Source organism: Curtobacterium sp. C1 (assembly GCF_021049325.1).
Taxonomy (GTDB): Bacteria; Actinomycetota; Actinomycetes; order Actinomycetales; family Microbacteriaceae; genus Curtobacterium; species Curtobacterium citreum.
The window spans coordinates 1,633,615-1,689,084 of sequence record NZ_CP088076.1 but is presented as its reverse complement, the minus strand read 5'-3'; the positions used below and the strand labels follow the sequence as shown (position 1 = coordinate 1,689,084).

Genomic DNA, 55,470 nt, shown 5'->3' with positions numbered 1-55,470 from the left:
GGCCTCCGGCGCCGGCGACACCTTCTGCGCGGCGGCGACCGTCGCGCTGGCGGTGCGTGCCCCCACGCGCGACGCCGTCACGGTCGCGCAGGCCGCCGCGGACGTCGTCGTCCGCGAGGCCGGCACGTCGGTCTGCTCCGCCGCCGCGCTGCTCGAGTCGGTGACGGCTCCCGCGGCCACCGTGGTGGACCACGACGACCTCGCGACCGCCGTCGAGGCCGCCCGGGCCGCCGGTCGCCGCGTCGTCTTCACGAACGGTTGCTTCGACGTCGTGCACCGCGGACACACGACGTACCTGCGCCAGGCGCGGGAGCTCGGCGACCTGCTCGTCGTCGCGCTCAACGACGACGACTCGGTCCGCCGACTGAAGGGTCAGGAGCGGCCGATCAACCCGGCCGAGGACCGCGCCGGCGTGCTCGCGGCGCTGGCGTGCGTCGACCTCGTGACGGTGTTCGCCACGGACACCCCGATCCCGCTCATCGAACGGCTCCGCCCCGAGGTCTACGTCAAGGGCGGCGACTACTCCCCCGAGATGCTCGAGGAGACCGGGGTGGTCCGCGCCTACGGCGGCGAGGTCGTCATGGTCGACTACGTGCCCGAGCACTCCACGACGGCGGTCGTCCGTCGCATCCGCGAGGCGGCGGCGGGGCACGACGCCACTCCTACGACCGCAGCGCCCACCGCTCCCGTCGAGCCCGACCCGGCGCCGTGACCGCCGCCCGTTGGTCGGGGGCGTGGGCCCGGCCGTCGCACGACGCCCCGCTCGACGCGGAGGTGGACGTCCTCGTCCCGACGGTCGGACGCCCCGCCGAACTCGCCACGACCCTCGCCGGGCTCGCCGCCCAGACCGACGTCGCGTTCCGCCTCGTCCTCAGCGACCAGTCCGCGGGGCAGGACGCCGCCACCGCGCCGTCGGTCGCCGCCATGCTGCGCGTCCTGGAGGCACAGGGCCGCCCCGTCACGCTCCTCGCGCACCCGGAACGGCGCGGCCTGGCCGAGCACCGGCAGCACCTGCTCGACCACGCCACCGCACCCGCGGTGCTGTACCTCGACGACGACGTCTGGCTCGAACAGGGCTCGGTCCGGCGGATGCTCGACGCGCTCCGCTCCCTGGGCTGCGGGTTCGTCGGCAGTGCTGTGCAGGGGCTGTCCTACCTGGACGACCGACGGCCGCACGAGACCGCCGTGTACGAGCCGTGGGACGGCCCCGTCGTCCCCGAGGTCGTCCGTCGCGGCACCCCGGCGTTCGACCGGCTCTCGCTGCACAACGCCGCGAACCCGACGCACGTCGCCGCGGACCTCGACGTGGAGCCCGGCGGCTGGGTTCCCTACCGGGTCGCCTGGGTCGGGGCCTGTGTCCTGTACGACCGCGCGGCGCTCGAGGCCGTCGGCGGGTTCGGCTTCTGGCCCGTGCTGCCCACCGAGCACGCCGGCGAGGACGTCGTCGCCCAGTGGCGGGTCATGGAGCGCTTCGGCGGCGCCGGGATCCTGCCGTCCGGGGCCGTGCACCTCGAGAGCCCGACGACCGTCACGGACCGCCGGGTCGACGCCCCCGACGTGCTGTTCCCCGAGCACGCCGACGCCGCCCACTGACGCCCGTCCCGCCCGGCTGGCCGACCCGGGTCCGACGCGCCGTTCCCGCACGGCGGACCGCGACGACCCGACGGCGCCGCCACGTGCCTCCAGGCCGGCGTCAGCTGCCGGACTCGACCTGGACCTGCTGACCCGCGTCGGCGAGTCCGAGCTGGACGATCGAGCGCGCGCGCTCGACCCACGGGCTGTCGGCGCAGCCGATCCAGACGGCGGTGCGGGGTTCGGCGCCCGAGACGCCCCACTCGGACGCCCACGCGGTGACGGCCTCGGCGAGGAGTTCCCCGTGGTCGGCGAACACGAGCGACGGCAGGAGCGACGGGCGCTCGCACCGGACGAGCCAGGTGACGCTCAGCCGGGGCGGTGCCGGCAGGATGCGGACCTGCTCGGCGAAGGCCACCTCGACGACGACCTGGCCGTACGCGGTGTCGGGCAGGGCGTCGAGCAGCAGGCGGATCTCGGGCAGGTCGTCGGCGGCACCCGCGAGCAGGACGCGGTCGGCCGGCGCCGCGGCGTCCGCGTGCGCATCGTCCGCCCGCCCCGTGTGCCTGCTCATGTGGCGAGGGTACGGCCGGACCGCGGCGCTCCGGCGGACGCACGGCGACCTGCCAGCTGGGCCGAGGACCGCGCTGTCACCTGCCGGACACACACCACGCGTCCGGACACGGCATGATCGGTCACGACCACCCTTCGAAGGAGCACCCATGGCGACGTTCACCCGCGGCTTCGGCGGACACCGGGACGACCGCGACGACCCCCGGATCCCGCCGGGGCAGACCCTGGTGCGGGACTGGCCCGTGCTGTCCGCCGGGGCGACGCCGGACATCGAGCCGGCCGACTGGAGCTTCTCGATCCGGACCGAGACCGGGCTGCACACGTGGACGTGGGACGAGGCGCAGGCGCTCGGCGTCGAGGACGTCACCGTCGACATCCACTGCGTGACGCACTGGACGAAGCTCGACATGCCGTGGCGCGGCGTCCCGCTCGACCGGTTCTTCGCCGACGTCGAGACCTCGCTCGAGTACTGCATGGTGCACAGCTTCGGCGGCTACACGACGAACGTGCCGCTCGACGAACTGCTCGACGGGCAGTCCTGGATCGCGTTCGAGGCGGACGGCGAGCCGCTCGAGCCGGAGCACGGCGGGCCCGCGCGGCTGCTCGTCCCGCACCTGTACTTCTGGAAGAGCGCGAAGTGGGTCCGCGGGATCGTCATGCAGTCCGACGACGAGCCCGGCTTCTGGGAGAACGCCGGCTACAACATGCACGGCGACCCCTGGAAGGAGGAGCGGTACTGGTGAGCGGGTCCTCACCGGTCGACGGCCTGGAGGCACGCCCCGCCCCCGCCCCGTCCGCCGCGTCCCGCAGGCGGCCGGCCTGGCACCCGGCGACGGTCGCCGCCGTCGCGCAGGAGACGCCGAACGCGCGCCGCATCGTCCTCGACGTGCCGACCTGGCCCGGCAACGACCCCGGCCAGCACCTCGACCTGCGCCTGACCGCCGAGGACGGCTACCAGGCCTCCCGCTCGTACTCGATCGCCTCCGCCGGCGAGGGCACGCGGGTGGTCCTGGCCGTCGACCGCGTCGAGGGCGGCGAGGTCTCTCCGTTCCTCGTCGACGCGATCGAGGTCGGCGACGGGCTCGACGTGCACGGTCCGCTCGGCGGCTGGTTCGTCTGGCGTCCAGGGCGCTCCGACCGGCCCGTCCAACTGATCGCCGGTGGCTCCGGGATCGTGCCCCTGCTCCCGATGGTCACCGCGCACGCGGCCGCCGACGACCCGGTGCCCTTCCGGCTCCTCGCCGCGACGCGCACGCCCGAGGACGACTTCTTCGTCGAGGAGCTCGACGCCGCGCTGCGCTCCCCCGCGCCCCTCGAGGTCACGCACGTCTACAGCCGCCGTGCGCCCGAGGGTTCGGGGATGCCGGTCGGCCGCCTGACCAGGGACGCGCTCGAGCGTGCAGTGTTCCCGCCCGAGGTCGGCGCGCTCGTGTACGTGTGCGGTTCGACGCCGTTCGTCGAGCAGGTGCTGCGGTGGCTCGGGGAGCTCGGGCACGACGTGTCCGACGTGCGGGCCGAGCGCTTCGGCGGCGCCGGATGACCGCGACCCGGATCCGCTGATCCGGACCGGCTGAACGACGAAGGCCCCGATCGACTGACCGGGGCCTTCGTGTCTCGATGCTGACCGTGCTGCTTCGCGTGTTCCGAGCGGATGACGAGATTCGAACTCGCGACCCTCACCTTGGCAAGGTGATGCGCTACCACTGCGCCACATCCGCGTACTCGAACACTCTACCCCGACATCGGCCCGGTTCGCGGATCGCCTGCTCCACCGGGCGCGTCGCTCGCTGCGGCACGTCGGACCAATCCGGTACCCGACGGTCTCCGGATGACTCCTCGGTGCCGAGGACGGCCGTCCTCGGCACCGGGGTCACCCGCCCCGCTGCCCGGTCCATCACGGTGACCCGAACGCTGCGAGGGACCGGGCAGCCAGGGTGCGGTGTTCCCAGCCCCCGACGGGTTCACTGGGTCCATGAGCTACGTGCACGACAACCCCGGCGGCACCGAGGCCCACGGCGTCGACCTGATCGACGGCGACGCCCCCGCGATCCGCATCCTCGTGCACGGCGACCTGCCGACGACGATCGAGCACGAGGACCGGGTCTGGCTCGCCACCGGCGACGCGCACGACGACGGCGACCCGACGGCTCCCCCGATCGCGATCTACCGGCCGGTCTGACCCGGGGCCAGGTCTCCGTCCGCGCCGTGCTGGCGATCGGCGACGGACGGCTCAGCGGCGTTCCCAGTGCGTCGACCAGAAGGCGTCGAGGCGTGCCTGGTCGGTCCACCACGTGACGTCGACCTCGCGGGTCAACGCGTCGACGAGACCGCCCTCCGTACCGGGCACCCGGTCGTCGGTGACCCAGTCGTCCATGACGAACCGGCCGCCGTCGTCGAACACCGGCCCCGGATGGTCCCAGACCTCCAGTTCGTAGCAGTCCAGGGCGCCGCGCTCGTTCCAGTGCGGGTGCGCGACCACGGTCCCCCCGGCCGCCGAACCGGACCCGATCGTGCCGACGATGCCGTTGCGGCCCCACGCAGTGAGCGGCGGCACACCCGGGTGGACGTCGATCACCTCGTGCGGCGGTGTCCGTGCAGCACGCCTCGGCCAGATCCGCATGGACGCATGCTGCCACAGCACGGCGGCGGTCCGGCGCGATCGCCGGTCAGGCGGCTGGACCCCCGGTCGGGTGGAACAGCTTCGACAGCGGGCGGCTGGAGGTCCAGTCCGGGTCGTCCTCGTCGTCGGACGGGATGATGTCGCCGGACGCGACGAGGGCGGACACCTGCTCGAGGTACGACGCCAGGGTCGGCGCGAGCACGTGGTGCGCCTCGTCCTCCGCCCCGAAGGTGATGACCTGTCCGACGGTGCCGGCTGGGCCGGGATCGAGGTCCACGCCGATGTGGTTGCCGCTGCCGTCGTGGGTGAGCGGGATCCACCCGCGGACGGAGTACTTCGCCTGCACGAACCCGTCGAGGTCCGAGGACGCGAACTCGTCCATGTCCTCCCGGGACTCGAACCCCGCCCAGTTGTCCCAGTTCAGGAGCAGGTCCTGTACCGGCAGCAGCGGCGCCCCGGCGAACAGGCCGGCGGCGAAGCGCGGATCCGCTGCCGTGTACTGGTGTTGTCCGTCGTGCAGCAGGTACAGCGCGCGGACGTCCGCCGGCAGTTCCCTGCCGAGGTGCGTCTCCGCGTGCGTGAGTGCGGCTTCGGTCGCCGGCGGGTGCAGCATCGTGTCGCCAGGGATGCGGGCGACGAGCCGGGCGAGCGCTGCTCGGAGCCGGTCGGTCGCGTCGTCGGCTGGTGCAGGGTCGTGGTTCCCCCGCCGGAAGAGTCGGCCCAGGTCCATCGATCCACCTTACCGACGGTCGCAGCCGGACCGTCCGGCTGGGTCGCAGGACACAGTTCGTCCTGTGCGCTGATGTCTCGGCCGGCGGTCCTCGGCACAGTGGGGTGGTGAGGGGAATCCGGTGGGTCGCGGCTGCGGTCGTGGGGGCTGCAGCCGCGACCGTGCTCACCGGCTGCGGTGCCGGTTCGTGATGCTCACCGCTCGAGCCAGGCCCGTCGGTCACCGCTGAGGACGCGCCGACGGCGAAGCGTCTCGAAGCGCTGGCGGGGGTGGTGGCGGTCACCGCGCGGTACTGGCAGCCGGATGACTCGCACTGCGTGTCCCGGGAGTACCTCGAGACGGCCGCGTGGTCGGCGGACTCCACCGTGCAGGTCCGGTCAGGGTTCACCCTCGAGCAGGTCCGCGCGGTGCGGGCGGCGCTCGGACCATCGACGGCGACCGTCAGGGCGCCCGCCGGGCACGATCTCGCCGCGTGGGAGCACACCCTGGCGAATCCCCTCCGGTGCGACACAGTACCTGCGGCAGCGGCGTGGCTGCGCACACACCTCGACGGTGATGCCCCGTCGTCGGTGTCCGTCGGGACAGCGACGACGTGGACGAAGTACGTCTCCGTCACCGGGTCGTCACCGGTGTCGGAGAGGACCGTCGAGACGGCGGCTCGGGTCACCGCAGCGCAACCGGATGCCCGGAGCTTCTCAGTGTCCGGGTCCCTGGTGACTGCGGTCGTCCCGACGGAGCGTCAGGCGGAGGCGGTCGTCGCCGCGTTCGGGGCGACACCGGCCGACGCGGATGGACAGCGGGTGTCCCTGTGGTGACCCGACGGGAACGGGACGGAGGTGCCCGGGATGGTCGGCGCCGCGGCCGGTCGACGTGTCGGCCGACGAACGAGCACGAACGACGTCCGCGCGGACGACGTCACGGCGCGGCAGACTCAGCGCATGGCAGTCGAGCGTGGACCGCGGACCTGGATCATCACCGGCATGCCCGGAGCGGGCAAGTCGACCGTCAGCCGAGGTCTCGCCGGTGCGCTGCCACGCGCGGCTCGTGTCGCCGCGGACGATGTCGGCCGGATGATCAGGTCCGGCGCGGTGTGGCCGCTGGGACACCCCGAGGACGAGGCCGCACGGCAGGTGGCGTTGTGTCACCGGAACATCGGCGCGCTGACCACGAACTTCGTGACCGCCGGCTTCGACACGGTCGTCGACTGCGTCCTGCCCGACGCGCACCACCTCGACCACCTCGTCGGCGTGCTGCCGCAGGTCCCGACCTTCCTCGTGGTCCTGGCGCCCGGCGAAGCGACCTGCAGAGCCCGGAACGCTGCGCGGCCAGCGGCGGACCGCTTCGAGTTCAACGGGCACGAGGCGCTCGACCGATCGATGCGGGACGGGTTCCGGGACCGGGGTTGGTGGATCGACACGGCGTCACAGTCCGTGGACGAGACCGTTCGACTCGTGGTCGAACACGCGGTCGTGGGAGACCGCGGGCGCATCGCGGTGCAGCCCCAGTGACGGCACGCAGACCGGTGGAGCCCTCCGCCCCGACCGCCGAACGGCTGCTCCGGCGCGGCCGATCACTCGAGTGGGTGACGCTGCTCTGGAACGTCGTCGCGGTCCTCGTGCTCGCCGTGCTGGCCCTGACCACGACCTCGGTGGCCCTCGCCGGGTTCGGTCTGGACAGCCTGATCGAGATCGCGGCGAGCACGGTGGTGCTCTGGGAACTGTCCGGCACGGGCGAGGAGCGGCAGCGCCGGGCGTTGCGGCTGATCGCGTTCGCGTTCCTGGCCCTCGGCACGTACCTGCTCGTCCAGTCGACGGTCGCGCTCGCCACCGGGCACCGAGCGGAGCCGACCGTGGGCGGGATCGCGTGGACCGCCGTCACGGCGGTGGTGATGTTCCTGCTCGCGGCCGGCAAGCGGCGCACCGGGCGAGCGCTCGGCAACCCGGTCCTGGAGACCGAGGGCCGCGTCACGTTCATCGACGGCGTCCTCGCGACCGCCGTCCTGCTCGGCTTGGTCCTCAACGCGATGGCGGGCTGGTGGTGGGCCGACCCGGTCGCGGGCTACGTCATCGTCGTCTACGCCTTCCGCGAGGCCGTCGCGGTCCTGCGCGCGGGGTGATCCCCGCTCGCGGGATCCACCGGTCGCGCTCCCGGAAACGCGAAAACCCCCGCCGAAGCGGGGGTTTCCATGTGGTGGGCGATACTGGGATCGAACCAGTGACCTCTTCCGTGTCAGGGAAGCGCGCTACCGCTGCGCCAATCGCCCAGGGGAGTGTGGAGCTGGAGGTGGGGACGGGATTCGAACCCGCGTGGACGGCTTTGCAGGCCGCTGCCTAGCCTCTCGGCCACCCCACCATCGAGGTTCACGTCTCCGTGAGTACCCGAACGGTGGGATACCCTCTGGTGAGTCGTGTTCGTCCGGAGACTCCCACACTCGAGCGGATGACGAGATTCGAACTCGCGACCCTCACCTTGGCAAGGTGATGCGCTACCACTGCGCCACATCCGCATTTCGAAGCGGCCCGAGGCCCGCCTCTGTCTCTCCGCTGTCGCGGCGACGAGAAGAACTCTATACGAACCGGACGGCATCCGCCAAAATCCTCCCCGTTCACCGGGCGTGTCCCCCGTGTTCATGCGGAACTGGGCCGGTTCGACGCCATCCGACAACGCTCGATGGAGCAGTAACCGTCGCGCCGGGAGCGCCGACCCGACGTCATCTGCTCCATCGCCCACCGACGAGCGCAAGAGGCGTCCACCGGTGCGCATCAAATACGTATCGCCTGGCGCGCGACCGACCGCGCCACACCCGGGCGGCGGCACGTGTTCGGCACACCCTCCAACGTCCGCTACTATCGACAGGCACCCAAGTGCAGGGGGCGATTGGCGCAGTTGGTAGCGCGCTTCGTTCACACCGAAGAGGTCATCAGTTCGAGTCTGGTATCGCCCACAGTGCCCATTCAGGGCCTGAAGAACACCCAAGTAGAGCCCGGCGCCATCGCGTCGGGCTCTACTTGTTCCCCGAGCGCACGCACGACCCGAAGGACCCATGACCGACGTCGACCTCGAGTTCGCCCGCGTCCGTGCGGTCCTCGACCGCCCGACACTCCGGCTCATGTCCCGCCCGACGAGCGCCGCCGTCCTCGCCGTGTTCCGGACGGTGTTCGACCGCGACGTCCAGTACGTCCCCGCCGACCGCATGCACCTGCAGGTCGAGGAGCACGTCGCGCGCCTGCAGGCGACGGGCGCGCGCGTGCCCGCGAGCGACCAGACCTCGGGCGAGCCGACGGACACCACCGCGCGTCCGAACGGCCGTGCGCTCTGCCGTGACTGGGTGGCGGCGCAGTGGCTCGTGCGCTCGAACTCCCCCGACGGCGACGAGCAGTACTCCCTGACGAGCCACGCCCTCGAGGCCCTGAGCATGGTCGACGCACTGGCCGCCGACCGGGCCCTCATCAGCGAGAGCCGGCTCGCCATGATCGTCGACGCCGTGCACCGATGGGCGGCGCGCGCCGAACCGGACCCGGACGTGCAGGTCCGACGGCTCGACGCGCAGATCGCCGAGCTGCAGGCCGAGCGGGACCGCCTGGCGAACGGCGACGAGGTCGTCACGGTCGACGACCACCGGATGCGCGACGGCTACACGAACATCTCCGACCTGATCCGCCAGCTGCCGAGCGACTTCAAGCGCGTCGAGGAGGCGGTCGCCGCGATGCACCGCTCGATCGTCGAGGACTTCCGGCAGGAGGTGCGCCCGATCGGCGAGATCCTCGACGACTACCTCGCCCGCACGGACGACCTCATGCAGGCGACGCCCGAGGGCCGTGCGTTCGAGGGCGCGTTCGAGCTGCTCCGCGACGACGCCCTGCTCCTGCGGCTCCGGGACGACATCGCCACGATCCTGGCGCACCCGTTCGCGGACACGCTCGGGTCCGGGGAGCGCCGGGCCTTCCGCAACACGGTCGGCATCCTCCGCCAGGGCATCGAGGACGTCCTCGCCCAGCGCCGGCAGCTGACGGCGACGTTGCGCGACCAGATCGTCGCGCACGACGTCGTCCGGGACCGCGAGCTCGACGCCGTGCTCCGCTCCGTGAACCGCGGCCTGGCGTCGTGGATCGAGCAGGGCAGCGCCCGCGACCGCGTCCCGCTCGGCCTGCTCCCCGCGACGGCCGAGGTCGGCACGCTCCGCGAACGCTTCCACGACCCGGACAACGACGCCGTCCCGCCGCCCATCGAGGAGCCGGACGACGACGTCTTCGAGGAACTCGACGTCGAGAGCCTCCGTCGGCACGGCGGCCCGCTCCTGGCGGAGCTGCGCGCCGCGCTCCGCGACGCCGCGGACAGCGCCGACGCCTTCCACGCGCTCCCGCCGGAGCAGCGCCGGCCGGTCGAGCTGTTCGGCCTGGCGCACCTGCTCACCGGGAACGACGACTTCGAGACCGCCACGCACGTGGTGCCGCACCGCACGGTGCGTCCCGACGGCGAGACGGTCACCTTCCACATGCCCACGGCGTCCCTGACCGGCGCGCCGGCGGACACCCAGCACGACCACGACAACGGCCAGGAGGCACGGTGAGCGACACGACGACGGCTCCCGTCGACAGCGTGGACCGCGACGAGACGGACCTCGGCGGCGTCGACACGACCGGTGACGACGAACGCGACGAGACCACGTTCGCCCTCTTCGAGGGCGACGAGGGACGGCTCGACGAGCCGCAGCGGCGTGCGTTCGTCGCGCTGCTCCGCAGCACGTACGTCAGCGCCCGCACGCACGCCGACGAGTGGCGCGCGGTGCTGGACGGCGAGCACCAGCTCCGCTCACGGCTGAACGACCTGTTCCTCGAACTGCACGTCGACCGGGACCGCGAGGTCGCCTGGAAGCGCCAGGCCCGCTCGGAGAGCCAGCGCCGGGCCTTCCCGACGCTGCTGCGCGACGTCCCGTACACGCGCGAGGAGACGATCGTCCTCGTCTACCTGCGGATGCGGCTGCGCGCCGACCCCCGCCCGGGCCTGGACCAGGTCGTCGTCGACCGGTCCGAGATCACCGGGCACGTCGCCGGGTTCCTCCCGCCGTCGACCGACCGCACCCGGGACGAGTCCCGCGTCGCGAAGGCGATCGACCGCCTGGTGACCGCCCGGGTCCTCGTGAAGACCTCGGACCCGGACCGCTTCCGGGTGGCCAGCGTCGTCGAGGTGCTCCTCCCACTGGAGCAGCTCCGCGAGCTCGAGCACTGGCTGCGCGACGTGACCGCCGCCGGTGGCGAGCCGACGGACGGCGCCGGGACGAGCCTCCCGGCCGAGCCCACCGACACCGACGACGAAGGCGAGCCGAGCGCATGACCGACACCGCGACCGACCCCTCCGGTATGCCCGCCTGGGGCATGGACGCGCTCTTCGACACCGTCGCGCAGTGGCGCGCGGAGTCGATGCAGGTCGTCAACTGGGGCGGGTTCCACGGCCACCGGCACGTCGAGCTGTCCGGCACCGCGACGCTGATCTCCGGTGCCTCCGGCACCGGCAAGTCGACCCTGATGGACGCGTACCTGGCGGTCATGATGCCGTCGGACGTGCCGTTCAACGGCGCGTCGAACGACGCGACCACCGGGCGGGCCCGCAGCGCCGACCAGCGCAACCTGCTCACCTACCTGCGCGGCAAGGTCGACACGCGACGGGACCCGGAGACCGGCGCCCTGCGCGACGTCAACCTGCGCGGGGACGACCAGACCACGTGGGGCGCGGTCGCGGTGACGTTCCGGAACGACGACGAACGGCGCTTCACCGTGCTGCGGACGTACGTCGTGCCGAAGCGGGCGCGCGGCGTCGGCGACATCCAGATGACGATGGCGACCGTCGACGACACGTTCGACCTGCGCCGGCTCGAGGAGTTCGTGCCGTCGCGGTTCCACCACCTCGAGCTGACCAGCCGGGTGCCGGGGCTCGTCGTGCGGGACACCTACCAGGAGCTCGCGTACACGCTGCAGACCCGACTCGGGATCGGCGACTCGGGCGGCGGCAACCGGGCGATGCGTCTGCTCGCCCGCATCCAGGCCGGCCAGCACCTGCCGACCGTCGACGCGCTGTACAAGTCCCTGGTGCTCGAGACGCCTGGGACGTACGACGCCGCCGACCGGGCGCTCGCGCACTTCTCCGCCCTCGACGAGGCGTACGAGGCGATGGACACCGAGGAGCGCAAGGTCCGCATCCTCGAGCCGATCGTCGACCTGCACGCCGAGATCGAACGGTCCCGCGCGGCCGCGGCGGCACTGGACGGCATCGCCCCCGGCGCCGAGGTCTCGCCGTTCGCGCACTGGACGGCTTCGCGCAAGCGCGCCCTGCTCGACGCTGAGGTCGACCGGAACACCCGCGAGCGCACGGCGGCACGCGCCGACGTCGCCGCAACGGAGGCCCGGCACGCGGCCGTCGAGATCGAGCTCCGCGAGGCCGAGGGGCGCCTGCGCGACCAGGGCGGCAACGCGCTCGCGCAGCTCGAGGACCGCATCGACCGCGGCACGCGCGAGCGGGACACCATCGCCCGGACCCGGGCCACGTTCGAGGAGCGCACCGCGCCGCTCGGGCTGACCCTCGACACCGAGTCCGCGTTCGGCGCGGCGCAGCGGACCTCGCGCGAGTTCCTCGGCTCGGTCGCCCGGCAGCGCGTCGCCCTCGACGAGCGCCGCGACGCGCTGACCCGCGAGGAGTACCCGCTGCTCGACCGCGAGCGGACCCTGCGGCAGGAGCGGCAGTCGCTCGAGCACCGGCAGGGAGCGATGCCGCTGCCGATGCACGAGGCACGCCTGGCGATGGCGCGCGCGGCCGGGATCGACCCCGAGTCGCTGCCGTACGTCGCGGAGCTCCTCGACGTGCTCCCCGGCGAGGAGCAGTGGCGCACGGCGATCGAGTCCGTCCTGGCGCCCGTCGCCCGCACGCTCCTGGTCGACCAGGACCGGCTCGCCGACTTCAGCCAGGCGATCGACGCCCTGCGGCTGCCCGTCCGGGTGCAGTTCGAGGGCGTCCCGACCGGCCCGCACCTCGACCTCGACGGCGACCCCGCGATGGTCTCCGGCAAGCTCACCATCAAGGACTCCCCCTTCAGCACGTGGGTGCGGGAGCGCATCGAGTCGGACCGGATCGACGCCCGGTGCGTCGACACCGCCGCCGAGCTCGGTGGCGGCGGCCGACGGGTCACCCCGTCCGGACAGCTCCGTGACGGCAAGCGCGGCGCGCACGGCGACCGGCGGCAGTCGAACGTCATCGGGTTCACGAACGAGGCCCGCGTGGCCGCGGTCGAGCAGGAGCTCGCGGCGATCGCGCAGGACCTCGCGACCCTCGAGGCCCGCCGCACGGACGTCGCCCAGGACCTCGCCGCGCTCGACGTCGTCCGCGCCGCCCACCAGCACCTGGTGGACGCGACGTGGGACGGCATCGACGTCGCCGGTGCGGACGAGTCGCTCGCGCGGCTCGACGCCGAACGCCAGGCCCTGCTCGCCGCGGACGACGGCCTCCGCACGCTCCGCGAGTCCGTGGCCCGTCTCCGCCGGTCCCTGGACGAGGCCGCCGACCGGCGCGCGGGTGCCCGGCAGCAGGTGAACCGCCTCGAGGAGCGCCACGCGGTGCTCGTCGACGGGCAGGACGCCGCCGCGGAGATCCTCGAGCGCTTCGAATCGGCACCGGGGAGCGTGCCCGACGACGCGCAGGCGCAGCTGCTGGCCGAGACCTTCGAGGAGGTCGGCGCCCCCGAGGGCATCGACGGCTTCGACGACGCCACCCGCCGCCTGCGCCGCCGACTCGAGGAGCGGCTCACCCAGGCGCTCGACGGTGCTGCGGCGGCCTCGAACGCCCTGACCGTGACGTTCCAGCGGTACCAGGACGCGTGGCCCGACCCGAACCTCGGCACCAGCGTCGCGTCGTGGCCGGACTACCACGCGATCCTCGAGGAGATCGTCGCCACCGGGCTGCACGCCCGGCGCACCGAGTGGCGTCGGCGGCTGTCGCAGTGGAGCGGCGAGGACCTCGTGCCGCTCGCCGGGGCCTTCGACCGGGCGGTCGTCGAGATCGAGGAGCGGCTCGAGCCCGTCAACGAGATCCTCCGCGAGCTGCCCTTCGGCGCGAACCGGGACCGCCTGAAGATCCAGATCCGCCGGGTCACGCGCGAGGACGTCACCGCGTTCCGCCGCGAGCTCCGCGCCCTGTCGGCCTCGGTGGACACCGAGCTGACCGACGACGTGCTCGAGACCCGCTTCCGACGGCTCCGCCGCTTCATGGCCGTCATCCGGCCGGAGCCGGGCGGGTCCCGCGGACGCACCACCCAGCGCGACGCCGTGCTGGACGTCCGCCGGCACATGGAGATCACGGCCGTCCGGTACGACGTCGACGGCAACGACCTGGGCGTGTACTCCTCGCTCGGCGACAAGTCCGGCGGCGAGACGCAGGAGCTCGTGGCGTTCATCGTCGGGGCGGCCCTGCGCTACCAGCTCGGCGACGAGACCCGTCCGCGGCCCCGGTTCGCGCCGGTGTTCCTCGACGAGGCGTTCATCAAGGCGGACTCGGAGTTCGCGGGGCGGGCCGTGACGGCGTGGCTCCGACTCGGGTTCCAGCTCGTGGTGAGTGCGCCGCTCGACAAGGTCACCGCGCTCGAACCCTCGATGGAGCGGCTGCTGTCGATGCGGAAGCACCCCGACACGGGCCACTCGTCGATCACGGAGATCGCCCGGGCGTAGGCGCGGCGCGGCGGGGCCGCGCGTGCCACATGTGGCACGCTCGCCGTCCCCCGCCGACACTTTGCGCCCACCGGGCAACACGCACGCGGCACGTCGTGCACGCTCGCGGAGCCGCGCTCGGGGTCCGGGGGCGTCCGGGGGGTCCGGGGCGTCCGGGGCGTCCGGGGCGTCCGGGGCGTCCGGGGCGTCCGGGGACGCACGGTACGGTGAGCGGGTGTTCGGACGACGACCTCCCCGCCCCCGGCCCGACGACGCCTCAGGCAACGGGAGCCGCAACGGGAGCGGGAGCGGCATCGGGATCGGCGCCCTCGTCCGGGTCGTCCCGTCGGAGCGCGGCGGGGACCGCTGGGTCGGCGAGCCCGTCGGGGTCGTCGTGGCGCCGGGCGGGAACCAGCTCGGCGGCGTCCAGCGCACGTGGGTGGTCGCCTTCGACGAGCCCGTACACACCGAGGACGGCCGCGGCCCGTTCGAGCGCGCGACCGTCCTGGGTCGTCAACTGGTGCCGGTCGAACCGGCGGAGTGACCCCGGGCCGCGACGGGTCCCGGGGCGGCGAGCGGCCTAGTACTCCTCGGAGCCGCTCTTCATCATCGCGGCGACGGCCATGCAGAAGCCGACGCCCCCGAGGACGCCGATGCCGATGATGACGCCTGCGATGAGTTCGAGCATGGTGGACTCCTGTGGTGACGGGGCCGGGCTGGTCCGCTCCAGGTTACCGGATGCCCCGCATGGCCTTCAGCACCGGCTTCGCGAGCAGGAGCAGCACGACACCCACGACGACCGCGACCAGGCCGAGCACGGTGAAGTAGGGGGCCTCGTCCGTCGGGTCGTAGTAGGCCGACAGGACACCGGTGACCGCGGTGCCGAGCGACACCGAGAGGAAGAACAGCGCGACCATCTGCGTCTGGAACTTCGGCGGCGCGAGCTTCGTCGCGACGGACTGCCCGACGGGTGAGAGCAGCAGCTCGGCGAGCGTGAAGACGAGCAGGATCGCGACGAGGGCGACGAGCGGCGTGCCGTTCTCCCCGGTGCCGACGAAGGGCAGGAACAGCAGGAACGCGATGCCCATGATGCCCGTGCCGAGCGCGAACTTCGTCGGGGTCGAGGGCTGTCGGGCACCGAGCTTCGTCCACATCGCCGCGAAGACGCCGGAGAGCACGATGATGAACACCGGGTTGATCGACTGGATCCACGAGACCGGCATCGTCCAGTCGAAGAACGACCGGTCCAGGCGCTGGTCGGAGTACACCGTGACGACGGTGAACTGCTGCTGGTACAGCGACCAGAACACCGCGCTCGCGATGAACAGCGGGATGAAGGCGACGACGCGGGACCGCTCGTCGGCGGTGAGTCCGCTCGACAGGATCACGACGAAGTAGGCGATCGTCGCGACGACCACGACGGCGACCACGACGGTCGGCAGGTTCCGCACGGTCAGGAGCCCCGTCAGGACGGACACCACGACGAGCACGAGCACGACGGCGACGATCCCGCCGAGCAGGGGCAGCCGACGACGGTCGACCGGGTTCGTGACGTGCCGGACGGCGTCAGGGAGCTTCGGACGGCGGATCGCGTACTGCACGAGCCCCGCGGCCATGCCGATCGCCGCGAGTCCGAAGCCGAAGTGGAAGCCAAGGGTGCTCTGCAGCAGCCCGGTGAGCAGCGGGCCGGCGAACGCGCCGAGGTTCACGCCGAGGTAGTACAGCGAGAAGCCGGCGTCGCGCCGGGGGTCGTCACGGCTGTACAGCCCGCCGACGATGGTGGTCGCGGTCGCCTTGAGCCCACCGGACCCGAGCGCGATGAGCACCAGGCCGATCCCGACCCCGGCGACCCCCGGGACGAGCGCCAGTGCCACGTGCCCGGCCATCACGACGATCGCGCTGCCGAACAGGGTCCGGTCCGCACCCGCGAGCCGGTCGGCGACCCACGCCCCCACGATGGTGAACAGGTACACCGCGCCGCCGTAGGCGCCCATGATGCCGGTGGCGATTCCCTCGCTGATGCCGAGGCCGCCCTGCGACGCCGTGTAGTACATGTACAGGAGGACGATCCCCTGCATGCCGTAGAACGAGAACCGTTCCCAGAGCTCGACCGCGAACGGAGTCGACAGCTCGAACGGCTGCCCGAAGAAGGTGCGCTTGTGCTCCCGGGAGTCGGGTGCGGTGGTGCTGGACATCCGTCCACTGTGCCCCGCGCTCGCGACGACGGCCGAATCGAGCAGGGGTGCGAACAAAATCCCTCCGGCGCGTTTTGGAGGGTTCCCACCACGCGCGCGCCGGGCAGCGCGACGGTCTTGTGCGGCCGACACGGCGTTCACGCGACTGTCGGTCGCGGTGCCTAGCGTGGGTTCTGCAACACGGACAGAGCAGTTCAGGAAGGCTCCACGCATGGTCGACACCGCCCCCGCACGCCCCAGCTCGACGACCGCAGCCCCGGCGACCGAGGCCCCGAACGCCAGCGCCGCCGGCGACCCGGCGGCCGGCACCCCGGTCGGCTCGACGGACACCGACGTCCGCATCGACACGACGCTCCTCGGCGAGCTCCTGCTCGGACGGTGGGCCGAGGACCGCCGGATCTCCCGTCGACTGACGAAGGACCCCGCGGTGCACAAGATCGAAGGCCAGCCGGTCCCCGAGCACCGTGCCCGTGCGCTCGAGCAGCTCCGCATCCTGGTCGACGCCGGCGCGATCCAGCGACCGTACCCGCTCGAGTTCGGCGGGCAGGAGAACCACGGCGGCAACCTCGCTGCGTTCGAGGAGCTGACCACCGCGGACCCGTCGCTCCAGATCAAGGCCGGCGTGCAGTGGGGCCTGTTCGGCTCGGCCGTTCACCATCTGGGCACCGAGCGCAACCACCGCGAGTTCCTGCCGGGGATCATCCGCTTCGACGTGCCCGGCTGCTTCGCGATGACGGAGACCGGGCACGGCTCGGACGTCCAGAGCATCGCGACGACGGCGACCTACGACCCGGCGACGCAGGAGTTCGAGATCCACACGCCGTTCCGCGGTGCGTGGAAGGACTACATCGGCAACGCGGCCCTGCACGGCAGGGCGGCCGTCGTGTTCGCGAAGCTCGTCACCGCGGGCGTCGACCACGGCGTGCACGCCTTCTACGTGCCGCTCCGCGACGACGAGGGCGCCTTCCTGCCCGGCGTCGGCGGCGAGGACGACGGCGTCAAGGGCGGCCTGAACGGCATCGACAACGGCCGGCTCTGGTTCGACCACGTCCGGGTCCCCCGCACGAACCTGCTCAACCGGTACGGCGACGTCGCCGAGGACGGCACGTACAGCTCCCCCATCGCCTCGCCCGGACGCCGCTTCTTCACGATGCTCGGCACCCTCGTGCAGGGTCGGGTCTCGCTCGACGGTGCGGCCGTGGTCGCGCAGAAGATCGGGCTGCAGATCGCCCTGACCTACGCGATGGAGCGTCGGCAGTTCCCGACCGGCGGCGGTGACGAGGGCGTGCTGCTCGACTACGGCCGACACCAGCGTCGCCTGATCCCCCGGCTCGCGACGGTGTTCGCGCAGTCGTTCGCGCACGAGAAGCTCCTGCGCACGTTCGACGACGTGTTCAGCGGGCGCGAGGACACACCGCAGCGCCGCGAGGACCTGGAGACCCAGGCCGCGGCGTTCAAGTCGATGTCGACCTGGTCGGCGCTCGAGACCCTGCAGGAGTGCCGCGAGGCCTGCGGTGGCGCCGGGTTCCTCGCCGAGAACCGCCTCACCGGTCTCCGCGCCGACCTCGACGTCTACGTGACGTTCGAGGGCGACAACACGATCCTGCTGCAGCTCGTCGGCAAGCGGCTCCTCACCGACTTCCGCGCCCGCGCCCCGCGCGACCCGGCGTCGACGGCCCGCTTCGTCGCCGCCCAGGCGGCCGCGAAGCTCGCCGACGCGTCCGGCCTGCGCCGGCTCGGGCAGACCGTCGCCGACCGCGGGTCGCTCGCGGCCTCCGTCACCGACCTGCAGGACCCCCGGACGCAGCGCGAGCTGCTCCAGGGCCGCGTCGACACGATGGTGACCGAGATCGGACTGCGGCTCGCCTCGGCCGGCAAGGACCGAGCGAAGGCGGCGAAGCTGCTGAACCGCTCGCAGCACGAGCTAATCGAGGCGGCGAAGGCGCACGCGGAGCTCATGCAGTGGGAGGCGTTCACGGACGCGATCGAGGAGGTCGCCCCCGGCGACACCCGACGCACGCTGGTCTGGCTGCGCGACCTGTTCGCCCTCGGGCTGCTCGAGCAGCACCTGGACTGGTACCTGCTGCACGGTCGACTGTCGGCCCAGCGCGGTCGCGCGGTGTCGGCGTACGTCGACCGGCTCGTCGCCCGCATCCGGCCGATCGTCCCGCAGCTGATCGAGTCGTTCGGCTACGCGCCGGAGCACGTCCGGGCGCCGATCGCCCTCGGCGAGGAGCGTGCCCGGCAGGAGGAGGCAGCGGCGTGGTTCGCGGCCGAGGCCGCCGCCGGACGCCTGCCCGAGCAGGAGAAGAAGCCCCGGCCGTAGCGATCCGCAGCCAGGGCAGGCGGCGGGATCCCAGTCGGAGCCGCAGGAGCGCCGGGCCTCAGTCGGGGTCCGGCGCGGAGCGCCTCAGTCGGGGTGCGGCGCGGTGCGCCCCAGCGCCGCCCGCAGCCGCGCCTCGGCGTCGTCCGGCCCCGCGGCACCGGCGGACGCGGCGGCAGCCGCCGCCTCGGCGTTCGCCTCGGTGACGGCGCGCACGACCTCCTCGCGTTGGATCTTCACCCCGCGCGGTGCGTCGATGCCGATCCGCACGCCGTCCCCGCGGCTGTCGAGCACCGTGATGACGACGTCGTCACCGACGAGGATCCGCTCGCCGACCTTCCGCGTGAGTACCAGCACCCCGTCAGCCTAGCGACAGGACCGGGACCCCCAACCGGTGCACGGACTCCGGCGTGGCGGTCTCCCCCGCGCCGATCGCCACGATGCCCGCCACGGGCGTGCGCGACGCCACCGCCGACACCATCGCCACGGTGTCCTCGTGCTTCCGGCCGACGTCGACGACGACCCACACCTGGTCCGGCGCGAGGCCCTCGGTCGTCGCGACGTCGTCCCACGCGGCGACGCCGAGCAGCGCGTGCCCGGCCTGCACGCCGGCCGCGCGGGCGAGGATCCCGGCACGCCGGTCCGCGGCGTCGGTCGGCTGGAGTGCGTGCCGCATCGCGAAGACGCCGGCCGCTGCGTCGACGTCGGTCGGTCGGCCGACCAGCAGGACCAGGTCGCCGTCGGCGGACCGCACCGCCGGCACGACGGGGGCCGACAGGACCGGTGGCACCGCGCCTCCAGGCTGGTCGCCGGCACCGTCCTGGAGGCGCGACCCGCCCCCGTCGACCAGGCCCGCGTCCGGCTCGGGGCCGGCCCCGGCAGCTCCGCGCGGTGCGATCCCGTCCGCGACGAACCCGTCGAGCACCGACGCGAACGCGTCGGCCCGCGCCGTCGCGGTGCCGTCGGAGCGCGCGATGCGGTCCTCGGCCGCCTCGGCGTCGGCGAGGAGCGCGGCGATGCCGACACGCACGACCGGACCGTCCGCGATCGCGACCCGCGCGACGGGCGGGGTGGTCGGGTCGGCGACCTCGACGACCGCCTCGACGTGGGCGCGGCGGAACAGCCCGCCGATGCCGGCGGACGTGACGCGCTCGGCGGAGACGATGCGGGCGGTGGTGCCGAACTCGGCGCGGACGGCCTCGCGGACCGCCTCGAGCGTCGGGCCCCTACGCAGCGATCGGGTCGGCGGCACGGACCACCCCCACGGTCTCGATGGTGGAGCCCGCGGCGGTGGCCTCCTGGTACGACAGCACCGGCAGGCCGTTCGCCTGCGCGGAGACCATGCGGTGCACGGCCGGGCGGAGCTGCGGGGCGCACACGAGGACGGCGGAGAGCCCCTGTTCCTCGACCGAGCGCACGGCGTCGCGGAGGGAACCGAGGACCTGCTCGATGCGGTGCGCGTCGAGCACGATCTGGGTGCCCTGTTCGGACGGCCGAAGCCCCTCGAGCATCGACTGCTCCAGGAGCGGGTCGATCATGATCACCCGGAGCGTGCCGTCCTCGGCGTAGCGCGCGGGCAGGGCCGGACCGAGGGCGGCGCGGGCGGCTTCGACGAGTCCCTCGGGGTCCGTCGAGACCTTGGCACGGAGGGTGAGCGCCTCGCAGATCCGGCCGAGGTCGTTGATCGGGACACGCTCGGACAGCAGGCCCTGGAGCACGCGCTGCACCTCGGCGAGCGAGAGCATGCCGGGGACGAGCTCCTCGACCGCGGCCGGGTTCACCTGCTTGACGCCCTCGGTGAGGACCTTGACGTCCTCGCGCGTGAGCAGCCGTGCGGCGTTGTCCCCGATCACGGCCTGCAGGTGGGTGACGAGCACGGAGACCCGGTCGATCACGGTCGCACCGGTCATCTCCGCCGCGTGCCGGAGCTCGGCGGGGACCCACTTGCCGGCGAGCCCGAACACCGGCTCGACCGTCACCGCACCGGGCAGCCCGTCGAGCTGGTCGCCGAGTGCGAGGACGCTCCGCGCGGGCGCGGTCCCCCGGCCGGCCTCGACGCCGGCGATCCGGATGGCGTAGGTCGCCGGCGGCAGGTCGATGCTGTCCCGCGTCCGGACCGGCGGCACGACGATCCCCATGTCGACGGCGATCTTCCGACGGAGCGCGCGGACCCGGCCGAGCAGGTCGTCCGAGGCGCCGGACACCATGTCGACCAGGTCGGGGGCGAGCAGGATCTCGAGGGCGTGCACGCGCATCTGCTCGAGCAGGTCCTCGGGGCTGTCCGACGTGGGCGCCGCGGCCTCGAGCGCCTGCTGCTGCTCGGCGGCCTGCTCCTCGCGCTTCGCCTGCCGGGCGAGCCGCCAGCCGGCGAACAGCAGGCCGGCGCCGATGAGCAGGAACGGGACGATCGGCATGCCGGGGATGAAGCCCATCGCGATCGCGGCGACCCCGGCGATCATCAGCGCGTTGCGGGACTGGGTCAGCTGCTTCGTCGCCGAGGCGCCGATCTCGGTCTCCGCGCCGGACCGGGTCACGATCATGCCCGTCGAGACCGCCATCAGGAGCGCCGGGATCTGCGTGACGAGTCCGTCGCCGATCGTCAGGATGCCGTACTTCGACAGGGCGTCGGTGATCGAGAGGCCGTTCTGCAGCATGCCGATCGCGATGCCGCCGATGAGGTTGATGACGATGATCAGGATGCCCGCGATCGCGTCGCCCTTGACGAACTTCGATGCGCCGTCCATCGCGCCGTAGAAGTCGGCCTCGGCGGAGACGGCCGCGCGGCGCTCCTTCGCCTCGGCGTCCGTGATGAGGCCGGCGTTCAGGTCGGCGTCGATCGCCATCTGCTTGCCCGGCATGGCGTCGAGGGTGAATCGCGCCCCGACCTCGGCGACGCGCTCGGCACCCTTCGTGACGACGACGAACTGGATCACCACGAGGATGAGGAACACGACCGCGCCGATGATCACCGACCCGGAGACCGCGACGTGGCCGAACGCCTGGATGACGTCGCCGGCGAACCCCTCGCCGAGCACGAGCCGGGTGGACGCGACGTTCAGGCCGAGCCGGAACAGCGTCGCGACGAGGAGCAGCGAGGGGAACACCGAGAAGTCGAGCGGTTTCTTGACGAACAGCGTCGTGAGCAGGATCACGAGCGCCAGCAGGATGTTGCAGATGATGAGCACGTCGAGCAGGAACGACGGCACCGGCAGGATCAGGAGCAGGACGATCCCGACGATGAAGACGGGGACGGCGAGCTTCGGCAGGTCCTTGCGGTTCATGCGGGAACCCCTTGCGGATCGGAGGTCGCGGACGACGACGGGGTGGGTGTCGCGTCGGCGGCGGGACGGGACGGGCGGAGCCGGCGCGGACGCAGGTCGCCGCTGAGCGTGGCGGGGTCGAGGACGGCGGCGACCTCGGCCGGGGTGGTCGGACGGGGTGCGGCGTGCGTGCCCGCCGCGGCACCGCGGGCCTTGAGCGCCATAACGAACGACAGGACGCGGGCGACGGGCGTGTAGAGGTCGACCGGGACCTCCTGCCCGAGCTCGCACGCGGCGTGCAGCGCCCGGGTGAGCGGGACGTCGCGGACGATCGGTACCCGGGCCTCCTCGGCCCTGGCGCGGATGACGTCGGCGACCGGCCCGGCACCCTTCGCGGTCACCCGCGGAGCGGACTTCCCCGGCTCGTAGCGGAGCGCGACGGCGTAGTGGGTCGGGTTCGTCATGACGACGTCGGCGTCACCGATCGCGGCGACCATCCGGTTCCGGCTCATCGCGAGTTGGCGGGAGCGTCGCTGCGACTTCACGAGGGGGTCGCCCTCGCTGTGCTTCGACTCGTCCTTGACCTCCTGCTTGGTCATCATGGTGCGCTTCCGGTTGCGCCGGACCACCACGAAGACGTCGACCGCGGCGAGGAGCAGCCCCGCGGCGACGGCGGCGCGCAGGAGCGTCCCGGTGCCGGCCGCGGCGGCGTCGAGCACCGCGGACAGCGGCAGCGAGCCGCTCGTCATGAGCACGGGCACGAGCGACTGCACGGCGAACCAGAGCACGAGCCCGACGACAGCGGTCTTCAGCAGCGCCTTCACCCCGTTCCAGAGCGCCTGCACGCCAAACACCCGCTTGATCCCGGCGACCGGGTCGAAGTGGTCCGGCTGCGGCGTCATTCGACGGAAGTGCACCCCGCCCTGCGCGACGGACACCGCCGCGACCGCGACCGCGACGACGCCGAGCATCGGGCCGAGCGTCGCCCCGATCGAGGCGAACGCGTCGACGAGCGCCTGCCGAGCCGTGGCGGTCGTGGGGTCGGCGATCACCCGCTGCACGACGTGCAGCTGCTCCTGCCCGGCCGAGGCGGCACTGCCGATCGCGGCGGGCATCATGAGCGCCGCCGTCGCGATCCCGACCCAGGCGCCGAGGTCCTGCGACCGGCCGAGCTGCCCCTTCCGGTGCACCTCCTGCATGCGCTTCTGGGTGGCCCGCTCGGACCGTTCCCCGCTGCCGCCGTCGGACACGCCGTCACCCCCGCCCGGTGATCGCGGCGACGGCGTCCCCGGTGAGGGACGACACCACCGCGGGCAGGGCCATGAAGAGCGCGCCGGCGAACACGACGGTCAGCCCGATCTTGATCGGGAAGCCCATCTGGAAGGCGTTCAGCGCGGGTGCGACCCGGGTGAGCAGGCCGAGTCCGACGTCCGCCAGGAACAGCACGACGACGAGCGGGCCGGCGATCTGCAGCGCGGCGAGGAACATCTGCGACATCGCGGTGACGAGCAGCGCCGCGAGTGACCCGACCGCGAAGGTGCCGGGTGCTCCGTCGGTGCCGACGAGGGGCACCGCGTCGAACGACCGGACGAGTCCGCCGACGATGAGCTGGTAGCCCCCGCTGGCGAACAGGAGCGCGAGGGACGCCATCTGGAACAGCCGGGTGAACTGCGCGCCGTTCACCTGGGACTGCGGGTCGAACGCCTGCGCGAGGGTGAACCCTCCGAACAGGTCGATGAGCGCACCGGCGGACTGCACGGCGGCGAAGACGAGGAACACCAGGAACCCGAGCCCGAGCCCCACCGCGAGCTGGGTGAGGAGGGCGAGGAGGAACGCCCCGGTGTCCGCCTGCACGTACCCGGCGCCGACGTGCGGCGCGAGGCCGATCGCCAGGGCGAGCCCGAGGACGACCTTGATCGTCGCCGGGAACGCCCGGTACGAGAACGGCGGCGCGATGACGAAGAACGCCACGAGCCGCACCCCGGCGAGCATCGTGGCCTCGAGCCGCGCGCCGTCGACGACGAGGTCCATCAGCCGGTCCCGAGCAGCTTCGGGATCATGTCGAACGCGACGTGCGTGAACGCCACCATCTCCGAGATCATCCAGTTGCCGCAGACGACCAGGGCGATCGCGACGGCGACGGCCTTCGGCACGAACGAGAGCGTGACCTCCTGGATCTGGGTCACGGACTGGAACAGCGAGATCGCGAACCCGACGACGAGCGAGGTCACGAGGACCGGGGCGGCGAGCTTCGCCGACACCAGGAGCGCCTGGAGTGTGAGGTCGATGACGGCCTGCTGGTTCATCAGTGCACCACCTGGTAGCTCTGGATGAGCGACTGGATGATGAGCCCCCACCCGTCGACGAGCACGAACAGCAGGATCTTGAACGGCAGCGAGATCATCACCGGCGGGAGCATCATCATGCCCATCGACATCAGCGCCGCGGACACGACGAGGTCGATCACCAGGAACGGGATGAAGATGACGAACCCGATGATGAACGCGCTGCGGAGCTCGGAGATCACGAACGCCGGGATCACGGTCGTCATCGGGACGGCGTCCATGTCCTGCGGGTTGGCCTGACCGGCCGCGCGGGTGATGAGCGCGACGTCCTCCTCGCGCGTCTGGTGCAGCATGAACGTGCGGAGCGGCTTCGTCCCGACCTCGACCGCCGTCGCGAAGTCGACGTGCCCCGCCAGGTACGGCTGCAGGGCGTCGTCGTTGATGTGCCCGAGCACCGGTGCCATCACGAAGAGCGACAGGAAGAGCGCGAGTCCGGCGAGGACCTGGTTCGGCGGGATGCCCTGGAGCGCGAGGGCGTTCCGGGTCATCGCGAGGACCACGAAGATCTTCGTGAACGACGTCATCATGAGCAGCAGCGCCGGGGCGACGCTGAGGAGCGTGATGCCGAGGAGCGTCACCACGGCCGACGACGGGCTGCCGTCCGGACCGTTCACGCTGACGCTGAAGTCCCCGGTCGCGGGCGGGGTGGGCGTCGCGGGAGCGCTCGGCTGGACGACCCCGGCGGCGTGCGCGCCGGTCGGGTCCAGGAGCAGCAGGCCGGCGAGCACCGCCGCGCCGAGCAGGACGAGCGTGACGAGGCGGCCGACGCGTGCGGCGGTCACCCGGCCCGCCGGTCGCGGAGCGCCGCCGCGGCCTGCCGCCACGTGTCGGCGGACAGGATCGAACCCTGCAGCTGACGGCTGGTCGGCACGACGGTGCGCTGCGGACGCCGGTTGCGCGGACGCATGGGCAGCGACGCCGTCACCTCGGTCGTGTCGGCTGCACCGACCGGGAGGATCGTGGCGGGGTCGTCCTGCTGCTCCAGCTCGGCGCGGAACCGGTCGGCGGACGTGACGATCGCGAGCTCGGGCTCCGGCGCGGGTGCCTGTCCGCTCGTGAGCAGCGCGACCCCGTGCTCGGACACGCCGAGGACGAGGCGCTCCCCCTCGACGTCGACCACGACGACACTCGCCTTGCCCCCGATGCCGGTGCGCCCGACGACCTCGACGGACGCGGCGCGGCGGCCGCGGGCCTTCGGTCGGCCGAGCTGCCCCTTCGAGACGCGGCGGTGCAGCACCCACATCAGGGCGAGCACGACGCCGAGTGACAGGGCGACGCGGAGGACGATGACGAGCGTGTCCACGGCCGGGCTCAGACGCTCTCGGCGACGTCGAGGATCTTCGTGATGCGGACCGCGTAGTCCTGGTCGACGACGACGACCTCGCCGTGGGCGATGAGTCGACCGTTCAGCAGCACGTCCGCGGGGGCCCCGGCGCTGCGGTCGAGCTCGACGACGGCGCCCGGCTCCATGCCGAGCACGTCGCGGACGGACATGCGCGTGCGGCCGATCTCGACCGTCAGCGTCATCTCGACGTTGTTGATCCGGCCGAGGTTCCCGGTCGGCACGGCGGGCGTGGCGGCCGGGGCCGAGACGGTGCCGTTCTCGCGGACGCGGAGGCCGAACCACCCGCCGGGGACGCCGCCGGCGGTCAGTGCGAACACGACCGTCTCCGGGTCGGCGAACAGCGACGCGGCCGACTCGCGGCGGGCCTCGCCGAGGACCCCGACGCCGAGGACCTCGGCGGCGGCCTCGAGGGACGGGCGGAGGACGTCGGTGACCGCGATGATCCCGTGGTCGGTGCCGCCGGCGGCGACGACGGCCTCCAGGTCGGTGAGCACCAGGGCCAGGTCGGCCGACAGGCCGCCGACGAAGGACGCGACCACCGCGTCGGCAGCCGCTTCGAGCACGACCGCGGGCGCGCCTCCAGGCTGTGCCACCGCGGACAGGGGGGCCGCCGTCGGGAGCTGCGCTGCGAGCGACTCGGCGGCTGCGGTGTGGAGGGTGGTCGTGGTCATGCGTGCTGCTCCGTGGTGGTCGTGACGACGATGCCGGCGAGGCGCGAACCGTTCGCGCCGACGGCGGCCGTGCCGACGGGCTCGCCGTCGACGGCGATGGTGAGGGGGCGGTGCTGCGGGTGCGGGAGCGGCAGGACGTCGCCGACCGCGAGGCCGAGGACCCGGGCGGGGAGCACGGTGGCCGGCGCGAAGCGCAGGCTGACACCGACCGGGACCGCCGCGAGCTGCGCGTCGAGCAGGGCCTTCGCGTCGGCGGCGGTGACGCTCGAGGTGTCCTCGCCGAGCTGCGGCAGGAGCGCCTCGGCCGGCAGTGCGAGGGTCCCCGGTGCGACGCGGTCGCCGACGCGGATCGCGAACGAGGCGACGATCATCAGGTCGCCCTTCTGGGCGGCCTGGGCGAACTGGCTGTTGAACTGGAAGCCGCCGGTCGCGACCTCGTGCGTGAGCAGCCCGCCGAACGAGTAGCGCAGGTCGTCGAGGGCGTCCTCGACGATCTTCCGGACGAGCGCCTGCTCGATCGGGGTGAAGGTGCGGTCGGGGGTCGGCAGCGGCTTCGAGGCGCCGAGGGCGTGCGACACCCAGGTCAGGGCGGCGTCGAGCGGTACCTGCAGCACGCCCTTGGGTGCGATGCCGGCGATCGGCAGGAGCACCATGCCGGTCAGGGCGGGCAGCGACGCGGCGTACTCGTCGTACGTCGTCATCTCGACCTGCTCGCAGGTGACCTGGCTGACCGCGCGGACCTTGGCGGTCAGCTGCGTGCCCCACTGCCGGGCGAAGGTCTCGAAGGCGAGCTCGAGGACCCTGGCGTGCTCGCGGGCGAGCGTCGACGGGCGCGCGAAGTCGTACACCTCGGGCGCTGGCAGGGTCTCGGTCACGGCTGCGTCTGTCGGCCGCCGGCGGGCGCGCGTCAGTGCTGGCCCCCGGACTGGGGCCGGTGGGGCGCGTGCGCCTCGTCGGTTGCCATCCCGCTGTGCCGCTGCGCCGGGGCGCTCCGGCATGTGTTCGCTCGTCGTGTGTCAGCCGGCGGCGTGCGCTCCGTCCTGCGCGGTCGCGAGCGCGAGCATCAGGCTGCTGACGTCCTGGTCCGCGTTCGACAGCACGACGATGTCGACGCGGCGGTTGAGCGCGAGGTCCGCGTCCGAGTCGCCCTTCGCGAGCGGGCGGCTCGACCCGAAGCCGACGCTCTGCACGTGCTCGCCGGGCATCCCACCGCGCTCGACCAGGTCACGGAGCACGCCCGTCGCCCGGGCGGCGCTGAGCTCCCAGTTCGTGGCGTACGGCGCGGTCGAGTTCCGCTGGTCGGCGTGCCCCTCGACGCTCACGTCGTGGTTGCTCGTCCGCAGGACCGGGGCGATGGCGTCCATGATCCGCCGCGCCTGGTCGGAGAGGTCGGCGCTGTTCGTGCCGAAGTAGGTCTCGCTGCCGATCAGCCGGACCGTGAGCCCGCGGGCGTCGACCGTGAACTGCACGTTCGCCTGCTCGCCGGCCTTGTCCAGGTTGCCCTGGATCGCCGACTCGATCGCCTTGAGGTCGTCCAACTCGTGCTGCGCGGCGGCCAGGTCGGCCTTCGACGCGACCGGCGGGACGACCGTGGACGCGGGGTCGACGTTGGTGTCCTTCGCGCCGGACGCCGCGGTCGAGTGGTCGGCCTTCGACTTGTCGGTCGCGTAGCCCTTGCCGTCCTTCGTGACCTGCGACTTCGACACGACCGTGCCGGACGCGGTGTCGATCTTGTCGGACTTGACCTCGCCGAAGCCGGTCGCGAGCGAGGTCTTCAGGGCGATGAACTTCTGCTGGTCGACCGACGACATCGCGAACAGGACGAGGAACATGCACATCAGGACGGTGATCATGTCCATGTAGGACGCCATCCACCGCTCGTCGGGGTGCTCGGCCTCGTCGTGGCCGCCGCGCTTCCGACCGCGTCCGCGGCCCCGGGGGTTCGCGCTCACGGTCAGGCCGCCAGCTGTTGGTCGTCGACGTCCGCCGACGCCCGGCCCTTCGCGCCCTTGCCGCCCTTCGCGTCGCCGCGGGCGGTCGGCGGGACCATCGCGGTCAGGCGTTCACCGAGCAGGCGGGGCTGGCTGCCGGCCTGCACGGCGAGCAGCCCCTCCATCAGGAGGGTCTGACGGTCCGACTCGAGCTGCGCGAGCTTCTTGAGCTTGCCGCCGAACGGGAGCCACAGGAAGTTCGCGGTGAGCAGGCCCCAGAGCGTCGCGACGAACGCGCTCGCGATGAGCGGACCGAGCTCGTCCGGCTTGCCGAGGTTCGCGAGGACGTGGGTGAGCGACACGACCGTGCCGATGATGCCGACCGTCGGGGCGAAGCCGCCGAGGCCCATGAAGAACGCACTCGCGCTCCGCAGCGGTGCGGCGTTCGACTCGATCTCGTCCTCGAGCAGGATCCGGAGCTCGTCACCGTCGGTGCCGTCGGCGATGTTCTGCAGCGCCTTCTTCATGAACGGGTCGTCGTGCTTGTCCGCCTCCTGCTCGAGCGCGAGCAGACCGTTCGAGCGGGCGGTCTCGGCGAGCCCGACGACGTCGTCGATCACGGCCTGCGGCGGTGTGACCTTGCCCGTGAACGCCTTCGGCACCGCCTTGAACGCGGCGATCGCGTCCTTCAGCGTGGTGCTCGCGATGCCGCAGCCGATCGTCGCGCCGAACACGAGCAGCATCGGGGCGGGCAGGAACAGTCCGGCGAGCTCGACGTGTTCCATCTGCGCCATGCCGAACAGGGCGCCGAAGGCGACGAGGATGCCGACGATGGTCGCGATGTCCACGTCAGCGCCCCCCGTCCGCGCGGGCGTCGGTCGGCCTGCTCGGCAGGGCCGCGACGGGTGCGAGGGAGTGGGGACCGCCCGCGTTCTGGACGGACTGCGCGTCGGTGCCGTACGCCATCCCGACGATCCGGGCGCGGTACGCGGCGACGAGGTCGATCACCTCGGTCATGGACTCGCGGACGATGTACTTCGCCCCGTCGACCATGATGAGGGTCGTGTCCGGCGTCTCCTGGATGCGCTCCACGAGATCCGGGTTGACAGCGAATGCGCTGCCGTTGAGTCGTGTGACGACGATCATGGCCCGTCCTGGTTCTCGATCGTCCCGCCGCCGTCCGTGGGGCGGGATGCAGGCCCGTCCGTGGTCCTGCACCGGTGGCTATCGGCGGAGGTCCCGACCTCGTTAGGAGCCGCACCACACCCGTCGCCCAAGTTCTCATGGACGAGTTATTCCCGATCCGTTCCTGCGAATCAGCCCCGGGATGTCCCCTGTTTTATCTCATGAGCGTGTTAGCGTGACGCCCATGTCCGACACCACCACCGTCGTCACGCCCACCGACCCGGCCGCTCCCGCAGCGGCCACCGCGCCCCTGCGCGAGGTCGGCGCGCTCATCCGCGGCGCCCGCAAGGGACGCAGCATGACCCAGTCGCAGCTCGCCGAGCGCGTCGGGACCAGCCAGAGCGCGATCAACCGGATCGAGCAGGGTGGCCAGAACCTGTCCCTCGAGATGCTCACGCGCATCAGCGAAGCGCTCGACCAGCAGATCGTCTCGATCGGCGGCGCACCGCAGCGCTCGCACCTGCGGGTGCAGGGCGGACGGAAGCTCAGCGGCTCCATCGCCGTCAACTCGAGCAAGAACGCGGCCGTCGCGCTGCTCTGCGCCTCGCTGCTGAACCGTGGCGTGACGCGGCTGCACCGGGTCGCGCGCATCGTCGAGGTCGACCGCATCATCGACGTGCTCCGCAGCCTCGGCGCGACCGTCACCTGGTCGCCCGACGGCGAGGTCCTGGAGATCGTCGCCCCGTCGGACCTGCACCTCGACGCGATCGACGCGGACGCCGCGCGCCGCACCCGGAGCGTGCTGATGTTCCTCGGCCCGCTGAGCGGTCGGTACGGGTCGTTCCGACTCCCCTATGCCGGCGGCTGCGACCTCGGCACCCGGACCGTCGAGCCGCACCTCATCGCACTGCGCCCCTTCGGAGTCGACGTCGAGGCGACCTCCGGCTGGTACGAGGTCGGCGTCGCGAACCAGGACGTCCCGGCGCACTCCGTCGTCCTGACCGAACGCGGCGACACCGTGACCGAGAACGCGATCCTCGCCGCCGCCGCCCGAGACGGTGTGACCACCATCCGGAACGCCAGCCCGAACTACATGGTGCAGGACCTCTGCTTCTTCCTCGAGCTCCTCGGGGTGCAGGTCGAGGGCATCGGCACGACGACGCTCAGGATCACGGGCAAGAGCCGGATCGACGAGGTCGTGGACTACTGGCCCAGCGAGGATCCGGTCGAGGCGATGAGCCTGCTGACCGCCGGCATCGTCACGTCATCGACCCTGACCGTGACGCGTGCGCCGATCGAGTTCCTGGAGATCGAGCTCGCGACCCTGGCCGAGATGGGCCTGCGCTTCGACGTCAGCGAGGAGTACTCGGCCGCGAACGGTCGGACCCGCCTCGTCGACATCACGGTCCACCCCTCGGAGCTGCACGCGCCGATCGACAAGATCCACGCGATGCCGTTCCCCGGCCTGAACATCGACAACCTGCCGTTCTTCGTCGTGATCGCGGCGATGGCCGAGGGCACGACGCTCGTGCACGACTGGGTCTACGAGGGCCGGGCGATCCACCTGCTCGACCTCACCCGGCTCGGCGCCAGCGTGACCCTGCGCGACCCGCACCGGCTCGACGTCACCGGCCCGACGCACTTCTCCGGTGCCGAGGTCAGCTGCCCGCCGGCCCTCCGTCCCGCGGTGGTCATCCTGCTGGCGATGCTCGCGGCGAAGGGCGAGAGCGTCCTGCGCAACGTCGGCATCATCGCCCGCGGGTACGAGCAGCTGCAGGAGCGCCTCAACTCGCTCGGCGCGTCCATCGAGACGTTCCACGACTGACCCTCCTCCCCCTCCGCGGAACGCAACGTGGGCGGTTCCCCGCAGCGGTACTCCGCTGCGAGGAACCGCCAACGTTGCGTGTTGCGAGGTCGCCGGTTCGACGGGCGGTCAGCGCGAGGAGGCTGCTCCGATCGAGCCGGCCCGCTGCGTCGTGGTCCAGGCCACTGCGAACGCGATGGCGATGACGAGGACCGCGCTGACGAGCCCGGTGCCGATGTCGAGGCCGCCTCGGGCGCACGGGACGGCGACGTAGTCGGCGAAGGACGCGCCGACCGGACGGGTGAGGACGTAGGCGGTCCAGAACCCGCTGACCGGTCCGAGCACAGTCCCGGCGCGAGCGAGGACGACGATCAGCATCGCGGCCGTGAAGACGAGGCCGCCACTGAGGAACCCGAGGTGGAGGGTGCTGGCGGCGAGGTCGCCGGCCGCCGTTCCCATCGCGAAGGTCGTGATGACAGCGGCCCAGTAGAACAGCTGCCGGCGGGTGCTGGTGATCGTGTGGACGTCGACGGTGCCCTCGATGCGGCGCCAGAGGACGAAGACGGCGACCAGGGCCGCGAGGAACACCGGGGTGGACACCAGGTAGGGGACGCCGAGTGCGACGTGGGTGACGTCGGCGACCATGGTGCCGAACACACCCACCATGGACACGGTGCCCCAGTAGAGCCAGGGCCGGTACCGGTCTGCTCGGAGCTGCGCGGCGAGGACCGCGGTGAAGAGCACCGCGGTGGTCAACACGGTCGGGACCGGGTCGAACCGGGTGACGAGGAAGTCGGAGAGCGCTTCCCCCATCGCGGTGGTGAGGACCTTGATCACCCAGAACGACGCCGTGGGTTCAGGCACCCGGTTCTGCACTGCGGTCGTGTCACTCATCGGTCGCCGGCCGTCCGTCCGGCGGGCTCGGAGGCCTCAGCGGCCGCCTCGCGCCGCTTGCGGGCGACGTGGCGCTTTCGGAGGGCGCCGATGACGATCGGGAGGATCGAGACGAGGACGATGACGATCATCAGCGCGTCGATGTTGTGCGCGACGAGCGGGATGCCGCCGAGGAGCACGCCGACGACGGTCAACCCGCACGCCCAGGAGATCGCGCCGATGAGGTTGAACAGCAGGAACCGGCGGTAGTGCATCTGCGCGGTGCCCGCAGCGAGGGGCACGTAGGTGCGGACGATGGGGACGAACCGTCCGAGCACCAGGCTCAGGCCGCCCCACCTGGTGAAGAACGCTTCCGCTTCGTCGAGGCGGGCGGTCGTGAGGATGCGGGCGTCGTCCTTGAAGAGGCGCCGTCCGTAGCGTTTCCCGATCCAGTAGCCGACCTGGTCCCCGGCGATCGCGGCGACGGACGCGACGACGGCGACCTGCCACGGGGCCACACCGAGGGTGCTGCTGATGATCGCTGCCGTGACGAGCAGGGAGTCGCCGGGCAGGAACGGGAACAGGACCCCGGACTCGATGAAGATCAGCAGCGCGATCCCGGCGAGGACGTACGGGCCGAAGGCGTGCAGGACGGACGCCGCGTCGAACAGGCTCACGGCCAGCGGGAGAGTGGAGAGCACGATGTGCCTTTCACGAGGTGCAGGGCCGGTGCCGTCGTCACCCGAACGGACGGCGACACCGGCGGATCGGGTCAGACGGTGAGGCGGCTGCGCTGCTGGGTGTCGTCGCGGCGGATCCGGATCACGAGGACGCTGATGATCGCTGCGATGACGACGAAGAACGCGATGCTCGTGGTGATCGTGCCGATGCCCAGGCCGCCGTCCTGCGGCGACGCGGACAGCAGGTCGCCGGTGGACGCGCCGAGGGGGCGGGTGAGGACGTACGCGATCCAGAAGCAGAGCACCGCACCGCGGCGGCCGATGAACCAGACCGCTGCGGTCAGGGCGATGGCGCCGGCGAAGAGCAGCAGGGACGGGAAGTACCCGAGCCCGGTCTGCTCGGCGATGAGGTCACCGGCTGCCGTGCCGAGCGCGAACGTGAACAGGATCGCGAGCCAGTAGAACGCCTCCCGCCGCACGGTGTCGATGCCGTGGATCGAGAGGGTGCCCTCGACCCGGTACCAGATCGTGAAGACCGCCAGGAGCGCGAGACCGAAGACGGTGGTGCTGACCGCGAGCGGGACACCGAGGCCGTCGGTGAGGTCGTCCGTGACGCAGGTCCCGATGATGCTGATGAGCACGACGGTGATCCAGTACACCGGCGGCCGGTAGGAGCGCGACCGGAACTGGAGGACGAGGAACACGGCCAGCGCGACCGCCATGACCAGCGTCGTGCGTGGCAGCCCCAGACCGACGGTGTCGCTGAGCAGGTCCGCCGCGGTCTCACCGACGGTGGTGGCGAGGACCTTGATGATCCAGAACGACGCGGTCGGGTCGGGCACCTTGTTCGAGCGCGTCCGCGAGCGCAGCGGCACGACAGGCGAGTGGGACATGGTGTTCTCCTCGTCGGGGCGAGCCGTTCCGCAGGGAGGCGGGCTTCGGCGGAGCCCCGACGGTAGGGCGGGTCGCGCAAGACTCCTCCAAGAATCGTCGCGGGCTCGACGCAGCACCCCCGGAACGCGGATCGGGAAGATCCAGCAGCACGTCCGGAGTTGACTGACAGGTCGGACGAACCTCGAGGAGACACGTGCTCGGTCCTGAACTGGTGGTCGCCCTCGGCCTCGCCATCGCCGTGACGGCTGCCGTCGCCGACCGCATCCGCGTCGCGCCGCCGGTGCTCCTGCTCGTGATCGGTGCGCTGCTCGCGCTCGTGCCGACCTTCGGGACGGTGGAGCTCCCCGCGGACGCCGTGCTCCTGCTGTTCCTGCCGGCGCTGCTGTACTGGGAGAGCCTGACGACCTCGCTCCGGGAGATCCGGAAGAACCTCCGCGGGATCGTCCTGATGGGGACCGTGCTCGTCGTCGTGACGGCCGGGGTCGTCGCCACGCTCCTGCACCTGCTCGGCATGCCGTGGGGGCCGGCGTGGGTGCTCGGCGCCGCGGTCGCCCCGACCGACGCCACGGCGGTGGGCGTCCTGACGAAGATGCTGCCCCGTCGCAACGTCACGGTGCTCCGCGCCGAGAGCCTGGTCAACGACGGCACGACCCTGGTGGTCTACGGCATCGCGGTCGCCGTGACCGTGGGCACCCAGCAGCTGACGTTCTGGAGCGTCTCGTGGATGCTCGTGCTCTCCTACGTCGGCGGGGTCGCGGCCGGGCTCCTCGCGGCGTGGCTCGGCTCGCTCGTGCTGCGCCGGGTGGACACCGTGGTGCTCGAGAACCTCGTGACGCTGCTCGTCCCGTTCGCGGCGTTCCTCGGCGCCGAGGCGATCGGCGCCTCGGGCGTGCTCGCGGTCGTCGCGGCCGGCATCGTGGTGAGCCAGGTCGCACCGAAGCTCGACCGTGCCGAGACCCGGCAGCAGGTCCGCGCGTTCTGGTCCTTCCTGACGTACCTGCTCAACGGCGCCCTGTTCGTGCTCGTCGGCATCGAGGCCATGGTGGCCGCGCGGGAGCTCGACGCCCGCGAACTGTGGAGCGGCGTCGGGCTCGTGGTCGCGGTCTCGGTCGTGCTGGTCCTCGTGCGCTTCGCGTTCGAGGGCACGATCGGTGGAACGGTCTGGCTCGTCACCCGGCGCTTCGGCGGGGAGCCCCGCGAGGACCGCCGCGACCGGCTCGTGAGCGGCTTCGCCGGGTTCCGGGGCGCGGTGTCGCTCGCGATGGCGGTCGCCGTCCCCCGCACGCTCGAGTCCGGGGGCGCGTTCCCGGAGCGGGACCTCATCGTGTTCGTCACGGCGGGCGTCGTCGTCCTGACGATCGTCGGCCAGGCGCTCGTCCTGCCGGCGGTGCTCCGTCGGGCGGCCCTGCCGGAGGACGAGTCGGTCGGCGAGGAGCGGCGGCACGCCGAGCGCACGGCCATCGAGGAGGCGCTCGACGCTCTCCCCCGACTCGCACGCTCCGCCGGCGCCGACCTGGCGACGGTGGCGCGGATCCGGAAGGACTACGAGGCACACCTGGACGTCATCGAGGCCCGCGCCGAGGAGGACGAGGACCACCCGGCCCTGCAGCGCCACGACTCCGCCGTTGCGCTCGAGCTCGCGCTCGTCCGCCACAAGGCGGCGACCCTCCTGCGGCTCCGCGACGCCGACGAGATCGACGACCTGGTCCTCCGCCAGGTCCGCGCAGGCTACGACGCCGAGGAGGCGCGGCTCGAGGGCTCGACCCCACCCTGACCCCGCGCGGGCACCTGCCCCGCCCGCAGCATCGCCCGCTCGAGCAGCTCCAGGTCGATCCCGACGTGCCGCCGCGCGATCTGCCCGGCCGTCACCGTCGCCCCGTCGCACACGGCGTCGACGAGCGCCTCGTGCTCCCGGAGCGCCCGGGCCTCCATCTCGGCCATGCCCTCCGCGGTCCCCCAGAGGTGCGCGGGCGCCGCGATCGACACCTGCGACTCGAGCCCGGCCAGGGTCGCGGCGAGCACGTCGTTCCGGGCCGCGTCGATGATCGTCCGGTGCAGCACGGCGTCGGCCTGCTGCTTCGCGAGCCCGGACTCCGCGGCCCGGAAGTCCTCGAGACGAGCGCGGAGTGCCCCGCGCTCGTCGTCGGCGATCCGCTCGGCGGCCGCCGTGGCGAGGGCACCGTGCAGGAGCGCGATCGCGTCGGCGGTCTCGCGGATGCCGGCCCACCGCGCGGTCATCGTGCGCCCGACCGCCTCGGAGGACGAGTCCGGCCACTGCGTCCGGACGAACGTCCCGCCGCCGCGGCCGCGCCGCGTCTCGAGGAGCCCACGGTCCACCAGGCGCGCGAGGGCGGCTCGGACGGTGACCCGCCCGACCCCGAGCAGGCCGGTCAGCTCGCGTTCCGGCGGCAGCCGGGACCCGGGCAGGTACTCCCCGACGGCGACCGCGGTGACGAGCCGGTCCTCGACCTCGTCGACCCGGCTCTCCGGCGCGCGTTCCGCCACGTCGGCCCCTCCTGTCCTGTTTCGTCCACGTTAAAGGACCGGAAAAGGTCTTGCAGCAGACCTTTTCGGGAGCCATGCTGAGCGGCATGTCCCGCATCACCGAAGGCACGATGCCGTTCCGCGACGGCCACACCTGGTACCGCGTCACCGAACCCGACTCCCCGACCCCCGGTGCACTGCCGCTCGTCGTGCTGCACGGCGGCCCCGGCATGGCCCACGACTACCTCCGGAACCTCGCGGCCCTTGCAGACGAGACCGGTCGGACCGTCGTCCACCACGACCAGTTCGGCTGCGGGCAGAGCTCCCACCGTCCCGACGCCCCCGTCGACACCTGGGTCCCGCAGCTCTTCGTCGACGAGTACGCCGCGCTCGTCGAGCACCTGGGCCTCGGCGACCACCACGTCCTCGGGCAGTCGTGGGGCGGCATGCTCGGCGCGGAGATCGCCGTCCGGCAGCCCGAACACCTGCGCAGCCTGATGATCTGCAACTCCCCCGCGTCGATGCAGCTCTGGGTCGACGGCGCCGCCGAGCTCCGCGCGCAGCTGCCCGAGGACGTCCAGGACGCCCTGACCCGGCACGAGCAGGCCGGCACGGTCGACGACCCCGAGTACCTCGCCGCGACGCAGGTCTTCTACGAGCGCCACGTCTGCCGCGTCGTCCCCATGCCGCAGGACTTCGTCGACTCCGAGACCCAGATGGAACAGGAGCCGACGGTCTACCACACGATGAACGGCCCGAACGAGTTCCACGTCATCGGCACCATGCGCGACTGGACGATCGTCGACCGGCTCGACCGGGTCGCCGTCCCCACCCTGGTCGTCGCCGGCGAGCACGACGAGGCCACCCCCGCCACCTGGCAGCCCTTCGTCGAGCGCATCGCCGACGTCCGCCAGCACGTCTTCCCCGGCGCCAGCCACTGCACCCACCTGGAGCAGCCGGAGGAGTTCCGCCGCGTCGTCGCCGCGTTCGCGGCGACGCACGACGACCACCCCACCGTCGCGGACCGGCCCACCTCCTAGGTCGCGACCCCACACGGACGGGAGGCGCGGCACCACCCCGCCACGATCCTCCCGTCCGGCTCCCCCCACCCACGCACCGTCTCCCCGAACGGAACCGTCATGTCGCAGCAGCACAGCGAGCTCTCCGCACAGCAGCAGCTCGAGGCCTACGGCTACGAGCAGGAGCTCAAGCGCTCCGTGTCCACCACCGACCTGCTCGTCTACGGGCTCGTCTTCATGGTGCCGATCGCCCCCTGGGCGATCTTCGGCACCGTCTACAACGCGTCGAGCGGCATGGTGCCGCTCGTCTACCTCGTCGGTCTCGTGGCGATGATCTTCACGGCGCTCGCGTACGCGCAGATGGCGAAGTCCATCCCGCTCGCGGGCAGCGTGTTCTCCTACGTCGGCCGCGGCATCCACCCCACCGCCGGGTTCTTCGCCGGCTGGGCGATCCTGCTCGACTACCTGCTCGTCCCGACGCTGCTCTACGTGTTCGCCGCGGAGAGCATGGTCGGTATCTTCCCCGGCACGCCCCGCTGGCTGTGGGCGCTGCTCTTCGTCGCGATCAACACCGTCATCAACCTGCTCGGCGTCTCGTCGCTCAAGCTCGCGAACCGCATCTTCCTGCTCATCGAGCTCGTGTTCGTCGCGATCTTCGTCGTCATCGCGATCGTCGCCCTCACCGGCGGCACGGTGCCCGGTGCCTCGTTCTCGACCGACCAGGTGTGGGACCCGTCGAAGGTCTCCGCGCCGCTCATCGCGAGCGCCCTGTCCATCGCGGTCCTGAGCTTCCTCGGCTTCGACGGCATCTCGACCCTGTCCGAGGAGTCCACCGGCCGCCGCGGTGGCGCCGGACTCGCGATGATCCTGGCGCTGGTGATCGTCGCGTTCCTGTTCGTCCTGCAGACGTGGCTCGCATCCGCCCTGGCCGCCGGCCGGGACGCGTTCCCGGACAGCGAGGTCGGCAACGCCTTCTTCTCGATCGTCGAACAGGCCTCGTCGAGCGGGTGGGCGACGGCGTTCTTCGCGGTGAACGTCCTGGCCGTCGGCATCGCGAACGCCATGGCCGCGCAGGCCGCCACGAGCCGCCTGCTGTTCTCGATGAGCCGCGACCGGCAGCTCCCCGCGTTCCTGCACAAGCTGAACGGCCGACAGGTCCCGCAGAACGCGATCATCGTCGTCTCGGTGCTGTCCGCGATCCTCGTGCTGTTCTTCGTCGGGCAGATCGACACGATCTCGTCCCTGGTGAACTTCGGCGCCCTGTTCGGCTTCATGCTCCTGCACGTCTCGGTGTTCGTGCACCACGTCGTGAAGGGGAAGTCGCGCAACTGGCTGCTGCACCTGGTCGTCCCGCTCATCGGCTTCCTGATCATCGGGTACGTGCTGCTCAACGCCGCGGTCGAGGCCAAGGTCGGCGGCATCGTCTGGCTGGTCGTCGGTGCGGCCGTGTTCCTCTACTACCGTGCGACGGGACGGTCGACCGAGGTCGGCTCGGAAGGAGACCACGCATGACCCCCGACCACCACCTGCCGAACACCCTCGGCGTCCCCGGGTTCGACCCGGCACGCGAGCCCGTGCTCCGCATCACCCCGGGCAGCGGCGAGACGATCGGCTTCGAGACGACCGACGCCGTGTACGCCGAACTCGACCGGCACCACGACCTGGCCCAGCTGCAGGCACCGATCAACCCGGTGACCGGCCCGGTGTACGTCGAGGGCGCGATGCCGGGCGACACCCTGGCCGTGCACATCCACGACATCGAGCTGACGACGCACGGCTGGTCGGTCTCGCTCCCCGGGTCCGGCGCGCTCCAGCACGTCATGCCCGATGGGGTCTTCGCGCGCCGCTGCCCGATCTCCGACGGTGTGGTCCAGGTCTCTGACCGACACCGCTTCCCTGTCCGCCCGATGATCGGCTGCATCGGCGTCGCCCCGGCCGAGGGCACGAACTCGACGATCATGCCCGCGTACGCCGAGGGCGGGAACATGGACGTGACCGAGGCCCGCCCCGGCTCCACCGTGTACCTGCCCGTCCGGGTCCCCGGCGCCCTCCTGTCGATCGGCGACGTGCACGCGATCATGGCCGAGGGCGAGTCGTCCTTCGTCGCGATCGAGGCCCAGGGCACCGCGATCGTCTCCGTCGACCTGCTGCAGGGCGGGCCCGCGCTCCGGGCGCCGCGCATCGAGACGCCCGAGGAGTGGCTGTTCGTCGGGCTCGGCGACCCCGTGCAGGAGAGCGTCCGTCGCGGGTACGAGGACGCGTTCGCGTTCCTGGTCGACCAGCACGGGTGGAGCGCCGAGGACGCGTACGCGGTGCTCAGCGCCGTGGGCGACTCGAAGCTCGGCGGGCCGACGGGGTCCGGCGACCCGGACCCGCTGCACCCGTTCGCCGCGGCGGGTGCCGTGACGCTGCACCGGGTGCCGAAGGCGGTGCTGGGCGGCGCCGCGGGCTGAGCTGCGGCGGGCGGCCCGGCCGACTGCGCTCCGCACAACGGGAAGCACTCCGCGCCATGGTTCGCCGTGGCGCGGAGTGCTCCGCGTTGTGCGGCGGCACGCCGCACAACGATCCGCCCGGAGCACTGGACCGCGGGCTGAGCGCACCCTCATCGCGCGGGAGCCGGCCGCGGCGGTACCTTCCTGTCGTCAGACGATCGTCTGGCGAAAGGAAGGAGCGGCGGCATGGTGCTGCACCAGGTCACCACGGTCTACCCCGGACTCGACGTGCCCGTGGTCGAACCGTGCTCGTGCGCGTCCGACGTCGACCACGTCGAGGTGTACCCGACGTGGAGCGAACTCGTGGTGGAGCCCCTGCGCCGGGCGATCCGCCGTCGGACGGAGGACGTGACGATCCGCTTCCTGGACGACGAGGAGACGGAACACCCATGGAACGCCACACCCGCACCGCTGGACGACGGACCGCGATGACGACCGCCGTGCTGCTGAGCCTGATCGCCACGGTGGTCGGCTCCGGCCTCGTCGCAGCGCAGCCCGCGATCGCCGCACCGGCTGCGGCCGACACGACCACCACCGCCGGCACCGATGCCGGGCGGCTCTCGGGCGTCGGTGACCTCGTCGTCAGCCGACTCGCCCTGGCCGAGCCCGTCGCGGAGAGCAAGTGGCTGAGCGGGAAGCCGATCGCGGACCCGGCCCGCGAGCAGGCCGTCGTCGACGCGGGCGTCGCCCGGGCCCGAGCCGAGGGCGTCGACCCGGACCTCGTGACCCGGGTGCTCCGCGACCAGATCGCGGCGAGCAAACTCGTGCAGCGCGGACTCTTCACACGGTGGACCCACGAGCCGTGGTCCGCCCCGACGACCGCGCCCGACCTGACCGCCGTCCGCACGCAGATCACGCAGATCGACGACGACCTGGTCGACCGGCTCGCGGCGGTCGCGACGATCGCCGCGGCGCCGCGCTGCACCCACGCCGTCGACGCCGAGCGGCACCGGGTCGAATCCGGCCTCGACTCGCTGCAGCGCAAGGGCCTGCACGTCGCGTGGTCGAACTTCTGCACCGACTGACGCCGAGGCCGACACCGACGCGAACAGTGCTCCTAGAGTGGTGCCGGGTCGACCCGACGGCCCGGCACCGACCAGGAGGACCGTGAACCGACGACAGGCAGCGATGGCGGCGTCACGTGGAGCGATCGTCGCCGCGGCAGGGGCCCAGTTCGCCCGCTACGGCTACGAGGCCACGAGCTTCGCCCGCATCGCCGAGGCCATGGGACGCCCCAAGTCCGCGATCGGGTACCACCTGTTCCCGTCGAAGCACGCGCTCGCCGTCGCCGTGATCGAGGAACAGCAGGTCCGCTGGGTCGAGACGGCCGCTGCCGCCACGGACGAGCCGGCCGGGGTCGAACGGCTGACCCGCGTGCTGCTCGACACCGCGCTCGAGACCCGCGAACGCCCCGAGGCGGGCGGCGCCGTCCGCCTGCTCCGCGAGCTCCTGCACACCGACGTCGAGGTCCCCCGCGGCTTCGTCTGGGCCGACTTCATCCGCGAGCAGCTCGACGCCGCCCGGCCCGCGGACGCCCCGGCGCTGCCCGACCGCGCCGAGGACCTGCTCCTCGAGGCGACCTTCGGGCTCGTCACGTCGGCCGCGACGACGACGCCGGACGACCTCGTCGCCCGCCTCCGCGCGCTCTGGGTCCCCCTGCTCGTCTCCTTCGGCATCGCCGACGCCGACGCACGGGTCGCGTCCGTCGCGGACGCGACCACACGCGGCCCCGCCTGACGGCACCACGGTCGGACGGGAGGCGCGGGGCGGGCCGGCACCGTGCCTCCCGTCCGGTGGGTCCCGGGACCGACGGTCGATCAGTCGTAGCCGAGGACCACGGTGCCGTCGTCCTCCTGCTCCGGTGCGGTCGGGAGGGTCGGTCGCGTCAGGACGGTGGTCACGACCGCACCCCGCGCCCCGGGGTCGCGGGGATCGCGTCCCAGACGTCACCCCAGACGAGCTCGAACTCGACCCGTCCGACGCGGTCCTGCCGGTGCGCCCGCTCGAGCACGGTGAGCGCGTCGAGCGACCCGTCGAAGAGCCGGCGGTCACCGTGCTCCTCGGGGCGGCCGTTGCCGTGGAAGGTCGTGACGGTCAGGGTCCGGACGGCCGGGCGGGTGCGACGGGTGGCGCGGGCGAGAACGAGGAACCCGACGACGTTCAGCGTCACGGCGAGCCCGACGGCGACGAACGGACGGTCGTGCAGCACCAGGAGCAGCACGGCAGCGGTGAGCGGGCCACCGAGGCGCCAGGCGTGCCAGGCGCGGAGGAACAGGAGCTCGGTCGCGTTCGTGCCGGGCGGGTAGACCTCGAGGGTCTGGGCACTCCACAGCGCCCGGGTGACGGGCTGCACGGTGTAGCGGCCCCAGAGGTGCTCGCCCTGCAGGCTCCGCGCGCGGCGGCCCGGGGCGTGGCGGCGGCTGCCGGTCGCCGGTCGGTCGGTGTTGCTGTCCACGTCCAGGAGCCTCGCCCCGGGGACGTGCGGTGGGCCGAGTACTGACGGATCCCTCACGCGGCGGGGTCGGGTCCGTGCGGTCCGCTAGCGTCGTGGCGTGACGACGACGCGTGGGGCCACCGAACCGGACAGCAGGGGCAGGACCGGTCTCGACCGGGTCGGCCGAGACCTCGACCGCAACCCGGACGTGGTCGTCCGGGACGTCGAGGTGACCTCGGACGGCTGGCACGTGCTCCGCCGGACGACGTTCGACGTCCGCGGGCGGGACGGCTCGTGGACGACGCAGCAGCGCGAGACCTACGACCGCGGCAACGGCGCGGCGGTGCTCCCGTACGACCCGGAGCGCGGCACCGTCCTGCTGACCCGGCAGTTCCGCTGGCCCGCGTACGTCAACGAGCACCCGGACGGCATGCTCGTCGAGGTCGCCGCCGGCCTGCTCGACGCCGACGACCCGGAGACCGCGGTCCGACGCGAGGCGCACGAGGAGCTCGGCGTCCGGCTCGGTCCGTTGAACCACGTCGTCGACGCGTACATGAGCCCGGGCTCCGTCACCGAGCGGGTGCACTGCTACGCGGCGCCGTACTCCGCGGCGGACCGGGTCGACGCCGGCGGCGGGGTCGCCGACGAGGGCGAGGAGATCGAGGTGCTCGAGGTCCCCGGCGACGAGGCGCTCGCGATGCTCGACGACGGTCGCATCGTCGACGGCAAGACGATCCTGCTGCTGCAGTGGGCGGCACTCCACGGGCTGGTCGGGACCGGAGCGGGTCGATGAACCCGGACCAGGACCGCGACCTCGCCGTCGCCCTCGTGTCGAGGGCCGCCGCGCTCGCCGCGGAGATGCGGGCGTCGGGCACGCGAGCCGAGCAGAAGACCTCGGCCGCCGACCTGGTGACCGCGGCCGACCGCGCCGCCGAGGACCTCGTGCACGGCATGCTCGCCGAGCAGCGTCCCGGGGACGGCGTCACCGGCGAGGAGGGCGCGCACGACGACCCGGCGAACGGCCGCCGTTGGACCGTCGACCCGATCGACGGCACGTACAACTACGTCGTCGGACTGCCGTCCTGGTGCAGCGCGGTGTCGCTCGAGGTGGACGGCGAACTCGTGCTCGGTGCCGTGCGACGACTCCTGCCCGACGAGACGTGGGTCGCCAGCGCGGGCGTGACCACGTGCGACGGCGTCCCCGTGCCGGCGATCCCCGACGTGCCGCTCGGCTCCGGGGCCGTGGCGACGTTCCTCAACGCCTCGCACCTGCGGGAGCGTGCGACCGCGCCGCTCTTCGCCCTGCTCGGTGCCGCCGCGACGATCCGGATCAGCGGCTCAGGGTCGTGCGACCTGGCCGACGTCGCCGCCGGGCGGACGGCGCTCTGGGTGCAGACGGACTGCGCCGACTGGGACTGGCTGCCGGGCCGGGCGCTCGTCGAGGGTGCCGGCGGCGCGGCCGAGGTCGTCCGGGCGCAGGGGCACGACTGGCACCTGGCGGGAGCGCCGACCGCGGTACGCGAGGGCGCGGCGCTGCTGCGCGCGGGCAGCGCCTAGCGGGGTCGGCGGCGCGCGGCGGCGCGCTCTGCTGCCGAACAACCAGAAGCGCGCCGCGCCACGGAAGTCCCGGGCGCGGCGTGCTTCCGGTTGTGCGGAGACCACCACACCGCCCCGCACAACACCGCACCGCACCGCACCGGCTCAGCGCAGCGCCGCCGCCGCCTCCCGCAGCTCGCGCAGGACCGCCAGGGTCTGCACCGCGAGCGGCTCGTCGTCCGCGACGCCCCGCCCCGACCACCGCTCGAACCCCTGTGTGAAGGCGAGCACGCCCATCTCGCTCGCGAGCCGCGCCGGTACCGCGTCGACCCCGCGCGCGAGCAGCGCGTCGGTCATCGCCGCGGCCAGGCCGACGCTCTTCAGGGCGTCCCGCTCGCGTAGCTCCGCACTCGCGGCCACCGCCGCACGGAGCCTGGGCCCGAGCTCCCGGTTCACCGGGCCCATCTCGGCTGAGGCCCGCTCCACTCCGTTCGCGACGGCCTCGAGCGGTGTCGCCCCGTCCGGCGCGTCCGCGATCCCTTCTGCGAGCAGTCGGCTGAGCGTCTCCTGCCCGGCGACGAGCAGCTCCCGCTTGTCCGGGAAGTGCCGGAAGAAGGTGCTCTTCGTCACCCCGGCGCGCTCGGCGATCTCGGTCACGGTCGTGTCGTCGTACCCCTGCTCCGAGAACAGGTCGACCGCGGCCAGCACCAACCGCTCCCGCGCTCCGGGTTCCCACCTCGCCATCCGCCGATCCTACGGCCCGACGACCACTGACGGGACTCTTGTCCCATCCGATTCGCGCACTGACGGGACAACTGTCCCGTCACGGTCCTAGCGTGATGGCACCACGGTCCCGTCACTCGGCGGACCAGACAGGAGCACACCATGCACGTCTTCGTCACCGGCGGCACCGGCACGATCGGCACCGCCGTGATCGCCGAACTCCGCTCGGCGGGCCACACCGTCACCGCCCTCGCCCGCTCCGACCGCTCCGTCGAGGCGCTGGCCGCCCAGGGCGCCGAGACGGTGCGCGGGAGCATCGCCGACCTCGACGTCCTCCGGGCCGCTGCCGGCGCCGCCGACGGGGTCGTCAGCCTGGCGTTCGCGAACGACTTCGGCACGGCGGAGGGCCTCGAGCAGGCCATCGCGGAGGAGTCCGCCGCGGTCCACACCCTCGGCGAGGCACTCGTCGACACCGGCAAGCCGCTCGTCGTCGTCTCGGGGACGCCGTGGGTCCCGGGCCGGCTCGCGCTCGAGACCGACCCGCTCCCCCTCGACGGCCCGGTCGCTGGACGGGCCCGGACGGTCCTCGCCGCCCTGGACCTGGCCGACCGCGGGGTCCGGGTCTCGGCGGTGCGACTCCCCCGCACCGTGCACGCCGACGGCGCGGGCGGCTTCGCGGGCATCCTCACCGAGACCGCGCGGGCATCGGGCACCGCCGGCTACCCCGGCACCGGCGACCAGCGCTGGCCGGCGGTGCACGCCCGCGACGCCGCCGCGCTGTTCCGCCTCGCGCTCGAGGACGCGCCGGCCGGCTCCACCTGGCACGCCGTCGCCGACGAGGGCGACCGCGTCCGCGACCTCGCCGAGGTCATCGGCCGCCGCCTCGGCCTGCCGGTCGCCGCCGTCCCGGATGACACCTTCGGCCCGTTCGCACCGATCTTCGCGACGGACCAGCCCGCCTCCGGGGCGGCGACCCAGCGTGCGCTCGGTTGGCAGCCCACCCACCCGAGCCTGCTGGCGGACCTCGAGAACGTCACCCCGTGACGGACGGGAGGCACGTGGCGGCGCCGCCACGTGCCTCCCGTCCGGTCCGGTGACCGCTCCGAAGCCGCGCACCTGCGCGCTCCCTCAGCGGCGCGGCGGCCCGGTCCCGGCGCACTGACGGCGGCGACCGGGAACCTGGGCGGATGACCACGCCCGCCGCTCCGTCGGCACCGCAGCCGACCCCCGTCCCGCGAGTCGGGCGGTCCCGTCGCTACCGGAACCGGCTGGTGCTCATGGTGGTCGTCGGGGTCGTCGTGGCGGTCGCGACCGGGCTGACGGTCGGGCCGCGGTGGGCCGCCTCGGTCGGGTGGGCGGCGGCGTGCGCGTCGTACGTGGTGACCGCCTTCCCGCTCCTGCGGGCCGACGCGGAGCGCACCGCGCGGCTGGCCGACCGCGAGGACCCGCGGCGGACGGTGTCGGACCTGCTGCTCGTCGGTGCCTCGGCGGCGAGCGTCGTCGCACTGCTCGTCGTGCTGAGCACGGCGCGGGGGCTGCACGGGACGGCGCAGGACCTCGCGGCCGCGCTCGGCGTCGTGAGCGTCTTCCTGTCGTGGCTGCTCGTGCAGACGCTCTTCACCCTCCGGTACGCCGAGCTGTACTACAGCGGCACACCGGGCGGGATCTCGTTCAACCAGGACGAGCCGCCGCGGTACTCGGACTTCGCGTACTTCGCGGTCACGGTGGGGATGACGTACCAGGTGTCCGACACGTCGATCACCTCGAGCACGGTCCGCGTGACGACGCTGCGGCACGCGCTGCTGTCGTTCTTCTTCGGCACGGTGGTGATCGCGAGCGTCGTCAACCTGGTCGCCGGGCTCGGGAGCTGACGGGCACGGGCGCGGCGGCGTGTCGAGGGGCGTTGCTCAGTCGGGGGTGTCGCCGTCGGTCAGACGACGCCTTCATCGCTGACCCGCCATCCGTCCGCGGTGTGGCGGAGGAACAGTCCCCACTCGTTCCACCCGTCGGGCATCCCGGACACGTTCCGCACGTCGACCGTGAACCGGACGGACGTCTCTCCCGTCCCGTCGTCGGGCTGGGTGGTGGGGTCGCTGAACCGGCCGTGCCCGAGCAGGTGCGGGTCCTGGCCCGTGAACGTGTCCCACCAGGAGACGCACCAGGTCGTGTCGTCCGGGTCGGACAGTGCTCGCATGGTGGCGCAGTCGCGGTGCTCGGCCGCTCGCCAGAACGTCTCGGCGACGGTGCGGGCGGACGCGGAGCGCGGCGGGACCGCGACGGAGGTGGTCGACCAGGACGGGGCGGTCGCTGCGACGACCCCGACGACGGCGATGGTCGCCGCGCCGAGGAGGGTCCCCCGGCGGATCTGCTGCGGTGTGGGCACGGTCCATGCTGACGGGTCCGGGGCGCTCCGGCCATGAGGGACCGGTCGGGTCGTGGCGCCGCGTCGAACCACGCATGCGACATCGAACCGGGCGCGGGGGCTGGTTCGACGTCGGGTGCACGGTTCGACCCGGACACGGGCAGACCGAGCGCTCGGCTCAGACCGGCCGGTCGTGCCGCTCGTCCCGCGGCAGCAGCGACCGCGCGTCCGACAGGTCCTCGTCCCCCGCCGTGCGCACGATCGCGTGGGCGGCGGCCAGGACCGCGTCCCGTTCCCGTCCCGTCATGCGCTGGAGCAGGTCGCCGATCGCGACACGACGCGCGTCGAGCACCTCGTGCACGAGTGCGACTGCACGGTCGGTCCCCCGGACGAGCACTTCGCGCCCGCTGCGGTCGCTCGCCGTCCGCACGACGAGGCCGTCGCGGACGAGCCGGTCGACGATGCGGGTGACCCCGGACGGCAGCAGGCCGAGCTCGGCCGCGAGGTCGCCGGAACGCTGCCGTCCACGCGTCACGACGAGCACCAGGACCCGGTACTGCTGGAGCGTCACGTGCTCGAGTGCCGGGGCGAGCGACCGGAGGACGAGCCCGAGACCGATGACGGACGCCTCGAGTGCGGCCCCGCCGTCGTCACTGTCGTCCACCCCGTCAGCCTAGGACCGATCAGCCTCCCGGTCGATGCTGCGATGGTCCGGTCGGAAGCCGTGCTCGGTCCCCCACAGCACCGCCCCGACGCGGTTCGTGACGCCGATCCTGCTGTAGAGCGTCCGGATGTGGGTCTTGACCGTGTTCGGGCTCAGCGCGGTGAGCTCGGCGATCTCGGCGTTGCTCTTGCCCTGCGTGATGAGCGCGAGGACCTCGGACTGCCGGTCCGAGATCCCCAGCTCCTGCCCGGGCCAGACGACGCCGGGGCCGACCCGCACCCGACCCTCCGGGCCCGCCAGCACGGTCCCGCCGGCGGCGACCTCGAGCAGTCCGTCGACCAGGGCCCGGCCGGTCACGCTCTTCGCGAAGTACCCCGTCGCTCCACGCCGGACCGCGGCGTCGACGAGTCGCGCATCCGTCTTCCAGGTGAAGACGGCGACGGTGCGGATCCGGGGGTTGGCGACGAGTCGGGACACGTGCTCGTCGTCCGGGCGCGGCTGCGCGAACGTGTCGTAGAGCGCGACGTCGACGTCCGAGGTGACGCGGTGTCCGGCGTCGAGCTGCACGAGTTCGACCTGGTCGGAGAACGGCGCGAGCATCTCGGCCAGTCCGCGGAGGACCAGCTCGTAGTCGTTGACGAGCGCCACGCGCACCCTGGCCGGCATGCGACTCCTCTCAGGACCACCCCTGGGGGTGACACGGGGCACCCGACGGACGCGTTCCGTCGGTGGCACCAGGCTACGGACGAGGTCGTACCCCGTTCGCAGCCGCACCTGGGAACCGGGACATTTGCCGTGGAGCAAGTTTCTCCTGCAGCGGTCGTCCCGGTCACCGCTCCGTCGTCACGAAAGGTCCACCCATGTCCGATGCCCTCGCCCCCTGGAACGTGTCCCTGACACTCGCGGAACACACCCTGATCGTCTACGCGCTCTCCGTGGCCGGACTCGCCCTCTTCGCCTTCTTCGTCAAGTCGTGGGTGTCCGTGAACGAGGTGTCCGGCCGCTACCGCACCGGTGTGTACGCCGGGATGTGCATCACCGGCGTCGCGTTCCTGTCCTACGTGCTGCTCGTCCTCGAGTTCGCGCTCGGGTACGACCGCAAGGGCGATTCCTGGGTCCCGAACGCGAACGCGATCCTGTCCTGGGCGCCGCGCTACTTCGACTGGACCGTCACCGTGCCGCTGCTGGTGATCGAGCTGATCGCCGTCGCCACGCTCGCCGGCGCCGCGGCCCGTCGTCTGCGTGCCGTGGGCATCGCCGCCGCGTTCCTGATGATCAGCACCGGCTTCGTCGGCGGCGTCGTCATCGACTCCGGCACCGACACGGGCGCGCTCTGGACCTGGGGCGTCATCTCCGGCGTCTTCATGGTGGTCCTGTACCTCCTCGTGATCTACGTCGTCGTCAAGGGCGGCCGTGACCTCCGGGGATCGGAGGCCGCGGGGACGCTGCGCAACGCCGGCATCCTGCTGATCGTCACGTGGATGGCGTACCCGATCGTCTTCGGCCTGCAGGGCTGGGGGCACGGCGGTGCCGTCCTGACGTGGATGCAGGTCGTCCTCTCCGTGGCGGACATCGTGGCGAAGGTCGGCTACGGCGCGCTGGTCCACAAGGTGGCGAAGATCCGCTCCGCCGAGGACGTCCGAGCCGGCGTCGACACCATGCCGGAGGCGCTCTGGATCTCGTCCGAGAAGCGCTCCGACGGGGTGCTGCCCTCGCCGGCCCACGTCGCCGTCACCGGCGGACGCGACGACCTGCGCCGTGCCGACCGCTGAACCGCGCACGACCGGGTCGGGGGCGGGAGCGCACGTCGCTCCGGCCCCCGGCCCCGCGGTCGTGTCCGCCGTCCTGCCGGAGCACGCCGACGTCGTGGTCGTCGGTGCCGGGTGCGTCGGGCTCGCGACCGCGCTCCGGATCGGGTCGACTGAGCCGGGACGCTCGGTCGTGGTCCTCGAGGCGCGGCGCGGCGCGGACCCACGGTCCTGGTGCTCGTGGGACGACGGCAGCGATCCGCTGCCCGAGGCCCGCTCGGCGAGCTGGACCCGGTGGGAGGTCCGGACCGACCGGGGGACAAGCTGCGGATCGGACCCGGAGCACCCGTACGTCCTGGTGCGGGCTGCCGACCGCCGGGCCGCCGTCGAGCGTCGGCTCGGCGCGACGGGAGCGGCCGTCCGCATCGTCGACGGTGCCGCGGTGTCGGCCGTCACCCGCGCCGACGACGACCTGGTCGTGCGTTCGACCGCCGGGACGCTCCGGGCGGACTCGGTGCTCGACGCCCGCGGGCCCCGGTGCCCGGAGCGGGTGCGCCCGGGCCGTGTCCTGCTGCACCAGCGGTTCGTCGGTCGGTGGGTCACGAGCAGCCGAGCGGTGTTCGACCCGACCACCGTGACGCTCATGGACTCGACGGGACGGGTGGACACCGACCGGGTGCACTTCCTCTACGTCCTGCCGGTGTCCCCGACCCGAGCACTCGTCGAGAGCACGGTCTTCACGGCCGACCCGGCCGACCCGGTCGACCACCGGGCGGAGATCGCCGCGTACGTCCGGCAGCGCTGGGGGCTGTCCGACGACGAGTGGTGGACCGACGACGAGGAACAGGGCTGCATCCCGATGTCCGACGCCCTGCCGGCCGACCTCGTCGCGGACCCCGACCAACCCGGGGCGCACGTCCTCGGCACCACCCGCCCGAGCAGCGGCTACGGCTTCGCACGGGGCAACCGGCACGCCGCGGTCGTCGCCCGGCACGTCCTGGCCGGCACCCCGGTCCCGCCCCTCACCGACCGCGCACGGACCCGCTTCCTCGACGCGGTCTTCCTGCGTTTCCTGCGTGACCGACCGGACCGCGCGCCCGAGGTGTTCCGCCGGATGTTCGCGCTCCCCGGCCCGCTCGTCGTGCGCTTCCTGACGGAGCGGTCGACCCTCGTCGACGACGTGCGGCTCGTGCTCGCGCTGCCGAAGCGCCCGTTCCTCGCGGCGCTCGCGAGCACCGTCACCGACGGGCTCGTCCGGCTCGGCGACCGCACGCGGAGACGGTCGTGACGGCGCTGCTGCGGGCGCCGTCCGGGTGGCGCGCGCAGACCGACGTCCCGCACGCCCTCCGCGACCGGGTGGTCGACCACGTCCTGGCGCCCGTCACCCTCGTGCTCGTCGTGGTGACCGTGGCGAGCGGCGCCCTGTCGCTCGCGGGCGTCACGATCCCGCCGGCCGTGCAGATCGTCCCCTTCGCCGTGAGCGTGCTGCTGTTCGGGCTCCCCCACGGCGCGCTCGACCACCTCGTGCCGGCCCGGCTGCGCCCGGGGACGAGCACCACCCGGTCCGTGCTGGTCGTGGTGGCGCTCTACGTCGTCGTCGGCGCCGGGACGGCCGCGCTCTGGACGGCGACGCCCCTGCTCGGCTTCCTCGTCTTCATCGGCATCACGTGGTTCCACTGGGGCCAGGGCGACCTCTGGGTCGACCGGCTGCTCGGGGACGGCGCCGCCGGACCGCTCGACGCGACCGTGACCGTCCTCGTGCGCGGCGCGCTGCCCATGGTCGTGCCCTTCGTCGCGCAGCCCACGGCCGCGCTGTCGGTCGTCACGGGCACCGTCACCGCCCTCGGCGACCACGCATCGGCGCCGACAGCGGGGGTGGTGCTGCCGGGAGCGGTCCGGGTCGCCGCCGGGGTCCTCGTCCTGTCGCTCGTCGTCCTCCACCTGGTGCGCATCCGCCGCTCCGGACAGCCGGTCTGGCGTCAGGCGACCGAGGACCTCGTGCTGCTGGCGTTCTTCGCCCTGGTGCCGCCGGTGCTCGCGGTCGGCCTCTACTTCACGCTCTGGCACGCCGTCCGGCACGTGCTCCGCCTCGAGCTGACCGACCCCGTCGCCGTCGACCGTCTGGAGCGCGGTCACCTGCTCGGCGCGTTCCTGCGGTTCTGTCGGCAGGCCTGGCCGGTCACGGCGGCAGCGGTCGCGCTCCTCGTCGTCGTCGCCACGGTGCTCCGGCAGGCCGACCTCGCCGTATACCTCGCGCTCATCGCCGCCCTCACCACACCGCACACGGTCGTCGTGACGTGGATGGACCACGTCCAGCGCACCTGGCGCCCACCCACCGCCGCGCCCGCGGCGCCGTCCGGAACGAGATCCCCGTGACCCTCCCCACCACCCGACCGTCCGGCATCCGTACCGGCGCGGTGTTCGCGGCCCGTCTCCTGGTGATCGCCGCGGCGATCGGCCTCGCCGGCTGGGTGGCGTTCACCCTGGCGAACGTCGTCGTCCCGCTCCTCGTCGGCGTGGTGGTCGCGGCGCTGCTCGTCCCGTTCAGTGCGCTCCTGCAGCGCCACGGGCTCCCCCGGTGGATCGCCGTGGTGCTCGCCCTGCTGTCGCTCCTGGCCGGACTCGCCCTCCTCGTGTTCCTGGTCGTCTGGCGGGTGAGCGAGCAGCTCCCCGGGCTCGAACGCCGCGCGGTCGCGCTCATCGGCACCGTGCAGGACCTGCTGCGGCACCCACCGCTCGGGCTGCCGGCGGTCGACCTGGACAGTGTGTCCGCCGGGGCCCGGTCCTTCGTCGAGCAGCACGCGACGGCGCTGCAGCAGGGCGTCGTCGTCGCGGGCGCGACGCTCGTGCACCTCGGCGAGGGACTCTTCATCGTCACCTTCGTCACGATCTTCTCCCTCACCGGCGGACGACGGATGTGGGAGTGGATGGTGTCCCTGTTCCCGCGGGCCGCCCACCACCGCCTGGCCGTGGCCGGTGCGGCCGGGTGGACGACCCTGACGCACTTCATCCGGGTGCAGGTCGTCATCGCTGCGACCGACGCCCTCGGGATCGCCCTCGGTGCGTTCCTGCTCGGGGTCCCCCTGGCCGGACCCATCGGCGTCGTCGTCTTCGTCGGGGCCTTCGTCCCGGTCGTCGGCGCGTTCGCTGCCGGCGCGGTCGCGGTCCTGCTCGCCCTGCTGTTCCAGGGGTGGGTGACCGCACTCGTGATGCTCGGCGTCGTCGTCCTGGTGCAGCAGTTGGAGGGGCAGGTCCTGCACCCGTTCCTCACCGGCTCGGTCGTCGCCGTGCACCCCCTCGCCGTGCTGCTCGCCGTGATCGCCGGCACGACGATCGGGGGCATCGCCGGTGGGTTCTTCGCCGTCCCGCTCGCCGCCACCGCCAACGCCATGATCCGCGCCGCCCGGCAGGACGACCCGGACGTCCCGATCCCGCTGCCGATCCCCGCGTCGGCGGAACCCCGTGCCTGATCGCATCGCCGCGCAGCGCACCGCCGCTGCGCGCACCGCCACCGGAGCAGGGTCGACGGGGCTAGCGTCGGATCGGTGACCGACGACAGACGCCGCGAGGTCGGCAGCAGCGACGCCCCGGTGGAGGACGAGATCCACGAGTCCTTCGACGCGATCGTCGAGGAGGGCGCCGAGCGCCTGCAGCGCACGACCCGGGTCGTGCTGACGACCGGCTTCGCTGGTGGACTGGAGATCGGGCTCGGGGTGATGGGGTACCTCGCCGTCCTGCACGAGACCGACAGCCACCTCCTCGCGGGTCTGGCGTTCAGCATCGGGCTCATCGCGCTCTACCTCGCGCACAGCGAGCTCTTCACCGAGAACTTCCTCGTCCCCATCACGGCCCTCATCGCCCGGGAGGGCACGGTCGCGCAGCTCCTCCGGCTGTGGGTCGGCACCCTGCTCGCCAACCTCGCCGGCGGGTGGGTCGTGATGTGGCTCGTCGTGCAGGCGTTCCCGCAGTGGCACGGCGAGCTCGTCGAGGCCGGTCGGCACTACGTCGAGGCGCCCTTCGGCCTGCAGACCGCCGTCCTCGCCGTGCTCGGCGGCAGCACGATCACGCTCGTCACGAGGATGCAGCAGGGCACCGACTCGGACCTGGCGAAGATCGTCGCCGCCGTCGTCGGCGGCTTCCTGCTGTCCGGTCTGCAACTCTTCCACTCGATCCTCGACTCGCTCCTGGTGTTCGGGGCGATCCAGGCGGGAGCGGAGCTGTCCTACGGGCAGTGGGCCGCGTGGTTCGGCTGGACGCTCCTGTTCAACGTCCTCGGCGGCCTCGTCCTCGTCACGGCGCTGCGGCTCGTGCGGTCCGCCGACCTCCTCCGCTCGCGGCGTCGGGACGCCCCGTCCGACCCGGCGCGGTCCGCGCGCGAGCGCGACGACGGCTGACGCCGGTCGCGACCCGGAACCGGACGGGAGGATCGTGGCGGGTCCGCCACGATCCTCCCGTCCGGTGCGGTGCCGGCCACGCGACCGGCGCGACCGATGGCGGTCCAGCTAGGCCACGACGACCTTCGCCGCGACGAGCACGTCGTGCAGGTCGGGACGGAGCGCCTCCTGCGAGGTGGTTCGCACCCGGACGACGAGCACGATGCCCGGCTTCGCGAACGCCCGCGCCACCGTCGCCGACCACGACCCGTCCGAGTCCTGTGACGCGACGGACAGGAACTGCGCCGTGCCGCCGGTCGCGGTGGGCAGGAGCTGCTCCTCGAGCCGCTCGACCGGCGCACCCGAGGCCGTGAACATCCGCTCGGTGGCGGCGCGGTCCCCCGCCGTCGGGTCGAGGTCGGTGACCCGCTGCTGGGTGATGGTCGCGACCGAGCCGGCCGCGTTCGTGTACTCGCGGGACCCGGCGCTCGGGTCCTCGCCGTTCTGCGTCCACCCGTCAAGTGCCGAGACTTCGAGCGCGAAGGCGGGCAGCGTGCTCGCGGACAGCGCATCGCCGTCCTCGAACCGGAGGTCGCGCGACGCGACGGCGGCCGGCGTGCTCGGGCTCGCCGTCGCCGTGGGCGTCGCACTGGTGGTGGGCCGGGCAGCCGCGGTGCGCTGCCCCGCGGGCGCCGGTCCGGCGCACCCGGTGAGTACGACGGCGACGACGAGCGCGGCGGCCGTGCCGGTGAGTGTGGTCGTGACGGACATGTGGTTCCCCCTTGCCGCTGCCGAGCGCCCCGTGCACCGGCAGGTCCGTCCACCACGGTACCGACGGGCGGCCGGGTGCGGTCCCGGCCAGGAACGGCCTGGGCGGTCAGGTGGTCAGGGCCCGGCCGCGCAGGCGGTCACTTGATCGCGCCCTTCGCGATGTCGCCGATGAACTGCCGTGCACCGATCAGGAAGACCACGAGCAGGGGCAGCACGGAGAGCAGTGCACCGGCCATGACCATGCTGTAGTTGTTCGCGAACGTCGTGTTCAGCTGTGCCATGGCGACCTGGAGGGTCAGGTGGTTCGGGTCGTTCAGCACGATGAGCGGCCAGAGGTAGTCGTTCCACGAGCCGATGAACGTGAAGATCCCGAGGAAGCCGAGACCCGGCCGGATGAGCGGGATGCAGACGGTCCACCACTGCCGGAAGAACCCCGCGCCGTCGATGACCGCGGCGTCGAGGAGCTCGTCGGGGATGCTCGACAGGATGTACTGCCGGAGCCAGAAGATGCCGAAGGCGTTCGCCGCGGCCGGGACGATGAGTGCCTGCAGGTGCCCGACCCAGCCGAGGTTCGTCATGGTGATGAACTGCGGGATGATCGACAGCTGCATCGGCAGCATGAACGTCACCAGGACGATCGTGAACAGGGTCTTCCGGAACGGGAAGTCGAACTTCGCGAAGGTGAAGGCGGCGAGCGAGTCGAAGAACAGCACGAGCACCGTGACGCTGACCGAGACGATCACCGTGTTGAGGAGCGCCCCACCGAAGTCGATCTTCTGGAACACCTCGCCGATGTTCTGGAACAGCCAGGGTCCGGGGACGAACACGGGCGGCGACTTGTAGATGTCGCTCGTGGTGTTGCTCGCCATCACGAACAGCCAGTACAGCGGGAAGACCGAGACCACGGCGCCGATGGTGAGCAGCGTGTAGAGCACGACGCGGGACGCCCCCGGGCCGCGACGGCGGCGGCGGGTGACGGTGGTCCGGGTCGCCGGGGCGGCGGTGTCCGGGCGGGTCAGGACGGTCACGAGCGCGCCTCTTCCTTGCGGCCGGCGGTGAAGCGCCAGCTGATGATCGTGAACACGACGACGATGAGGAACACGCCCCACGCGATGGCGGCGCCGTAGCCGAAGCGGTTGAAGCCGAAGGCCTGCTGGTAGAAGTACAGGACCATCGTCAGGCCGCCCTGCCCCGCACCGCCGCTGTTCGTCGAGCCGGCGGTCGTGGTGAGGA

General features: G+C 72.6%; 59 protein-coding genes and 5 tRNA genes (2 of these 64 cut by a window edge). 31 read left to right on the top strand and 33 right to left on the bottom strand.

All coding sequences use genetic code 11. The features are described from left to right. Positions 1-712, top strand: partial view of a D-glycero-beta-D-manno-heptose 1-phosphate adenylyltransferase gene (gene rfaE2 / locus LQK89_RS08240; protein WP_231050724.1) — the 3' portion only. It extends 821 nt beyond the left edge of the window; the window shows 712 of its 1,533 coding nt (coding positions 822-1,533); its start codon lies beyond the left edge, outside the window; it ends in the stop codon at positions 710-712. Then, entirely contained in the window at positions 709-1,593 is an 885-nt protein-coding gene (locus tag LQK89_RS08235) for a glycosyltransferase (RefSeq protein WP_231050723.1), read from the top strand. The genes rfaE2 and LQK89_RS08235 overlap by 4 nt, the downstream gene beginning before the upstream one ends. 100 nt (positions 1,594-1,693) lie before the next feature. Here the strand turns inward: LQK89_RS08235 and LQK89_RS08230 are convergent, their stop codons facing one another. After that, positions 1,694-2,146 (bottom strand): SIP domain-containing protein, encoded by a 453-nt coding sequence (locus tag LQK89_RS08230; protein WP_231050722.1) that lies wholly within the window; start codon positions 2,144-2,146, stop codon positions 1,694-1,696. 148 nt (positions 2,147-2,294) lie between these two features. On the opposite strand from LQK89_RS08230, the gene LQK89_RS08225 reads away from it, so the two are divergent. Both LQK89_RS08225 and LQK89_RS08220 read left to right on the top strand, forming a co-directional pair. Continuing rightward, on the top strand, positions 2,295-2,888 hold the full coding sequence (locus LQK89_RS08225; protein WP_231050721.1) for a molybdopterin-dependent oxidoreductase: 594 nt from the start codon (positions 2,295-2,297) through the stop codon (positions 2,886-2,888). Beyond that, positions 2,885-3,685 (top strand): FAD-binding oxidoreductase, encoded by an 801-nt coding sequence (locus tag LQK89_RS08220; RefSeq protein WP_175326531.1) that lies wholly within the window; start codon positions 2,885-2,887, stop codon positions 3,683-3,685. Before LQK89_RS08225 ends, LQK89_RS08220 begins: the two co-directional genes overlap by 4 nt. Before the next feature lie 106 nt (positions 3,686-3,791). Here the strand turns inward: LQK89_RS08220 and LQK89_RS08215 are convergent. Next, positions 3,792-3,863 (bottom strand) — tRNA-Gly (locus tag LQK89_RS08215). Between the two features lie 254 nt (positions 3,864-4,117). Here LQK89_RS08215 and LQK89_RS08210 point away from each other — a divergent pair. After that, positions 4,118-4,324, top strand: coding sequence for a hypothetical protein (locus tag LQK89_RS08210; RefSeq protein ID WP_058740417.1), 207 nt, complete (start codon positions 4,118-4,120; stop codon positions 4,322-4,324). 51 nt (positions 4,325-4,375) lie between these two features. Here LQK89_RS08210 and LQK89_RS08205 read toward each other — a convergent pair whose 3' ends face one another. Both LQK89_RS08205 and LQK89_RS08200 read right to left on the bottom strand, forming a co-directional pair. After that, a complete protein-coding gene (locus LQK89_RS08205) occupies positions 4,376-4,765 on the bottom strand; it encodes a hypothetical protein (RefSeq protein WP_231050720.1) in 390 nt (129 codons plus the stop codon). 46 nt (positions 4,766-4,811) lie between these two features. Further along, the gene (locus LQK89_RS08200; protein WP_231050719.1) at positions 4,812-5,495 is read right to left on the bottom strand and encodes an SMI1/KNR4 family protein; all 684 of its coding nucleotides are present in this window, start codon (positions 5,493-5,495) and stop codon (positions 4,812-4,814) included. Positions 5,496-5,767: 272 nt separating this feature from the next. Here LQK89_RS08200 and LQK89_RS08195 point away from each other — a divergent pair, with 272 nt between their 5' ends. From LQK89_RS08195 to LQK89_RS08185, 3 genes are all read left to right on the top strand, one after another. Next, the gene (locus tag LQK89_RS08195; RefSeq protein WP_231050718.1) at positions 5,768-6,310 is read left to right on the top strand and encodes a hypothetical protein; all 543 of its coding nucleotides are present in this window, start codon (positions 5,768-5,770) and stop codon (positions 6,308-6,310) included. A 123-nt stretch (positions 6,311-6,433) separates the two neighbouring features. Next, positions 6,434-7,003: an AAA family ATPase gene (locus LQK89_RS08190; protein WP_175326527.1), complete on the top strand. Its 570-nt coding sequence runs from the start codon at positions 6,434-6,436 to the stop codon at positions 7,001-7,003. A gap of 14 nt (positions 7,004-7,017) precedes the next feature. Continuing rightward, positions 7,018-7,611 carry a cation transporter gene (locus tag LQK89_RS08185; protein WP_231050717.1) on the top strand — a complete coding sequence of 198 codons (594 nt, stop codon included), beginning with the start codon at positions 7,018-7,020 and terminating at the stop codon, positions 7,609-7,611. 72 nt (positions 7,612-7,683) lie between these two features. Here the strand turns inward: LQK89_RS08185 and LQK89_RS08180 are convergent. From LQK89_RS08180 to LQK89_RS08170, 3 genes are all read right to left on the bottom strand, one after another. Beyond that, positions 7,684-7,758, bottom strand: a tRNA-Val gene (locus tag LQK89_RS08180). Positions 7,759-7,773: 15 nt separating this feature from the next. Further along, positions 7,774-7,847 (bottom strand) — tRNA-Cys (locus tag LQK89_RS08175). 82 nt (positions 7,848-7,929) lie between these two features. Then, a tRNA-Gly gene (locus tag LQK89_RS08170) sits at positions 7,930-8,001 on the bottom strand. Positions 8,002-8,366: 365 nt separating this feature from the next. Here LQK89_RS08170 and LQK89_RS08165 point away from each other — a divergent pair. The 5 genes from LQK89_RS08165 to LQK89_RS08145 all read left to right on the top strand — a co-directional run bounded on the left by LQK89_RS08165 (position 8,367) and on the right by LQK89_RS08145 (position 14,729). Further along, positions 8,367-8,439 (top strand) — tRNA-Val (locus LQK89_RS08165). 99 nt (positions 8,440-8,538) lie between these two features. Further along, positions 8,539-10,065 carry a DUF3375 family protein gene (locus tag LQK89_RS08160; protein WP_231050716.1) on the top strand — a complete coding sequence of 509 codons (1,527 nt, stop codon included), beginning with the start codon at positions 8,539-8,541 and terminating at the stop codon, positions 10,063-10,065. Then, positions 10,062-10,829 carry a DUF4194 domain-containing protein gene (locus tag LQK89_RS08155; protein ID WP_175326524.1) on the top strand — a complete coding sequence of 256 codons (768 nt, stop codon included), beginning with the start codon at positions 10,062-10,064 and terminating at the stop codon, positions 10,827-10,829. The genes LQK89_RS08160 and LQK89_RS08155 overlap by 4 nt, the downstream gene beginning before the upstream one ends. Beyond that, positions 10,826-14,206, top strand: a complete 3,381-nt coding sequence (locus LQK89_RS08150; protein ID WP_231050715.1) for an ATP-binding protein — start codon at positions 10,826-10,828, stop codon at positions 14,204-14,206. Before LQK89_RS08155 ends, LQK89_RS08150 begins: the two co-directional genes overlap by 4 nt. Before the next feature lie 214 nt (positions 14,207-14,420). After that, entirely contained in the window at positions 14,421-14,729 is a 309-nt protein-coding gene (locus tag LQK89_RS08145) for a hypothetical protein (RefSeq protein ID WP_217508169.1), read from the top strand. 187 nt (positions 14,730-14,916) lie between these two features. On the opposite strand, the gene LQK89_RS08140 is transcribed toward LQK89_RS08145, so the two are convergent. Continuing rightward, a complete protein-coding gene (locus LQK89_RS08140) occupies positions 14,917-16,380 on the bottom strand; it encodes a peptide MFS transporter (protein ID WP_144801239.1) in 1,464 nt (487 codons plus the stop codon). Positions 16,381-16,591: 211 nt separating this feature from the next. On the opposite strand from LQK89_RS08140, the gene LQK89_RS08135 reads away from it, so the two are divergent. After that, complete coding sequence (locus tag LQK89_RS08135) at positions 16,592-18,706, top strand: acyl-CoA dehydrogenase family protein (RefSeq protein WP_231050714.1); 2,115 nt, start codon at positions 16,592-16,594, stop codon at positions 18,704-18,706. Positions 18,707-18,790: 84 nt separating this feature from the next. Here the strand turns inward: LQK89_RS08135 and csrA are convergent, their stop codons facing one another. The 13 genes from csrA to LQK89_RS08070 form a co-directional block, all read right to left on the bottom strand. Beyond that, positions 18,791-19,060 carry a carbon storage regulator CsrA gene (csrA, locus tag LQK89_RS08130; RefSeq protein ID WP_231050713.1) on the bottom strand — a complete coding sequence of 90 codons (270 nt, stop codon included), beginning with the start codon at positions 19,058-19,060 and terminating at the stop codon, positions 18,791-18,793. Positions 19,061-19,064: 4 nt separating this feature from the next. Next, positions 19,065-19,955: a hypothetical protein gene (locus tag LQK89_RS08125; protein WP_174778520.1), complete on the bottom strand. Its 891-nt coding sequence runs from the start codon at positions 19,953-19,955 to the stop codon at positions 19,065-19,067. Continuing rightward, on the bottom strand, positions 19,930-21,984 hold the full coding sequence (locus LQK89_RS08120) for a flagellar biosynthesis protein FlhA (RefSeq protein ID WP_144801245.1): 2,055 nt from the start codon (positions 21,982-21,984) through the stop codon (positions 19,930-19,932). Before LQK89_RS08120 ends, LQK89_RS08125 begins: the two co-directional genes overlap by 26 nt. Then, a complete protein-coding gene (locus LQK89_RS08115) occupies positions 21,981-23,213 on the bottom strand; it encodes an EscU/YscU/HrcU family type III secretion system export apparatus switch protein (protein ID WP_231050712.1) in 1,233 nt (410 codons plus the stop codon). The genes LQK89_RS08120 and LQK89_RS08115 overlap by 4 nt, the downstream gene beginning before the upstream one ends. 4 nt (positions 23,214-23,217) lie before the next feature. Beyond that, complete coding sequence (locus tag LQK89_RS08110) at positions 23,218-23,994, bottom strand: flagellar biosynthetic protein FliR (RefSeq protein ID WP_058740404.1); 777 nt, start codon at positions 23,992-23,994, stop codon at positions 23,218-23,220. Further along, a complete protein-coding gene (fliQ, locus tag LQK89_RS08105) occupies positions 23,994-24,269 on the bottom strand; it encodes a flagellar biosynthesis protein FliQ (RefSeq protein WP_058740403.1) in 276 nt (91 codons plus the stop codon). The genes LQK89_RS08110 and fliQ overlap by 1 nt, the downstream gene beginning before the upstream one ends. Then, positions 24,269-25,090: a flagellar type III secretion system pore protein FliP gene (fliP, locus tag LQK89_RS08100; RefSeq protein ID WP_231050711.1), complete on the bottom strand. Its 822-nt coding sequence runs from the start codon at positions 25,088-25,090 to the stop codon at positions 24,269-24,271. The genes fliQ and fliP overlap by 1 nt, the downstream gene beginning before the upstream one ends. Beyond that, complete coding sequence (locus LQK89_RS08095; protein ID WP_231050710.1) at positions 25,087-25,611, bottom strand: FliO/MopB family protein; 525 nt, start codon at positions 25,609-25,611, stop codon at positions 25,087-25,089. Before LQK89_RS08095 ends, fliP begins: the two co-directional genes overlap by 4 nt. A gap of 8 nt (positions 25,612-25,619) precedes the next feature. Next, positions 25,620-26,324, bottom strand: a complete 705-nt coding sequence (gene fliN / locus LQK89_RS08090; RefSeq protein ID WP_231050709.1) for a flagellar motor switch protein FliN — start codon at positions 26,322-26,324, stop codon at positions 25,620-25,622. Further along, positions 26,321-27,199, bottom strand: a complete 879-nt coding sequence (locus LQK89_RS08085; protein ID WP_141861453.1) for a flagellar motor switch protein FliM — start codon at positions 27,197-27,199, stop codon at positions 26,321-26,323. Before LQK89_RS08085 ends, fliN begins: the two co-directional genes overlap by 4 nt. Positions 27,200-27,340: 141 nt before the next feature. After that, positions 27,341-28,276, bottom strand: a complete 936-nt coding sequence (locus LQK89_RS08080; protein WP_231050708.1) for an OmpA/MotB family protein — start codon at positions 28,274-28,276, stop codon at positions 27,341-27,343. 2 nt (positions 28,277-28,278) lie between these two features. Next, positions 28,279-29,103 (bottom strand): motility protein A, encoded by an 825-nt coding sequence (locus tag LQK89_RS08075; RefSeq protein ID WP_058740398.1) that lies wholly within the window; start codon positions 29,101-29,103, stop codon positions 28,279-28,281. 1 nt (position 29,104) lies between these two features. Continuing rightward, positions 29,105-29,401, bottom strand: a complete 297-nt coding sequence (locus LQK89_RS08070; protein ID WP_141861452.1) for a flagellar FlbD family protein — start codon at positions 29,399-29,401, stop codon at positions 29,105-29,107. Between the two features lie 223 nt (positions 29,402-29,624). Here LQK89_RS08070 and LQK89_RS08065 point away from each other — a divergent pair, with 223 nt between their 5' ends. Then, entirely contained in the window at positions 29,625-31,205 is a 1,581-nt protein-coding gene (locus LQK89_RS08065) for a helix-turn-helix domain-containing protein (RefSeq protein ID WP_231050707.1), read from the top strand. 108 nt (positions 31,206-31,313) lie between these two features. Here LQK89_RS08065 and LQK89_RS08060 read toward each other — a convergent pair whose 3' ends face one another. The 3 genes from LQK89_RS08060 to LQK89_RS08050 form a co-directional block, all read right to left on the bottom strand. After that, on the bottom strand, positions 31,314-32,078 hold the full coding sequence (locus LQK89_RS08060; protein ID WP_231050706.1) for a COG4705 family protein: 765 nt from the start codon (positions 32,076-32,078) through the stop codon (positions 31,314-31,316). Further along, positions 32,075-32,758, bottom strand: a complete 684-nt coding sequence (locus LQK89_RS08055) for a DedA family protein (RefSeq protein ID WP_231050705.1) — start codon at positions 32,756-32,758, stop codon at positions 32,075-32,077. Before LQK89_RS08055 ends, LQK89_RS08060 begins: the two co-directional genes overlap by 4 nt. A 71-nt stretch (positions 32,759-32,829) precedes the next feature. Then, positions 32,830-33,630 carry a COG4705 family protein gene (locus LQK89_RS08050; RefSeq protein ID WP_174778529.1) on the bottom strand — a complete coding sequence of 267 codons (801 nt, stop codon included), beginning with the start codon at positions 33,628-33,630 and terminating at the stop codon, positions 32,830-32,832. A 194-nt stretch (positions 33,631-33,824) separates the two neighbouring features. Here LQK89_RS08050 and LQK89_RS08045 point away from each other — a divergent pair, with 194 nt between their 5' ends. Continuing rightward, positions 33,825-35,405, top strand: coding sequence for a Na+/H+ antiporter (locus tag LQK89_RS08045; RefSeq protein ID WP_231050704.1), 1,581 nt, complete (start codon positions 33,825-33,827; stop codon positions 35,403-35,405). Here the strand turns inward: LQK89_RS08045 and LQK89_RS08040 are convergent. Continuing rightward, positions 35,360-36,136 carry a FadR/GntR family transcriptional regulator gene (locus tag LQK89_RS08040; RefSeq protein WP_231050703.1) on the bottom strand — a complete coding sequence of 259 codons (777 nt, stop codon included), beginning with the start codon at positions 36,134-36,136 and terminating at the stop codon, positions 35,360-35,362. The genes LQK89_RS08045 and LQK89_RS08040 overlap by 46 nt on opposite strands. A gap of 86 nt (positions 36,137-36,222) precedes the next feature. Here LQK89_RS08040 and LQK89_RS08035 point away from each other — a divergent pair, with 86 nt between their 5' ends. From LQK89_RS08035 to LQK89_RS08010, 6 genes are all read left to right on the top strand, one after another. Then, positions 36,223-37,155 carry a proline iminopeptidase-family hydrolase gene (locus tag LQK89_RS08035; protein WP_231050702.1) on the top strand — a complete coding sequence of 311 codons (933 nt, stop codon included), beginning with the start codon at positions 36,223-36,225 and terminating at the stop codon, positions 37,153-37,155. Between the two features lie 99 nt (positions 37,156-37,254). Then, positions 37,255-38,646, top strand: coding sequence for an APC family permease (locus LQK89_RS08030; RefSeq protein ID WP_231050701.1), 1,392 nt, complete (start codon positions 37,255-37,257; stop codon positions 38,644-38,646). Next, entirely contained in the window at positions 38,643-39,587 is a 945-nt protein-coding gene (locus tag LQK89_RS08025) for an acetamidase/formamidase family protein (RefSeq protein ID WP_231050700.1), read from the top strand. The genes LQK89_RS08030 and LQK89_RS08025 overlap by 4 nt, the downstream gene beginning before the upstream one ends. A gap of 225 nt (positions 39,588-39,812) precedes the next feature. After that, positions 39,813-40,058 (top strand): hypothetical protein, encoded by a 246-nt coding sequence (locus LQK89_RS08020; protein WP_180225244.1) that lies wholly within the window; start codon positions 39,813-39,815, stop codon positions 40,056-40,058. Continuing rightward, on the top strand, positions 40,055-40,651 hold the full coding sequence (gene aroQ / locus LQK89_RS08015; protein WP_231050699.1) for a gamma subclass chorismate mutase AroQ: 597 nt from the start codon (positions 40,055-40,057) through the stop codon (positions 40,649-40,651). The genes LQK89_RS08020 and aroQ overlap by 4 nt, the downstream gene beginning before the upstream one ends. Positions 40,652-40,733: 82 nt before the next feature. Then, positions 40,734-41,363, top strand: coding sequence for a TetR family transcriptional regulator (locus tag LQK89_RS08010; RefSeq protein WP_217488547.1), 630 nt, complete (start codon positions 40,734-40,736; stop codon positions 41,361-41,363). Between the two features lie 160 nt (positions 41,364-41,523). Here the strand turns inward: LQK89_RS08010 and LQK89_RS08005 are convergent, their stop codons facing one another. Continuing rightward, entirely contained in the window at positions 41,524-42,081 is a 558-nt protein-coding gene (locus tag LQK89_RS08005) for a DUF6611 family protein (RefSeq protein ID WP_231050698.1), read from the bottom strand. Between the two features lie 97 nt (positions 42,082-42,178). On the opposite strand from LQK89_RS08005, the gene LQK89_RS08000 reads away from it, so the two are divergent. Continuing rightward, entirely contained in the window at positions 42,179-42,853 is a 675-nt protein-coding gene (locus LQK89_RS08000; RefSeq protein ID WP_231050697.1) for an NUDIX domain-containing protein, read from the top strand. Further along, positions 42,850-43,617, top strand: coding sequence for an inositol monophosphatase family protein (locus LQK89_RS07995; RefSeq protein ID WP_269145921.1), 768 nt, complete (start codon positions 42,850-42,852; stop codon positions 43,615-43,617). The genes LQK89_RS08000 and LQK89_RS07995 overlap by 4 nt, the downstream gene beginning before the upstream one ends. A gap of 144 nt (positions 43,618-43,761) precedes the next feature. On the opposite strand, the gene LQK89_RS07990 is transcribed toward LQK89_RS07995, so the two are convergent. Beyond that, positions 43,762-44,340, bottom strand: a complete 579-nt coding sequence (locus LQK89_RS07990; RefSeq protein ID WP_058741999.1) for a TetR/AcrR family transcriptional regulator — start codon at positions 44,338-44,340, stop codon at positions 43,762-43,764. 141 nt (positions 44,341-44,481) lie between these two features. On the opposite strand from LQK89_RS07990, the gene LQK89_RS07985 reads away from it, so the two are divergent. Continuing rightward, positions 44,482-45,363 carry an NAD-dependent epimerase/dehydratase family protein gene (locus tag LQK89_RS07985; RefSeq protein ID WP_231050696.1) on the top strand — a complete coding sequence of 294 codons (882 nt, stop codon included), beginning with the start codon at positions 44,482-44,484 and terminating at the stop codon, positions 45,361-45,363. A 143-nt stretch (positions 45,364-45,506) separates the two neighbouring features. Beyond that, positions 45,507-46,190 (top strand): DUF1345 domain-containing protein, encoded by a 684-nt coding sequence (locus LQK89_RS07980; RefSeq protein ID WP_231050695.1) that lies wholly within the window; start codon positions 45,507-45,509, stop codon positions 46,188-46,190. A 59-nt stretch (positions 46,191-46,249) separates the two neighbouring features. On the opposite strand, the gene LQK89_RS07975 is transcribed toward LQK89_RS07980, so the two are convergent. From LQK89_RS07975 to LQK89_RS07965, 3 genes are all read right to left on the bottom strand, one after another. Continuing rightward, positions 46,250-46,702 carry a hypothetical protein gene (locus LQK89_RS07975; RefSeq protein ID WP_231050694.1) on the bottom strand — a complete coding sequence of 151 codons (453 nt, stop codon included), beginning with the start codon at positions 46,700-46,702 and terminating at the stop codon, positions 46,250-46,252. A gap of 157 nt (positions 46,703-46,859) precedes the next feature. Further along, positions 46,860-47,345: a MarR family transcriptional regulator gene (locus tag LQK89_RS07970; RefSeq protein ID WP_231050693.1), complete on the bottom strand. Its 486-nt coding sequence runs from the start codon at positions 47,343-47,345 to the stop codon at positions 46,860-46,862. Between the two features lie 9 nt (positions 47,346-47,354). Further along, positions 47,355-48,011 carry a response regulator transcription factor gene (locus LQK89_RS07965; RefSeq protein WP_231050692.1) on the bottom strand — a complete coding sequence of 219 codons (657 nt, stop codon included), beginning with the start codon at positions 48,009-48,011 and terminating at the stop codon, positions 47,355-47,357. Between the two features lie 194 nt (positions 48,012-48,205). Between LQK89_RS07965 and LQK89_RS07960 the strand changes: the two genes are divergently transcribed. The 5 genes from LQK89_RS07960 to LQK89_RS07940 all read left to right on the top strand — a co-directional run bounded on the left by LQK89_RS07960 (position 48,206) and on the right by LQK89_RS07940 (position 53,487). After that, the gene (locus LQK89_RS07960) at positions 48,206-49,117 is read left to right on the top strand and encodes a bacteriorhodopsin (RefSeq protein WP_231050691.1); all 912 of its coding nucleotides are present in this window, start codon (positions 48,206-48,208) and stop codon (positions 49,115-49,117) included. Beyond that, entirely contained in the window at positions 49,104-50,381 is a 1,278-nt protein-coding gene (locus tag LQK89_RS07955; RefSeq protein WP_231050690.1) for a lycopene cyclase family protein, read from the top strand. Before LQK89_RS07960 ends, LQK89_RS07955 begins: the two co-directional genes overlap by 14 nt. Then, entirely contained in the window at positions 50,378-51,469 is a 1,092-nt protein-coding gene (locus LQK89_RS07950; protein ID WP_231050689.1) for a Brp/Blh family beta-carotene 15,15'-dioxygenase, read from the top strand. Before LQK89_RS07955 ends, LQK89_RS07950 begins: the two co-directional genes overlap by 4 nt. Continuing rightward, entirely contained in the window at positions 51,466-52,563 is a 1,098-nt protein-coding gene (locus LQK89_RS07945) for an AI-2E family transporter (protein WP_231050688.1), read from the top strand. Before LQK89_RS07950 ends, LQK89_RS07945 begins: the two co-directional genes overlap by 4 nt. Before the next feature lie 75 nt (positions 52,564-52,638). After that, positions 52,639-53,487, top strand: coding sequence for a formate/nitrite transporter family protein (locus LQK89_RS07940; protein ID WP_231050687.1), 849 nt, complete (start codon positions 52,639-52,641; stop codon positions 53,485-53,487). A 108-nt stretch (positions 53,488-53,595) separates the two neighbouring features. On the opposite strand, the gene LQK89_RS07935 is transcribed toward LQK89_RS07940, so the two are convergent. The 3 genes from LQK89_RS07935 to LQK89_RS07925 form a co-directional block, all read right to left on the bottom strand. Further along, positions 53,596-54,237 carry a hypothetical protein gene (locus tag LQK89_RS07935; RefSeq protein WP_231050686.1) on the bottom strand — a complete coding sequence of 214 codons (642 nt, stop codon included), beginning with the start codon at positions 54,235-54,237 and terminating at the stop codon, positions 53,596-53,598. A 137-nt stretch (positions 54,238-54,374) separates the two neighbouring features. Continuing rightward, entirely contained in the window at positions 54,375-55,265 is an 891-nt protein-coding gene (locus LQK89_RS07930) for a carbohydrate ABC transporter permease (protein WP_229666707.1), read from the bottom strand. Beyond that, a protein-coding gene (locus tag LQK89_RS07925; RefSeq protein WP_058743081.1) for a carbohydrate ABC transporter permease crosses the window boundary here: on the bottom strand, positions 55,262-55,470 show its final stretch. The gene runs 748 nt beyond the window's last position; the window shows 209 of its 957 coding nt (coding positions 749-957); the start codon falls outside the window, past its right edge; its stop codon occupies positions 55,262-55,264. The genes LQK89_RS07930 and LQK89_RS07925 overlap by 4 nt, the downstream gene beginning before the upstream one ends.

What these genes read in the sequence shown, in the direction of transcription:
- LQK89_RS08230 (WP_231050722.1), bottom strand. Translation starts at nt 2,146, where the DNA reads ATGAGCAGGCACACGGGGCGGGCGGACGATGCGCACGCGGACGCCGCG.
- LQK89_RS08225 (WP_231050721.1), top strand. Translation starts at nt 2,295, where the DNA reads ATGGCGACGTTCACCCGCGGCTTCGGCGGACACCGGGACGACCGCGAC.
- LQK89_RS08210 (WP_058740417.1), top strand. Translation starts at nt 4,118, where the DNA reads ATGAGCTACGTGCACGACAACCCCGGCGGCACCGAGGCCCACGGCGTC.
- LQK89_RS08205 (WP_231050720.1), bottom strand. Translation starts at nt 4,765, where the DNA reads ATGCGGATCTGGCCGAGGCGTGCTGCACGGACACCGCCGCACGAGGTG.
- LQK89_RS08200 (WP_231050719.1), bottom strand. Translation starts at nt 5,495, where the DNA reads ATGGACCTGGGCCGACTCTTCCGGCGGGGGAACCACGACCCTGCACCA.
- LQK89_RS08190 (WP_175326527.1), top strand. Translation starts at nt 6,434, where the DNA reads ATGGCAGTCGAGCGTGGACCGCGGACCTGGATCATCACCGGCATGCCC.
- LQK89_RS08160 (WP_231050716.1), top strand. Translation starts at nt 8,539, where the DNA reads ATGACCGACGTCGACCTCGAGTTCGCCCGCGTCCGTGCGGTCCTCGAC.
- LQK89_RS08150 (WP_231050715.1), top strand. Translation starts at nt 10,826, where the DNA reads ATGACCGACACCGCGACCGACCCCTCCGGTATGCCCGCCTGGGGCATG.
- LQK89_RS08140 (WP_144801239.1), bottom strand. Translation starts at nt 16,380, where the DNA reads ATGTCCAGCACCACCGCACCCGACTCCCGGGAGCACAAGCGCACCTTC.
- LQK89_RS08135 (WP_231050714.1), top strand. Translation starts at nt 16,592, where the DNA reads ATGGTCGACACCGCCCCCGCACGCCCCAGCTCGACGACCGCAGCCCCG.
- LQK89_RS08120 (WP_144801245.1), bottom strand. Translation starts at nt 21,984, where the DNA reads ATGAACCGCAAGGACCTGCCGAAGCTCGCCGTCCCCGTCTTCATCGTC.
- LQK89_RS08110 (WP_058740404.1), bottom strand. Translation starts at nt 23,994, where the DNA reads ATGGACCTCGTCGTCGACGGCGCGCGGCTCGAGGCCACGATGCTCGCC.
- fliQ (WP_058740403.1), bottom strand. Translation starts at nt 24,269, where the DNA reads ATGAACCAGCAGGCCGTCATCGACCTCACACTCCAGGCGCTCCTGGTG.
- fliN (WP_231050709.1), bottom strand. Translation starts at nt 26,324, where the DNA reads ATGACCACGACCACCCTCCACACCGCAGCCGCCGAGTCGCTCGCAGCG.
- LQK89_RS08070 (WP_141861452.1), bottom strand. Translation starts at nt 29,401, where the DNA reads ATGATCGTCGTCACACGACTCAACGGCAGCGCATTCGCTGTCAACCCG.
- LQK89_RS08065 (WP_231050707.1), top strand. Translation starts at nt 29,625, where the DNA reads ATGTCCGACACCACCACCGTCGTCACGCCCACCGACCCGGCCGCTCCC.
- LQK89_RS08060 (WP_231050706.1), bottom strand. Translation starts at nt 32,078, where the DNA reads ATGAGTGACACGACCGCAGTGCAGAACCGGGTGCCTGAACCCACGGCG.
- LQK89_RS08050 (WP_174778529.1), bottom strand. Translation starts at nt 33,630, where the DNA reads ATGTCCCACTCGCCTGTCGTGCCGCTGCGCTCGCGGACGCGCTCGAAC.
- LQK89_RS08035 (WP_231050702.1), top strand. Translation starts at nt 36,223, where the DNA reads ATGTCCCGCATCACCGAAGGCACGATGCCGTTCCGCGACGGCCACACC.
- LQK89_RS08030 (WP_231050701.1), top strand. Translation starts at nt 37,255, where the DNA reads ATGTCGCAGCAGCACAGCGAGCTCTCCGCACAGCAGCAGCTCGAGGCC.
- LQK89_RS08025 (WP_231050700.1), top strand. Translation starts at nt 38,643, where the DNA reads ATGACCCCCGACCACCACCTGCCGAACACCCTCGGCGTCCCCGGGTTC.
- LQK89_RS08020 (WP_180225244.1), top strand. Translation starts at nt 39,813, where the DNA reads ATGGTGCTGCACCAGGTCACCACGGTCTACCCCGGACTCGACGTGCCC.
- aroQ (WP_231050699.1), top strand. Translation starts at nt 40,055, where the DNA reads ATGACGACCGCCGTGCTGCTGAGCCTGATCGCCACGGTGGTCGGCTCC.
- LQK89_RS07995 (WP_269145921.1), top strand. Translation starts at nt 42,850, where the DNA reads ATGAACCCGGACCAGGACCGCGACCTCGCCGTCGCCCTCGTGTCGAGG.
- LQK89_RS07990 (WP_058741999.1), bottom strand. Translation starts at nt 44,340, where the DNA reads ATGGCGAGGTGGGAACCCGGAGCGCGGGAGCGGTTGGTGCTGGCCGCG.
- LQK89_RS07985 (WP_231050696.1), top strand. Translation starts at nt 44,482, where the DNA reads ATGCACGTCTTCGTCACCGGCGGCACCGGCACGATCGGCACCGCCGTG.
- LQK89_RS07980 (WP_231050695.1), top strand. Translation starts at nt 45,507, where the DNA reads ATGACCACGCCCGCCGCTCCGTCGGCACCGCAGCCGACCCCCGTCCCG.
- LQK89_RS07965 (WP_231050692.1), bottom strand. Translation starts at nt 48,011, where the DNA reads ATGCCGGCCAGGGTGCGCGTGGCGCTCGTCAACGACTACGAGCTGGTC.
- LQK89_RS07960 (WP_231050691.1), top strand. Translation starts at nt 48,206, where the DNA reads ATGTCCGATGCCCTCGCCCCCTGGAACGTGTCCCTGACACTCGCGGAA.
- LQK89_RS07935 (WP_231050686.1), bottom strand. Translation starts at nt 54,237, where the DNA reads ATGTCCGTCACGACCACACTCACCGGCACGGCCGCCGCGCTCGTCGTC.